The sequence below is a fragment of the Kitasatospora sp. NPDC001095 genome (assembly GCF_053598615.1).
In genome coordinates, this window is the sequence record NZ_JBSFKQ010000001.1 from 265,754 (window position 1) to 322,161 (window position 56,408).

The window sequence follows — 56,408 nt, forward strand, 5'->3', positions numbered from 1 at the left end:
TGGGGCCGCAAGCGCTGCCTGATGGCCGGTCTCACCGTCTACGGCGTCGGCGCCGTGCTCAGCGCGGCCGCCCCGGGGCTCGGCGTCCTCATCCTGGGCAACTCCGTGCTGGAGGGCGTGGGCACCGCCCTGCTGATCCCCCCGGTCTACATCCTGACAACCCTGCTGTTCACCGGTACGGCCGCCCGGGCCCGCGCCTTCGGCGCCATCATGGCTCTCGGCGGCATCGGCGCCGCGGCCGGACCGCTCCTCGGCGGCCTGCTCACCACGGCCATCGACTGGCGGGCCAACTTCGCCTTCCAGGCCGTGATCGTGGCCCTGGTCCTCTTCCTCACCCGCAAGCTGGAGGACCCGCTCCCCGCCGACCCGGACCGGCCGTTCGACACCGTCGGCGCCGTCCTGTCCGCCGCCGGGCTGGTCCTGCTGGTCACCGGCATCCTCGCCGCCGACAACAACACCTGGCTGATGATCGCGCTGCTGCTCGCCGGCGCCGCCGTGCTGGCCGGCTTCTTCCGCTGGATCCGCCGGCTGGAACGCGCCGGACGCGAACCGCTGCTGGCCACCAGCCTGTTCCACAACCGCACCTCCGACCTGGGCCTCATCACCCAGAACGCCCAGTGGCTCGTCCTGATGGGCGTCTCGTTCACCGTCGGCGCCTACCTCCAGGTCGTGCGCGGCTACAGCGCCATCGCCACCGGAGGCGTCTTCACCGCCGCCACCCTCGGCCTGCTCGCCACCTCGCTCGCCGCCGAGCGCCTGGCCGAGCGCCGCTCCCAGCGCACCCTGGTCCTCGCCGGCTTCGCGCTCACCACCGTCGGCATCGCCGTGCTGCTGCTCCTGGTCCGCGCCGTCGACGACGTCTGGGCGTTCACCCCCGGCCTGCTGCTGATCGGGCTGGGCATCGGCCTGATGCTCACGCCCTCGGTCAACATCGTGCAGTCCGCCTTCCCCGACAGCCGTCAGGGCGAGATCTCCGGCCTCTCCCGCAGCATCTCCAACCTCGGCTCCTCGCTGGGCACCGCGATCGCCGGAACCATCCTGGTCTCGGAGCTCACTCGCAACGGCTACGCGGCGGCCATGGCCGTCCTCGCCCTCTGCGGCCTGGCCGGACTCTGCGCGGCGCTGTTCCTGCCGCACGACCGGCCCGGCGCGGCGGGCACCCCCGCAACCGGCCCAGGCCGCTGAACCAGAAGGAGGCCCCCGAAGGTTCCACCGGCCCCGGCGGCCCCGAGTTCTACTGGCGCCAACTGCGCGACATGAAGGGCTCCGCCGTCGTCGACGGCATGCCGGTGGACCTGCTGGACCGGTACGCCGAGCTGTGCGGCAGCACCCTCGCGCACGGGCACGCGCGTACCGGGGACCGCGTCGCCATCACCGCGTACCTCGGCTCCGGCGACGTCTTCGACCGCGCCATCGCCGACTTCGCCGTCGCCTACGCCGACCGGACCGACGCCGACCACGCCGCGCTCACCGCCGCGATCGACAACGGCCGGATCAGCGCGCGGCCCGGCGTGTGAGCCGGCCCGGGCGGCGGGACGGCCCTACGCCCGGCCCGTCCCGCCGCCCTCGCGCGCCGGCTCGCCCGCACCGGACGCGCGCCGGGCCGGCAGGTGGCCGGTGAAGGCGAAGCAGGCGAGCGTGATCGCGGCGGCGGCCGGCAGCGACACCTTGAGGCCACCGAGCTGGGCCGCGCAGTACCCCCGTACGCGCCCGCGGCCGGGACGCCCGTCGAGGGCAGTCACCGCGTTGCGCCGAACGGCGGACCGCCCGAGGTGCCGCACGGCGTCCCGTCGCCCAGTCTTGGACGGAATCCGCAGCAGCGGACCGGGAACGGAGCGGGGGCATCGACCGGAGGGAGCGCGGCGTGGCGCAGCAGCGTGGTCAGCCCAGCCGCGCCGACTGGATCCGCGGCAGGACCGCCTGGCTGAAGGGGCGAACGGCCACCCTGCGCGACGCCCCGTTCCCGCGCCGGCTCGCGGCCCAGCTGCTCCACGTCCACGTCCTGGACACCGCCACCCGCCTCGCCGCGCAGACGTTCCTGACCGCCATCCCGGTGCTGTTCGTGCTGGCCGCCTTCATGCCCCAGGAGGTGCGCACCAGCGTCTCCGAGTCGCTGCGCACCGTCCTGGGCCTCCAGGGCGCCTCACTCAACGAGATCACGGCGGCGCTCAACCCCGCCGGTGAGGAGTCCACCACCGAGACGTTCGGCGGCATCGGCATCGTGGTGACCCTGCTCTCGGCCACGACGTGCAGCCGCGTCCTGCAGCGCCTGTGCGAGCGGAGCTGGCACCTGCCCCACCTGGCGGGCCGCCTGGCGGCGTGGCGGTGGCTCGCCTGGCTCCTGGTGTGGCTGACCGCCCTGATCCTCCAGGGCCAGATCCGGGCCGGGCTCGGGGCGGGCGCGGTCCTCGGGGCCGTGCTCTACCTGATCACGGCCACCCTGCTCTGGTGGTGGACCCAGCACCTGCTGCTCGGCGGCCGGATCCCGTGGCCCCCGCTGCTGCCGGGGGCGGTGCTGACCGCCGCCGCGCTGACGGTGCTCGCCTGGGCGTCACGGCTCTACGTCCCCCACTCGCTGAACCGCAGCATCACCCAGTTCGGCCCGCTCGGCCTGGTCTTCACCCTGCTCAGCTGGCTCATCGTGGTGTTCACGGCCATCACGCTCTGCATCGGCATCGGGTACGTGGTGGCGAGCCAGGGACGACTGGCCCGGCTGCTGGGAACTCCGCTGCCGGACCCGGAGGACGAGGACTGAGGCCGCCGCGGCAGCGGCCCGTGGGGCACCCGCCCGGGCGCCTCGGCCGCCTTTGCCAGCCCGGACGGTGTCGGACAGGATGGGGTTGTCAGCGATCCGCGCTCACCATGCGCCATCCCCTCTGAGGTGAGCACCATGCCCCTCAGCCCAGCCGCCAGCTCCCCCGTCCGCCCGGCGGACGCACCTCGACGCGGCTCCGCGCGGCCGGCCCGCATACCCGGGGGCGACCCGGTGCTCGCGGCCCGCTTCGCCGTCCCCCCGATCCCGGTGACCTTCGTGCACAGACCGCGACTGGTCGGGCGCCTCGGCGACGGCCCGGGGACGTCCCTGCTGCTGGTGAACGCCCCGGCGGGAGCAGGAAAGACCCTGCTCGTCGCCGACTGGCTGGCCACCACGCGGCTGCGCGGCTCGGCGGTCTGGCTCACCGTGGAGCGGGAGGACAACGCGCCGGGCGTCTTCTGGGCCTACCTGCTGGAAGCCGTCCGGCACCACGGCGTCGCACTGCCGGACGACATCGGCTGCCCCGCCCGGGCTTCCGAGGTCGACCACTCGCTGCTGGCCCGGCTGGCCGCCCACCTGAGCCGCCGCGAGGATCCCGTGGTCCTCGTCCTCGACGAGTTCGAACACGTGTCGTCCGCCGAGGTGGCCTCCGGACTCCACTTCCTGCTCGGCCACGCGGGCCCGGGTTTGCGGCTCGTCCTGATCAGCCGCACGGAGCCGAGCCTGCCGCTGCACCGCTACCGCGCCTCCGGCAGCACCACCGAGATCCGGGCCGCCGACCTGGCCTTCCGCCCCCGGGAGACCGCCGCGCTGCTGCGCCGGCACCGCCTGGACCTCTCCGCCGGGACGATCCGGTCGCTGACCGAGCGGACGGGCGGCTGGGCCGCCGGTCTCCGGCTGTCCGCCCTGGCCGCCCAGGGCGCCGCCGATCCCGAGGCGTACCTGAAGGAGTTCGAGGCCTGCCGCAGCACGGTCGCGGACTTCCTGCTCGCCGAGGTCCTCGACACCCAGCCCGCCGAGGCCCAGGACCTCCTGCTGCGCACGAGCGTCCTGGAACGGGTCCACCCCGATCTGGCCGACGCGCTGACCGGCCGTACTGACGGGGCGCGGATCCTCGCCGACCTCGCGCGCGCCGACACCTTCGTCGAGGCCCTCGGCCACGGCTGGTACCGCTGCCACCCTCTGTTCGCCGAGATCCTGCGCGTCCACCTGGCGGCACGCAGCCCGGGGCTGGAACGGGCGCTGCACCGCAGGGCCGCCCGCTGGCTGATCGCCGCCGGGCACCTGACGGACGGGCTGGTGCACGCCGCCGCGGCCGGCGACTGGGAGTTCGCCGCGACACAGGTCGTCGACCGGCTGACCATCGGACGGCTGTTCACCGGCCGCGGCGCGGACCGGCTCGACCGGCTGTTCGCCGACATGGCGCCCGACGCCCGGGGGCCCGCCCCGGAGCTGGTCCGGGCCGCGCGCGACCTCGCCCACCACGACGTGGACCGCGGGCTCGAACACCTCCGGCGCGCCGAGGCGCTGCTCGCCGAACGCGACGGCGAGGACGTCCCGGCGGCGGCCCTGCTCAGCCTCGCCCACCTGCGGGTGCTGGCGGGCCGGCTGCTCGGCTCGGCCGACATGGCCCAGGCCGCCGCCGCCCAGGCCGCCCGGTGGGAGGAGCACCTCCCGGCGGGGCTGCTGCGGCAGCACCCCGAGCTTCCCGCGCTCCGGCTCACCAACCTCGGCTCCGCGCTGCTCTGGGAGGGGAGCCTCGACGCCGCCGAAACGGCGCTGTCCGCCGCCGCGGCCGGCGACGACGCCACCACGGCCTGTCCGCGCCAGGAGTCGCTCGCCCGGCTGGCCCTGATCGACCTGCTCCGGGGCAGGCCGGGGCGAGCGGAGGTCCGCCTGCGGAAGGCGGGGGCGGAGGCCGAACGCGCCGGTCTGCCACCGGACTCCCGCACGGGGGCCGGCCAGCTCGTGCTGGCCGCGCTCGCCGTCGACCGCGACGACCTGCCCGCGGCGCGGGCGGCGATCGACCGGGCCGCCGGATCGGACGCGGCCGACCACGACCCGGCCGTCGCCGCGGGGATCGCGATCGTCCGGGCGAGGACGCTGCTGGCCGAGGGCCGTACCCGTGCGGCCCTCGACCTCCTCGCCGGGCTGGAGCACGACGGCCCCACCGCCGGACCGCCGCCGCCCTGGGTGCGGGAGGGCGTGGCCGTGACCGTCTCCGCCGGGCACCTCGCCGAGGGGGACCCGGCCGCCGCCCTCCGGGCACTGGAGCGCAGTGGTGCGGACGGACCGGATTGCGCCGTCGCCGCCGCCCTGGCGCGGCTCGCCGCCGGGGAGAGCCGACACGCCCTGCGGATCCTGGACGCGATCCCCGAGCACGACGGCCATGGGCCCGCGGTCACCGTACGGGTCCTACTCGCCCGGTCCCAGGCGGCCCTCGCCCTCGGCGACGAGGCCGCGGCCCAGCGCCTGCTCGCCCGCGCCCTCGCGGTCGCCCTGCCGGAGCGGCTGCGCCGGCCGTTCCGGGACGCCGGGCCGTGGCTGGCGCGGCTGCTGCGCTCCCGGCCCGAGCTGGTGGACTCCCACGGCTGGCTGCCCCCCGACCTCCTGCCCGGCCCCACGGGCGAGGCGGCCGGGGACACCGCCGCGGCGGACGATCCGGTCGAGCCGCTGAGCGACCGCGAACTGGACGTGCTGAGACTGGCCGCGCAGATGCTGTCCACGGACGAGATCGCCGCCGAGCTGTTCCTCTCCGTGAACACCGTCAAGACCCACCTCAAGAGCATCAACCGGAAGCTCTCCGTCACCGGGCGCAACCGGGCCGTGCGGCGGGCGCGGGCGCTGCACCTGCTCTGACCCCGGACCGCTCCACCGCTACCCGCGGGCTAGGCGCGCCGGGACCGGCGGGCGCGCAGCCAGCGCCATCCGACGGCCAGGGCACCCATCCCGAGCAGCACCAGGAACATCGCGAGCCAGGTGTTCCCGACGACCCGGGCCCCGGTGAACAGCACGATCAGCACCGCGCCCGCGGTGGCCAGGACCGCCAGCGCCGTCCGCAGCGCCACGAGGAGCATGCTCGGGCGCAGGATCGACGAGGCCCTCCCCGCCCGTGCGGCCGCGCGCCCCTCCAGCCCGTACCGGAGCAGGGCCCGGTCGGCGAGCTCGCCGGTGGCGCGGCGGTACATCACGCCGCACGCGGGCACCCACACGAAGGGGATCACGGTTCCGACGAGCAGCAGCCCGCCCAGCCCGGCCCAGCCGAGCCACTTGCGCACTGCCGAGCGCTCCGGGTCGTCGGGGGTCAGCAGGCCGATCAGGTACGCCTGGCGGCGGACGACGGCTGGCCAGGAGGCCTTCTCCCGGCCGTCGACCGAGGTCCGCGACGCCTTCCGGAGGGCCTCGTGCGCCTGCGCCGGTATCGGATGGACCCCCTGCACCACCAGCACCTCCGCCGCCGCGTCGGGACCGCAGGGGTCGCGGCCGGACAGGGCGGCGAGTTCCAGCACCATGCGCAGCTGGGCGAGCAGCGCGGCGACGAAGGCGACCGGGAGCAGGAGGATGAACGGGCCGCCGAGGAAGGAGCCCTCGACCACGGTGCGGCGCACCCCGCGGTCGATGATCCGACCGACGGGATCCGGCCCGGCGTCCTCCGCTCGCTCGGGCGCCCGCTCGGGGTCGCCCCACGCCCGCTCGGGGTCGCGCAGCGCCGCGGCCGTCTCGGCCGCCTGGGGGCCCAGGTAGTCGACCACGAAGGCCGCCAGTCGCTCGGGCATGTACGCGGGATCCGCCCGGAGCGTCCTCAGCAGTCGTCCCACCACGCCGGGTTGTCGCCGCGCACTCTCCGATCCGCCCATCAGCCGCAGAATAACCCCGCCGCCGCACGACCGCCCGGGGCCGTCCCACCTCCCCCTCCCCCTCGGCTTGCCCCTCGGCCCGGACCCGACCGACCGCCCGACCGACCGACCGACCGCTTGACCTTGACACGGTGACAAGGACTTCACTGCGGTCCTGGAGGTGGTCCTGATGATCAGGCCGGAAGAGGACACGGAGACGACGCCGCTGCTGCGGGGGCTGGAGCACGACGACGCGTCGGTGCGGCTGCGGGCGGCGCTGGCCGTCGGCAGCCGCCCGCACCCCGGGTTCGTCGGCGGGCTCGTCGAGCGGTGCGCGGTCGAGCCCGAGTTCACCGTGCGCGAGATGCTCACCTGGGCGCTCACCCGGCACGAGGCGGCGGCGACGCTCCCGCTGCTGCTCGACGAGGTCCGGGCGGAGCGCGCCCAGGCCCGCAGCCAGGCCCTGCACACGCTGTCCAAGATCGGGGACCGGCGGGCCTGGCCGGCGATCACGCCCGCGCTGCTGGCCGACGCCGACGACGAGGTGGCCCGCAGCGCCTGGCGGGCCGCGGTCGTGCTGGTACCCGACGGCGGGCAGCGCGACCTGGCCGTAGTCTTGGCGGCTCAACTCGGACGCGGCGGACGCGAGACGCAGCTGAGTCTCAGCCGGGCGCTGGTCGCGCTCGGGGAGGCGATGCTGCCCACACTGAAGGCCGCGACGACGGACCCCGACCCCCGGGTGCGCGCCCACGCGCTCGCCACCGAACGGCTGTGGCACGACCCGGACGCCGGATTCGAGTCCGCGATCGAGGAGGCGAAGCGCACGGCGGTCTACGGTCAGGGCCGCCAGGAGGGACGGTAGGCAGTGTTGATCGGCGACGTCGCGCGGCGGTCCGGGGTCAGCGCCCGCATGCTCAGGCACTACGAGTCGCTCGGGCTGGTACGGCCCACGGGGCGCACCGGCTCCGGCTACCGCCGGTACTCCGACGAGGACATCCGGCGGATCTTCCACATCGAGAGCCTGCGGTCGCTGGGTCTGTCGCTGCGCGACGTCGGCCGGGCGCTCGACGACCCCGGCTTCGCGCCGGCGGAACTCGTCGACGACCTCATCCGCCGTACCCGCGAGCGCATCGCGGCGGAGACGGAGCTGCTCACCCGGCTGCGGCGGATCGACGCCGCGGAGCCCGCCGGCTGGGAGGAGGTGCTGGGGGTCGTCGCGCTGCTCCAGGCGCTGGAGTCGAAGAGCCCGGGCGCCCGGCAGCGCGCCGCCCTGTCGGCGGGCGACGCGGCCCGGTCCGCGGGCGAGGACGTCGCGGTGCCGGTGGAGGCACTGGTCGAGGCCGTACTGGGCGAGTCCGACCCGAACGTCGCCGGGGCCCTGCGCTGGGCGCTGGCGCGGGCCGGCGGGGACGGGGCGGCCCTGCTCGCGGCGGGCCTGCGCTCGCCCGCGGCCGAGGTGCGCGAGCGGGCCGTCCGGTCCATCGCCGAGCTGCCGGACGGCGCGGCGACGGCGCTGCTGCGGGACGCCCTCGGGCACCCCGACGCCGTGGTCCGCAGGTACGCGGCCCTGGCGCTCGGGGCCCGCGGGGTCGCCGACGCCGTCCCGACGCTCGTCGACATGATCGTCGAGGCGGTGAACGACGCCGACGCGGCCGACGCGCTCGGCACACTGGCGGGCGACCCCGCGCTGGCGGAGCGGATCGCCGCCGGGCTGGTCGACCGCCTCGCCCACGACGCCGTCGGCCCGGACGCCCGCCGCCGCCTGGCCCAGGCGCTCGCGGAGGTCCCGGGCGGCACCACGGACCGAGCCCTCGACGAGCTCGCCCGGGACGAGGACCGTGCGGTCGCGCTCACCGCGACGTACATTCTCAAGCTGCGCAGCACGCGGTAGTCGCGGGGCGGGGACGGGGGCGGGGTGACAGGGGCCGGGCGGTTCCGTCGGCAGCGGCGGCTGTTCCTCTCGGTGGCGATCGACACCTTCGGCTCCGGCGTCTTCCTGCCGCTGTCGCTGCTGTTCTTCGTCACCGTCCAGCACTTCCCGGCGGCCGCCGCGGGCACCGCCGTCACGGTCGGGTCGCTCGCGTCCTTCGCCGTCGTACCGCTCTGCGGACGGCTGGTCCAGGCCGCGGGGCCCAAGGCCTGTCTGCTCGTCGGCAACGTCCTGACCGCACTCGGGTACGGCCTGTTCTTCGCCACCGGGAACCTGGCCACGGTGGCGGCCGCCACCTTCCTGGTGACGGCCGCCGACCGGCTCTACGGCGCCGCCTGGCCGACCCTGGTCGCGCGGTTCGCCGAACCGGAGGAACTCACCGAGTGGTTCTCCGCGGTCACCGTCCTCAAGACGACCTCCCTGGGCGTCGGCACCCTGGGGGCGACCGCCCTGATGGCACTCGACGGCGGCCACGGCCTGCTGGTCGCACTCGCGTTGAACAGCGCGAGTTCCCTCGTCGCCGCCGTCCTGCTGCTGGGGGTCACCGTGCCGGCCGCCGAGCGGCCCGGGCCCCGGGCGGCGGCGCGCTCGAACACCCGGGCGGCGCTCGGCGACCGGCGCTTCCTGTCCCTGGTCGCGTCCCAGACGCTGTTGTCGGCGGCCTGGCTGATCCCGACGGTCGCCTTCCCGGTGTACCTGGTGGAGAGCCTCCACCAGGCGCCCTACTGGCCGACCGTCGTGGTCGCCGTCCGCTACGCCACCGCCACCACCCTGCAGATGCGGATCAGCCGCCGGCTCTCCGGCTGGAGCCGGTCCCGGGTGCTGCGCCTGTCGATCGGCGCGGTGGCCGCCGCCATCGCCCTGACCGCCGCCATCCCGACCGCCCCGCACCGCCTCCAGGGCCCGCTCGCCGTCCTCGTCGCGACGATCCTGGCGCTCGCCGAGCTGGCCTCGAAGCCCACCGCGGCCGCTGCGGCGGTCACCATGGCCCCCAAGGGCGACGAGGGCCCGTACATGTCCCTGTTCCAGCTGACCTGGACGGTCTCCTACGCCGTCGGCCCGGCCGTCATCGGCCTGGGCCTGCAGAACCCCCCGCTGCTCTGGACCGCCCTGTTCCTCTGCGTCGCTGCCAGCGCCCTCGCCCACCGCCTCCGGGCCCCGCTGCGGCAGCCGGCCGCCTCGCCAAGTCCAGCGCTCCGCCCGCCGGTTGAGGGGCGATCGACCCGACTCCGCTGACCTGGACCGGGAGTCCCAAAACCCTCGACCGGCACCGGAGACCGCCGGACGTCAGCGCCGGACCGGCGGCCGCTCCACGAGCCCGAAGGCGCGCAACTGGTACGGGAGGGCGGCCGGGCGGCGCCACCGCAGGTCGAGGCCGCAGGCGCCGAGGACGGCGCCGAAGGCGTGCCGCATGGCGTCCTGGACGGCGGTACGGGCCCGGGCGGCCTGCTCGGCGGGGGCGGCGGCCAGGCGGCGGGAGGGGTTCCAGCGGAGGTCGGCGACGCCGGTGGTGTCGTCGCCGTCGTCGACGGGCCGGCACGGCGCGAGGGTGATGCCGGGTGCGCGCAGGTGGTCGGCGACCGGGAGACCGGCGAGTGCGGCGGTGCGGCGCACCGCGTCGACGGCGTCCGCGTCGATGCCGAGGTCCTGCGGGCGGGAGCCGGCCAGGGCGGAGCCGGCCGGGGCGGGGCCGGCCGGGGCGGGGCCGCCGGCGCCGCCGACCCTGGTCTCGCCGTCGAGCCGGCCGGCCACGACCTCGATGCCGAAGGCCGGCAGGAACTCCGCCAGCGCGTTCTGCATGCCGGCGGTGACGGTCCGTCGGGCGGCGGCCGCGGGCTGCCGGGGCTCCTCCATGGCGGCGGCGGCCGCCAGCCGGGGGCCGGGTTCCCAGTGCAGGGCCAGCAGTCCGGCGCAGTCGTCGTAGTCGTCGTACGGCCGGGCCGGGCGCAGTCGGACGCCGGACCCGTGCCCGCCGTACCCGACGGGCAGGCCGGCCAGCAGGAGCGCCTCGGTGACGCGGTCGGCGAGCAGCGGGTCGATCCGGGGCCCGCCCAGGGACGTGTCCTCCGCAGCCGTGTCCACGCCGTCCTCCTCCTCAGGGCCACGGGCGGCGGCCGACCGGCTGCGCCCCGAGGGTACGGCGTACCCGGGCGGCCGGCCGGTGAATCCCGGAACCGGCCGCCGCGACGCCCGCCCGTCCGGCGGTCAGGCCCGCATGGGCCCCTACAACCAACCGCGCCGCGCCGTCTTCAGCCCGGCCTCGAAGCGGCTCGCCGCGTCGAGGCGTTCCATCACGGAGGCCATCTGCCGCCGTACGGTCCGCACCGAGACGCCCAGCCGCTTGGCCGCCGCGTCGTCCGTGAGCCCGGTGGACAGCAGCCGCAGCAGCTCGCGCTCCCCGGCGCTCAGCGTCAACGACGCCACCTCGTCCCGGTCTCCGCAGATCGGGACCGCGGTCTCCCAGGTCTGCTCGAACAGGGCGACCAGGGAGGCGACGATGCCGGGCTCCCTGGTGCACAGCGCGCCGGCCCGGGTGTTCTCCGGGTCGATCGGCACCACGGCCGTGCTCCGGTCGAAGACCAGCATCCGCGGCGGCAGCGCCGACGCGGTGCGCACCTCGGCGCCGAGATCGGCCATCCAGCGGGCGTAGTCGAGGGTCTCCGGGGCGTCGTGGATGCTGTCCTGGTAGACGGTGCGCAGCCTGACTCCGCGTCGCAGGGCGTCCTCGTCGAGCGGGCGGGACGCGGCCAGGCTGGCCGCGGACTGGCCGCCGCCGGGCATCACCGCCAGGACCTCGGTGGTCAGCCGGGCGCTCAGCACCTCCAGCTTGTCCTGGATGGCGTCCAGGCCGAGCAGCCGCTCGCGGTCGGCCACCGGGGTGTCGGTCCGTACCTTCGCGTACTCCCCCAGGGCGTGTGCGACGGCGGCCTTGGAGGCCGCCAACTCCTGCTGGCGGCGTGCGAGTTCCTCTTCCTGGCGGCGCAGCAGGATCTCCAGTCCGCGCTCCGGGCTGACCGGCCGCAGGGTGCCGGGCCGTTCGCGGGAGTTCCGCAGCAGGGTGAGGTCGGCGAGCCGGTCGAGGGCTGTGCGCACGTCGGCCTCGGGGAGTTCGAGCCGCTCGCAGAGTTCCGCGACCCCTCCCTCTGGGTCGGCGAGCATTTCCCGGTAGACGGCTTCCGCAGTGGCGTCCAGCCCCAGCAGTTCCAGCACTTCACGACCCCTGATCCCCGTGGACGATTCCGTATGCCCGGTCGGCCCGCAGCCGATCTTTCCTCCGGCCGGAACGCGATCGCAAGGGCATGATCCGGTCAAAGCCCCACTCCAGGGGCGTCCGGGCCCCGGCAGGTCCCGCGGCGGGGTGGAATCCGTCCCGCCGCCCCGCGCGGTTTTGCAGCATGCTGCCTGTCCTGATCCTGCCCCCGGATTCCCTTCCCGTGGGGGGCCGCGAAACGGAAGGATTCGCCGTGCGCGCAATGCACGAATTTCCGGACACCCAGAACTGCGGTCTCCCTCAACGCAGTTCCCGCACAGAACAGGACTCCGTCGTGGCCGTCCGTCCATTCGCCGCCGTTCTCCTGACCCTCACCATCGCCGGCGCCACCGCCCCGGCCCTCGCCGCCGCTTCGACCGCCTCCGCCGCCGCGCCGTCCGCCGTCCAGGGCACGGGCGGGTCGATCGGCTGGGACGTCCCCGGCGCCGACTCGATCGGGTGGGACACCCCGTCCCCCCGGTCGATCGGCTGGGACGCCCCGGCGGTCGACGACTTCGCCGGGCGGGTCTGACCTGCGGTGTTCGCGGTCCATCTGACCGTGCCGGCCGATGCCGCCTCCCCGTCGGGAGAGGCGGCGGCCGTGGAGGTCCAGGCCGCGCTGTGGGCGTGTGCCGGTCCGGGTGACGGCCTGGAGCACGTGCGCGCCCGCACCGTGCCCGGCGGCGTGGGCCTGGTGCTCTACGTCCGGGCCCCGGACGGGACGGCGGCCCGGTCGAGGGCGCAGGGCCTGCTGGACCGGGTGCTGACGGCCACCGGCCGGCTCCCGTCCGGCCTCCGCTAGCCGCGCCGACCGCCGGTTCCCGGCGGCGGTGACCCGTCGTCACGCCCGAACGGTTTCCGCACTTCCGGGCGGTTTTCGACCGATCTCACCGGTCCGGAAAATTGGCCGATTCATTGCGCCCGCTTTACCTCGGCATATCTGACATGCACTCGGCAAGTCGGCTGTGCCCCCCTTCCCCGACGACCCTTCCTCTCCTTTCAACAGACCGAACAGACCGAACAACCGACCAGAACAGTCGAGGAGTTCCATGTCACGCCCCACGGGCGAATCACCACGGCACCGGACCGAAGCCGGCTCGCCTCCCCCCACCGCGCCACGCCGCCGCAACAGCGTGCTGCGCAACACCGCCGTCGCCCTCGCCGTGGTGCTCTCCGCCGAGGCCGCCGCCGTCATCATGACGACCGGTCAGGCCGTCGCGGTCACCCCGGAGCAGGCCCCGAAGCCCGCCAAGGCGCAGGGCCCCGCCGAGGCCAAGGACATCCCTACCGCGCACCTCAAGGCTCGGTTGGAGAACCGCCGGATCGAGGTGGTCGACGAGCGCACCGAGTCGACGACCACCTGGATCAACCCGGACGGCACCACGACCCTGGACCTCGCCACCGGCCCCGTCCGCTACAAGGACAAGGCCGGCAAGCTCCAGCCGATCGACGTCGACCTCGCCAAGCAGTCGGACGGCAGCGTCAAGGCCAAGGGCCACCCGCTCAACCTCTCCCTGGCCGGCGCCACCGCACCCGCCACCGCGTCGAAGTTCAAGGCCGCCGGCGCCCCGGCGGGCGACCCGAAGGCCCCGACCACGCCGCTGGTCTCGCTGGACAACGGCCAGGGCACCGCCATGTCGCTGTCCTGGCGCGGCACCCTGCCCGAGCCCACCGTGGACGGCGCCAAGGCCCGCTACGCGAACGCGCTCACCGCCACCGACCTGGTCATCGAGTCCACCCGGACCGGCTTCGAGCAGTTCCTGGAGCTCAAGGACCGCTCGGCGGTGGCCGCCAACGGCAGCGTGACGCTCACCCTGGACGCGGCCGGCCTCCAGGCCCGGCAGAACCCGGACAACTCGGTCTCCTTCCTCGACCCGAAGACCGGCGAGGAGAAGGGCCAGCTGCCCGCCCCGGTGATGTGGGACGCGCAGGTCGACGAGCGCAGCGGCGACCACACCCGCACCGCGCCGGTCGCGCTGAAGGTCACCCAGGACGGGAACGCGATCGACCTGACGCTCACCCCGGACGCCGCCTTCCTGAACGACCCGAAGACCAAGTACCCGGTGACGATCGACCCCGCGGTCAACATCGGCGTCGGCTTCGACACCTTCGTCCAGGAGGGCTACGCCACCGACGTCTCCTCGCAGACCGAACTGAAGCTGGGCAACAACGGCTCCGGCCAGGTGGCGCGTTCATTCCTGCAGTTCCCGATGGCGAAGATCAGCGGGAAGCAGATCACCAGCGGCAAGCTCAACCTGTGGAACTTCCACAGCTGGTCCTGCACGGCGAAGAGCTGGGAGGTGTGGGACACCGGCACGGCCACCACGGCGACCCGCTGGACGGCCCAGCCCGGCTGGAACAAGAAGTGGGCGACCTCCACCGCGACCAAGGGCTACTCCAGTTCCTGCAACGACGGTTGGGTGAACCAGGACATCACCAGCCTGGTCAAGGCCTGGGCCGCCAACGGCAACGCCAACAACACCCTGGGCATCCGGGCCACCGACGAGAGCGACCCGTACGGCTGGAAGAAGTTCAACTCCGGCAACGCGACGTCCAACACCCCGTACCTGTCGGTGACCTACAACACCCCGCCGGCCGTCTCCACCCTGGTCTCCCCGGCGAACGCCGCGCTGACCAACGACGCGACGCCGACCCTGTCCGCCAAGGCGACCGACCCCGACGGCGGCAACATCGCCCTGGACTTCGAGGTCTGGACGTCCAACGGCACCGCCGCCCTGCAGTCCGGCCGCACCGCCATGGCCGCCTCCGGCTCCACGTTCACCTGGACCCCGGGCACCGCGCTGCCGGCCGGCGCCTACAAGTGGCGCTCGCGCTCCTGGGACGGCACCGCCAACAGCGCCTGGTCCGCCTTCCGCACCTTCACCGTGGACACCACCGCGCCGGGCGCGACCACCGTCTCCTCCGGGGACTTCCCGGCCGGCCAGTGGTCGGGCACCCCGGACGCCAACGGCGACTACAGCGGCACCTTCACCTTCACCCCGCCGACCGGCGACGTGAAGGACCTCCAGTACAGGCTGGACGGCGGGGCCTGGGTCACCGCGGCCACCACCGGCACGCCGGTCAGCGCCAAGCTCACCTTCAAGGCGGGCTCCCACACCATCACGGCGCACACCCGCGACGCCGCGGGCAACGTCTCCGCCGACAAGACCTACGCCTTCTACGCCGGCAAGGGCGCCGCCCTGGTCGCGCCCGGCTCGGGCGAGCGCCCGGCCCGCCGCACCTCGCTGCTGGCCGAGGGCAACAGCAACTACACCGGCGTGCGCTACCAGTACCGCCGCGGCGAGACGGACGCCTGGAAGGACGTCCCGGTCGCCAACGTCGCCACCACCGACGGCAAGGCGGTGGCCGCCTGGCCGTTCGCCGCCCCCGGCGGCAAGCCGGCCGCGCTGACCTGGAACATCACCGACACCCTGGCCGAGAACGGCCCGGTCGACGTCCGCGCGGTGTTCACCGACGGCACCGCCACCGACGCCACCGAGTCGAACACCGTCACCGTGGACCGCAACGCGGGCACCGCGCCGGAGACCAAGGTCGGCCCGGGCGAGGTGAACACCCTCACCGGTGACCTCACCCTCTCCGCCACCGACGCCGAGGGCTTCGGCCTGCACGCCGAGCGCTCCTTCTCCTCCCGCCGGCCCGCCAACGGCTCGGCCCAGGAGGGCCAGGCCGCGATCTTCGGTCCGCAGTGGAGCTCCGGCACCACCGCCGAGCTCACCGACTCCGCCTACACCTACGTCCGCCAGACCTCGGCGACCTCCCTCTCGGTGGTCTCCTCGGACGGCTCCGAGGTCGGCTTCACCGCCACCGGCGCCGGCGGCTGGAAGCCCGAGCCCGGTGCCGAGAACCTCACTCTGACCGGCGCGTTCACCGGTGCCTTCATCCTGAAGGACACCGAGGGCACCACGGTCACCTTCGCCAAGGTCGACTCGGCCGCCACCACCTGGCAGATCTCCGGCTCCTCGCTGCCCAGCGACAACTCCACCACCTCGGTGGTCTCGGAGAAGGTCGTCGCCGGCGGCAAGACCCTGGCCCGCCCGAAGTACGTCGTCGCGCCGTCCTCGGCGACCGCCTCCGCCAACTGCGCGGCCGTGCCGTCCACGGCCGGCTGCCGGGTGCTGGAGTACGTCTACGCCGACACCACCACCGCCACCGCGTCCGCCCTGGGCGACAAGGCCGGCCAGGTGAAGCAGATCCGCCTGTGGTCCACCGACCCGGGCGCCGCCACCGCCACCGCCGTCGTCGTCTCGCAGTACGCGTACGACGAGCAGGGCCGGCTGCGCGAGGTCTGGGACCCGCGGATCAGCCCGGCGCTGAAGACCGCGTACGGCTACGACGCGACCGGCCGGGTCACCACCGTCACCGAGCCCGGCGAGCTGCCGTGGACCCTGGAGTACGGCAAGGCCGGCAACGCCGCCACCGCCGGCGACGGCATGCTGCTCGCCGCCTCCCGCCCGACCCTCAAGCAGGGCAGCAAGGACGTCACCGACGGCACCGCCACCACCTCGATGGTCTACGACGTCCCGCTGAGCGGCGCCAACGCGCCGTACCCGCTGGCGCCGTCCGACGTCGCGGCCTGGGGCCAGAGCGACGCCCCGACCGACGCCACCGCCGTGCTGCCGCCCGACGCCGTCCCGGCCACCCACGACGGCAAGGCGCTCGGCACCGCCGGCTACAACCGCGCCTCGGTGACGTACACCAACGCCTCCGGCCGCGAGGTCAACACCGCCACCCCCGGCGGCGGCATCACCACCACCGAGTACAACGCCTACGGCAGCCCGGTGCGGACCCTCTCCGCGGAGAACCGCATCCTCGCCCTGGCCACCACCGGCAACGACCTGAACAAGCTGCGCGCCCTCGGCATCGCCGGCCGCTCGACGGCCGACCGCGCCCAGGTGCTCTCCTCCACCTCGGTCTACTCGGCCGACGGCAAGCGCCTGGTGGAGCAGTTCTCGCCGCTGCAGCTGGTCACCCTGGAGCACCCGCTGGCCGCCTCCGGCACCAGCCCGGCCCTCGCGGCCGGCGACGAGGCCCCGGCCCGTTCCCACACCGTCAGCAGCTACGACGAAGGCCGCCCCGCGGGCGCCGTGGTCAGCGACCTGGCCACCTCGGTGACGGTCGGCGCCCGGATCGACGGCTACGCCGCCGACGCCGACCAGCGCACCACCGCCACCGGCTACGACTGGGCCCAGGGCCTGGCCACCAAGTCCGTCCAGGACCCGGCCGGCCTGAAGATCACCACCACCACCGGCTACGACGCGAGCGGCCGGGTGACCTCGCAGAGCCGCCCGAACTCCACCGGCTCCGACGCCGCCACCACGGTGACCACCTACTACACCGGCACCGGGACCGGCGCCTGCGCCGGCCACCCCGAGTGGGCCGACCTGGTCTGCTCGATCGCCCCGGCCGCGCAGATCGCCGGCGGCGGCAGCAACCCGCTGCAGCTGCCGACGAAGACCTTCCAGTACGACCGCTGGGGCAACGTCGCGGTGCAGACCGAGACCGCCAACGGCGTCACCCGTACCACCACCCGCAGCTACGACGCGGCCGGCCGCCCGGTGAAGATCTCGACCAGCGGCGGCACCGGCACCGCGGTCGCCGACACGGTGTTCGGCTACGACCCGGTCAACGGTGAGCTGACCACCACCACCAACGGCAAGGCCACCATCACCCAGGGCTACGACAAGCTCGGCCGCCCGGTCTCCTACGACGACGGCGCCGGCAACGTCACCACCACCGAGTACGACAAGCTCGACCGCCCGGTGAAGAAGTCCGACTCGGTGCCGTCCACCGTGACCTACGGCTACGACACCGCCAAGGACCCGCGCGGCCTGCCCACCTCGCTGACCGACTCGGTGGCCGGCACCTTCACCGCCACCTACGACGTCGAGGGCCGGCTGGTCACCCAGACCATGCCCGGCGGCAACACCCTGACCAGCACCTACGACAGCCAGGGCGTCCAGACCGGCAAGACCTACACCAACCAGGCGGGCACCGTCCTGCTGGCCGACACCGCCGACTTCACCGTCCACGGACAGCAGGCCGGCCGCACCCAGTCCGACGGCAACAGCACCACCAGCGGCTACACCTACGACGCCACCGGCCGCCTCACCAAGGCCGCCGACAGCACCGGCCTGGCCTGCGCCACCCGGACGTACGCGTTCGACAAGAGCAGCAACCGGACCAACCGCACCAGCGTCACCGACGACTGCGACCCGGCCACCGCCGACGCCGTCACCCAGGCCGAGAACCACGGCTACGACACCGCCGACCGCCTCACCGACACCGGCTACGTGTACGACGCCTTCGGCCGCACCACCGCCCTGCCGAAGGGCACCCAGGTCGGCTACTACAGCAACGACCTGGTCCGCACCGAGACCCTCGGCGACACCCGCAGGACCTGGGACCTGGACGCCTCCGGCCGCCTCGCCGTCTCCACCACGGAGACCAAGGGCACCGACGGCACCTGGGCCGTCACCGCGCAGGACACCAAGCACTTCGACGGCGGCAACGACAGCCCGACCTGGTCCAAGGACGCGGCCGGCCGACTGACCCGCAACGTCCTGGACCTGACCGGCCAGCTCACGGCCGCCACCGGCACCGACGGCGGCGCCGTCCTGCTGCTGACCAACCTGCACGGCGACGTGTCCGTCCAGATGTCCCCCGACGGCACCGAGGACCTCGCCGTCTACCACTACGACGAGTACGGCAACGTCGTCGACGCCACCGGCTCGACCGACTACGGCTGGCTCGGCGGGGCGCAGCGCGAGACCGACAGCGTCTCCGGCCTCTCCCTGATGGGCGTGCGCCTGTACGACGCGACCACCGGCCGGTTCCTCCAGACCGACCCGGTCCTGGAGGGCTCGCCGAACGCCTACGGCTACCCGGTCGACCCGATCACCATGGACGACCTGACCGGCATGTCCTGGAAGAAGAAGTGGGTCGCCAACTTCAGCCGCGCCGAGGGCAACACCATCGGCGGCCTGCTGATCGTCTCCAGCAAGGTCTCCAAGGGCATCTCCAGCATCCTGAAGAAGCTCCCGCACATCGCCGCCCGGGCCGCCGGCTGGGTCCTGTGGGCGCTGTCGTACCTCATGAAGAGCATCGGCAAGAAGTTCATCAAGTGCGCCAACAAGCGGGGCAGCCACGGGGTCCGGTTCACCTTCGGGATCTGGGACTCCAGCCACTGGTACGTGCCGGACTACCCGACCTACCGGGTGGACCCGCGCTACTGAGCCGGGTGCGAAACCCGCTGACGCCCTACTGACGTTCCACTGACGCAAGACAGGATGCAGGACAGGTGAGGCCGGGCCCGGGGGATGTTCCCCCGGGCCCGGCCGTCTGCGTGCGTCGGTGATCGTTTTCGGGCGTAGGCTCTCGGCTGATCACAGGGGCAGGAGAGGAAGTCATGGGCCAGAAGATCATCCGGTTCTCGGACCTGACCGGCGAGCACGTGGAGAGCGACGGGGACCTGGTGCGGGTGGTGGTGCTGCAGCATCCCGACCTGACGGACGGTCCGGTCGAGATCGACGCGCTCGCCGGGGAGTTGGGCGGGGTGCGGGAGCTGGCGCTCGACCTGGTCACGATCGAGCTGCACCACCCGGACCGGGCGGAGCCGCAGACCGTGGTGATGGAGGCGGCCACGTTCGACCGGCTGGCCTCGGCCGCGCCGATGGCCGAGGTGCTGCGCGCCGCCAGGCCCGCCTCCCGGGCCTCCCTGTCCCGGGCGGCGACCGCCGCCGGCCGGGACCGGGTCGACTACGCGAGCCTGGAGCACGCCGGACGGCCGCACAAGGGCCGCACCACCGAGGCGGAGAAGCAGCTCGTCCAGCAGAACCTGGACAAGATCAACGAGCGGCTCGCCGCCGAGGGCGTCCGCACCATCGACCCGGCCAACGTCGAACACGTGACCCGGTACGGCCTGGACATCCTGGCCCGCGAGACCGGCGTGATGTTCGGCTGACCGGCCCGGTCGGCCCTGCCCGCGGGCGGGGCCGACCCGCGGTGTCCGGAGCCGGCGCCCGTCCGGCCGGAGGGCCGGTCCAGTCGGGACGGCTAGTCCAGCTGGGACAGCGCGTCGGTGACCAGCTTGGTGGCGAAGTCCTCGCCTTTGTTGGAGATCCGGTTGATGTACTCCGCTAGCAGGACCGTCATGGCCTCCAGCGGGTTCATCTCCTCCTTCGTCCACGGTCCGTACTGGGCGCGCCACAGGTTGGGGCTCAGGCCGGTGCCGGCCGCGATGAGCAGGCCGGCCATGGTGGGGATCACCTCCGGGCTGAAGGTCCGCGGCATCATCCGCATCGTGGCCACCAGGCTGGGGACCGCGTGTTCGAGCACGTCGTCCTCGTGGTTCTCGAAGGCCGAGCGCAGCCAGTTCATGTACATGTAGACGAGCGTGCACACGCCTTCCACCAGCGCCTCGGCCTCCTCGGGGCCGAAGGACGCGGTGAGCTGGTCGACCATCCGCTGGTGCTCGGGGTCCGTCCCGGACTTGCCGTCGTAGACGGACTTCAGCCGGGAGTCGATCACCATGAGCGCTGCGCTCACATCGCCGACGGGAGCGTGTTGGGGGTCGCAGGACGGCACGGGACTCCTCCTAGAACGGCGACGGCCCGGTACGGCCGGTCCGTTCGTAGGGTAGGCGACCGATCGGACGGGGAGGGACGGATCCGGGCTCGGGCACCCCGCGGGGCGGGTGCGGGGCGGTGGGACGGGCGCGCGGCGACTGCGGGACGGGCCCTGTCTCCCGCTCCCCGTCACCCTGGGGCGGCTCACCACACGTCAGAAGGAGCCGCCTGCATCCGAGTTGACGACAGTGCGCGGAGGGCGACCGACCCGGGACCGTCGCGGGCCCCGGGCCGGCCGCCCTCCCTGCCGTCAGACGCCCGAGACGGCGTTCCGGGCGTTGCGGCGGCGGACGTAGACGGTGGCCAGGACGCCGGCGAGCACCGCCCCGCCGCTCATCCCCGCGACCGACGGGTTGATCATCGGAACGGCAGCCGCGGGCTCGGCCCCGCCGCACTGGGCGTGGCCGATGACCAGGTTGGCGCCGTTCAGCGACGGCAGCAGGGTGATGTGGACGGCGTTGACGGTCAGCACGCCGTTGGCGTCGGTGGTCTGCTCGTTGAGGACGATCGAGCCGACCAGCGGGATGCTGACCCTGGTGTTGGCGGGGGCGTTGGCCTGCAGGTTGGTCGGGATGCCGGCGACGCTGACCGACCCGCCCGCGATCAGGCCGCTGCCGGTGGCCCCGGTGGGGGTGGCGGTGCAGGTCGAGTTGACGCCGGTCAGGGAGACGGACGCGACGCCCAGGTTGAGCCCGAGCTTGTCGACCGTCGCGGAGGCGGACGCGGTGCCGTCGGCGGGGTTGCCGGCGGTGGTCGCGGTGAGCGTGGAGTTGGTGGCGACCGGCCCGATGTCGAGGCCGATCAGGGTCTGGGTGCCGCCGGACGGGTAGGTCGACTCGGGCGACGGCGCGACGGCGACCATCCCGCCCAGTGCCTCCGTGGAGACGACGTAGGCCTCGGCCACGGGAGCGGGCAGCGCGGCGAACGCCGGGGACGCCACGGACAGGGCCGCGACGGCGAGCGCGGTTCCGGCGAGGACACGGTTGCGGGTACGAGTTCTCACGGGTGGGCCTTTCGGACGGGGGCACGGCGGACGGAGGTGTCCGCCGCACGGGGCAGGAAAGGGGGTGGTGCGTCGACTCCGCCGACCGGCCGCGGGGCCCGGATCGGCCACGGCCTCACCGGTCGGGGAGAAGTCTCGGTGCTTCAGGCGGTGGTGATCTCCTGGCCGGTGATCTCCTTGGCGAGGATCTGCCCGGCGGTGGGTTCCCGAGCGGGGACCTCCCTCGCCGTGAGTTCCCGGCCGGTGAGTTCCCGGGCGGTGAGTTCCCGGGCGGTGGACGCCGGCAGCGGCACGGCCGTACGGGCCGTCTTGTGCCAGGCGCCCTTGCGTCGCACGATCCGCCAGAAGGCGCGGACCGCGACGAGGTAGGTGGTCGCGGCATAGACCGCGAGGGCCAGGCCGTAGCCGAGCGCGGCCCGGCGGCTGATCCCCGGCTCGCTGCGGCGCCGGTACAGCGGCCCCCAGATGGCGAACTCGGCGACCCCCAGGACGAGGTAGAGCGCGATCAGCACGGCGCCGCCCTCGCGGAGGAAGGCCAGCACGAACTCCGGGTAGAAGACGATGTTGTAGCCGAAGGCGGCGATCGGCACGGTGTAGACCACCAGGCCGACGACCTGCAGCCAGGGCTGGACCATGAAGTAGAGGACTTCCAGGAAGCCCAGCGTGGTGAACTCCCGGGAGCGCCAGACCCTGCGCAGGTACGACGCGCACTGCATCGAGCCCTGCGCCCAGCGGACCCTCTGGGTGATCAACTGCCGTACGTTCCACAGGGCTTCCTGGTCCACCCAGGCGGCCGTGGTGTAGCCGTTGCGCCAGCCGGCCAGCATCATCCGCAGCCCGAGCTCGAAGTCCTCCAGCAGCGCCCGGCCCCACGGCTCGCCGCCGGCCCGGTCGATCGAGCGCAGTGCGCTGAGCCGGTTGGCCTGGCCGTTGCCGCCGACGTTGACGGTGCGGGTGAGCCGGCGGGTGATCTGGATGGCGGAGATCGGCCCGCGGAACTCGATGTCCTGGAGCCGGGCCAGCAGCCGGGCGAACCGGTTGGCGAGGCGCCCCCGGTGGGGCAGCGGGACGGCCACGTCGCGGTTGGACATCCGGACCTCGACCTGGACGGCGCCGACGGCCGGATCGCCGAAGGAGGACGGTCCGGCGAAGGTGTCCAGCATCCCCGGGGAGGGCCGCCCGTCGGCGTCCAGGACGATCAGGACCACCCGGTCGGCGTCGGTGTCCTGCGGCAGCCAGGCCTCGATCGCCCGGTAGGCGGCATTCAGGGCGTCCCCCTTGCCGGTGCGCGCCCGCGGCAGCCGCCGGCCGACCAGGTGGACCGGCCGCCCCTCGGCCGCCCTGGCCCGTACCACCTCGGCGGTGCGGTCCTCGGAGTGGTCGTCGACCACCCAGACCCGTGCGCGGGGGAAGTGCCGGGCGAGGTAGTCCAGGGTGGTGCCGATCACGGCCTCCTCGTCCCGGCAGGGTATGAGGAAGTGCCAGTCGAACCGGCTCGGGTCGCCCGGGGCGTCCGGGCCGGCCCGCAGGAAGTTGCGCACGATCACCGTGACGTAGACGAGGAAGCCGATCCCCAGCACGAAGGAGAGGGAGACGGACAGGTCGAGCAGGGTCACGGCGCACCGGCCTCCGCGTCGCGGGTGGACGTTCGGGTGATCAGGAAGAGGAAGAGCAGCAGCGCGGTCAGGCCGGCGGCCATCATCAGCACCGAGCCGAACAGGACGTGCGTCCAGCCGAACCCCTCGTCGCCGTACCGGTGTTGCATGGCGACGATCAGCGTCAACCGGCCCAGGTTGGCGGCGAGGACCAGGGCGGCCGCCAGGGCGAAGCCCAGCAGGACCCGGGCCGGGCCGCGGGTGCCGAACAGCAGCAGGACTCCGGCCAGCAGGGCCAGCGGGGCGATCAGCAGGGCGCTGCTGCAGCCTGTGGTCAGGGCGATCCCGCGCCCGAACCCGCCGTCGTCGCCGGCGTACAGCACCGGCGCGTCGGGGGCCGGGAGCAGCAGGGTGCGCAGGCCGAGCGCGTGGGAGACCAACCACCGCGCCCCGGCCATCTCGTGGAACCGGTAGGCGCGTTCACCGGCGACCAGGGCCCCGCCCAGGCCGAGCAGCAGCGGTCCGGCCACCCCGGCGAGCACGCGGCCGGCCAGCGGGGCCCGGCCGGGCCCCGACGCCGTCGGGCAAGCCGGGCCCGGTGGCCGGGCGGGTTGCGGGAACACGTCTGCGGTCACGAGGAAACCCCCTGGGAGAAAGTCGAGTCGGCGGAGATCGGCCTGGCCGGGCGGCCTTCGTCGGCCGGGCGGCTGCCGGATGGGCGGTGCGGCTACCGCCCGTCGCGCGTCCGATCGGTCCGACCGGTCCGCTCGTCCCGGTCCGCGGCGAGCCGGCTGCGCCGCAGCAGGGCGACGCCCACCAGCACCAGGGCGGTACCGACCGCCGCCACGAGGCCGAGGCCGGGCGAGCCGGTCGAGGCCAGCACGCCGCCGCCGGCCGCCGTCGGGGGAAGGCCGCCGCCTATGGGTCCGTACATGGTGGTTCCTCTCGTTGCGACCGGGTTGTCCCGATCTTTGCGATCTGGAGCCGTATGTTGCTGGGCTGATCGGATGATCGGATAGATGCGCCGCGCCCATTCGGGTGGAAATCACCCGTTTGCCGCAGTCGGCCGCGCGGAGGTGGCGGCGATCCGGTATCCGGGGGCGAGGGCGCCGCCGCCAAGTCGGCGCACTGCGACCGGCCTTGATGCACCGGCATGGGAACCATCGACGACGCCGACGGCTCGGACGGACCCGAGTGGGCCAAGTGGGTGACATTAACCCCGCGTATGGATATTTCCTGTGAATCCACTCATATCGTCTGCTGATACTTCCCCACCCCATCCCCTCGCCCCTTCGGAGCGCCATGTCCTCGACCGATGTCGCCCTGGTCCTCGGAACCCGGCCGGAGATCGTCAAACTCGCCGGAGTGGCCCGCCTCCTCGGCCCGCGGGCCCGCATCGTCTGGAGCGGCCAGCACTGGGACCCGGCCCTCACCAGCACCTTCTTCGCCCAGTACGGCCTCCCCCGCCCGCACCACCTGCTGCAGGGCGTCGGCGGCGAGCCGCGCGGACGGCAGATCGGCCGGATGGTCAGCGCGCTGAGCGACCACCTAGCGGCCCGGCCGCCGGCCGCCGTCGTCGTCCAGGGCGACACCAACACCGCCGCCGCCGGCGCCCTGGCCGCGCACTGCGCGGGCATACCCGTCGTCCACGTCGAGGCCGGTCTGCGCTCCTTCGACCCCGACATGCCCGAGGAGGCCAACCGCCGCCTGATCGCCCCACTCGCCGACCTGCACTGCGCGCCCACCGCGACCGCCGCGGGGCACCTGCTGCGCGAGGGCGTCGAACCGGACCGGGTGGTGATCACCGGCAACACCGTCGTCGAGGCGACCCTGGAGACCCTGCCCGACGAGGCCGAGGCCCACCGCATCGTGGCCGAACACGGCGTCACCCCCGGCGGCTACGTACTCGCCACCATCCACCGCCCCGAGAACACCGACGACGCCGCCCGGCTCGCCCAGATCCTCGACCAACTCGCCGCCCTGGAGCTGCCGGTGCTGCTGCCCCTGCACCCCCGGACCGGGGCCGCCGTCGAGGCCTTCGGCCTGCGCGGCCCGGCCGCGCGGCTGCGCCGGACCGAGCCGCTGGACCACGCCGGCTTCCTCGCCCTGGCCCGGCACTGCCGCCTGCTGGTGTCGGACTCCGGCGGGGTGCAGGAGGAGTGCACGGTGCTCAAGCGCCCGCTCGTGGTGGTGCGCAACTCCACCGAGCGCCCCGAGGCCGTCCGGGCCGGCTTCGCCCGCCTCGCCCGCCCCGGCCACCAACTCGCCCGAGCACTACGGGAGATGCTCGCCGACGAGGCCGCCGCCGACCGGCTGGCACGGCTCCCCTCGCCGTACGGCGACGGACAGGCGAGCGCCGAGATCGTCGCCGCGCTCCACCATCGCTACCTGTCCTCCGAACTCCCCGCCGACACCGTGAAGTTGCCCGACCTCGACGCCGAACCTCCCACCATCGGGGACCGGTTGGCCGCTCCCCTCCCAGCGCCCGTAGCCGCCGCGGCCGCCCACCCCCGGCACTGACCGGACCGGCGACCTCCCCCCGGCAGCCGGCCCGGATCCCCTGGCAGGAAGGTGGCGGATCCGAACCGTCGACCCCGCGCACACCGGCTGGCAAGGTCGGAAGCAGCCCGCAACCGGCGGGATCCACTGCACCCGGGGGACTCCCTTGACGACGACATCCGACGGCCGGGCGACCACCGGGACCGGCGCGGACACGGACGCGTACCGGCCGCGGGCCACGGGCTGAGGCGGGCCCCGTGGACGACCGCTACGAGCGCCACTGCCTCGCCGACCCGCTGTTCTACGACGACCCCGCCCGCGCCGAGCGCCCCGACGACCGGTTCGCCGCCACCTCCGTCCCGCTGCCGCCGGGCTGGCAGCGGGTCGAGCACGGCCCCTGGGTGCACATCAGGGCGCCCCGCGCGCAACTGCCCGAACAGGGCTGGAAGGTGCACGTCTCGGCCACCCCGGACGAGGCCGAGCGGGTGATCGACCAGGTCCTGGCGTACTGCCTGGAACACGAGCTGACCTGGAAGTTCCTGCGCGGCCGGGCCACCGTGCTGACGGCGAACGGCAAGTACGCCGACCGCCGCTCCAGCGGCAAGCTGATCACGCTCTACCCGGAGGACGACACCCGGCTGGCGCAGGTGCTCGACGAGCTGTCGACCCTGCTCAAGGGCGTGCCCGGCCCGTACGTGCTGAGCGACCTGCGCTACCGGGAGGGGCCGCTCTACCTGCGCTACGGCTCGTTCGTCCAGCGATACTGCACCGACGAGCAGGGCCGGCGGGTGCCGGCCATGATCGGGCCGGACGGCGAGCCGGTGCCGGACGTCCGGGGCACGGTCTTCACCGTGCCGGACTGGGCGCCGGTGCCGGAGGTCGTCACGGCCCACCTGGCCGCCGACACCGCACGGGAGGCCGAGACCGCGACCGACTTCCCGTTCGAGGTCACCAAGGCACTGCACTTCTCCAACGGCGGCGGCGTCTACCGGGCCACCGACCAGCGCGACGGCCGCGAGGTGGTGCTGCGCGAGGCCCGCCCGCACGCCGGCCTCGACCCCGCCGGCCGGGACGCGGTGCAGCGGCTGCTGAGCGAGCGCCGGGTGCTGGAGGCGCTGGCCGGGCTGGACTTCGTGCCCGCGCTGTACGAGCACCTGCAGGTCTGGGAGCACCACTACCTGGTCGAGGAGTACATCGAGGGCGAGCGGCTGGAGGACGTCTTCACCCGCACCTGCCCGCTCACCCACCCCGAACCGGACGAGGCCGGGCTGGCCGAGTACACCGACTGGGCGCTCGACGTGATCGACCAGGTCACCGGCATGCTGGCGGCGCTCCACGAGCGCGGACTGGTCTTCGGCGACCTCCACCCCAACAACGTGCTGATCCGGCCGGACGGGCGCTGCGCACTGGTCGACTTCGAGATCACCTTCCCGGCCGACGACGCCACCGCGCCCCCGCTGGGCGCGCCCGGCTTCGTCTCCCCCAGGGCCCGGCGCGGCACGGCCGTGGACACGTACGCCCTGGCCGCGCTGCGGCTCTACCTCTTCCTCCCGGTGAACAACCTGCTCGCGCTGGACTCCGGCAAGGCCGAACTGGCCGGCCGGGAGATCTCCGCGCGCTACCCCGTGGCCCCCGGTTTCGGGGCCGAGGTCGCCGAGGAACTGCACCGGGCGGCCGGCGGGCGGCTGCCGCTCGGCGCCACCGAGCGCCGGCCTGACCCCGCCGACGGCGGCCCGCGGCCCTCGCGGCCGGCCTGGCCGCAGGCCCCGTCGGCGGACACCGAGGCCTGGCGCCCGGTGCTGGACTCGCTGGCCGCGGGCATCCTGGCGACGGCCACCCCGGAGCGGACCGACCGGCTCTTCCCCGGCGACGTCGAGCAGTTCGGCCCGGTCCACAACGGCCTGGATCTCGCCCACGGTACGGCCGGCGTGCTGTACGCGCTGCGGGCCTGCGACCGGCCCGCCCCGGCCGAGCACACCGACTGGCTGGTGGCCCGGGCGAACGCGGAACCGGACCTGCCGCCCGGGCTGTACGACGGACTGACCGGCATCGCCTGGGCACTGGCCCGCCTCGGCGCGCCGGAGGCGGCCGGCGCACTGGTCGACCGGGTGCTCGCCGCCGAGCCGCCGCTCGATCCGGGGCTCGGTTCCGGACGGGCCGGCATCGCGCTGGGCCTGCTCGACCTGGCCGGCGCGCTGGGCCGGGAGCACCTCGCCGACCGGGCCCTGGCCCTCGGCCACGAGCTGGCCCGGGAGGAGCGCGCCCCGCTGCTGCGCGGCCTGCTGGACGGCTGGAGCGGGCAGGCCGCGCTGTTCCTGCGGCTGCACGGACACACCGGCGAACCGGGCTGGCTGACGGCGGCCGAGGCGGCACTCGGCCGCGAGCTGGACGAGGCGGACATCACCGACGGAATGCTCTTCCTGGTCGAGGACCGCTACCGCCGCAAGCTCCCGTACCTGGCCGCGGGCGGCGTCGGCACCGCGCGCGTGATCGCCGAACTGGCCAGGCGCACCGGCGCCGACCGGCTGCCCGCCCGGTTCACCGAGGCGCTCACGGCCGCCGAGCGCGCCTGCCGCCCGGACCTGATCGCCGCGTCCGGCCTGTTCGAGGGCCGCGCCGGGCTGTTGCTGCACCAGCTGGGGACCGGGCACCGGGCGGAGGCCGACCGCCACCTGCGGCTGCTGGAGTGGCACGTGATGGACCATCGCGGCCACCTGGCCTTCCCGGGCCGCCGCTCGATGCGGCTCTCGGCGGACCTCGCCACCGGCGCGGCCGGCGTCCTGGCCGCACTGCACGAGGCAGTGCTCGGCCCGGTGCCGCTGCCCGGCATCACGGACTTCCCCCGGCCCTGAGCCGGGGGAACACGACGGCCACCACCGGTGGCCTGGAGCACCTAGCGGAAAGGAACGGACCATGTCGAAGATCCTGGCCCTCCAGGGGCTCGAGAGCGAGACCGCGCAGGCGGAGCTGAGGATGAGCTCCATCAGCAGCCTGTCGCACACCCTGCCGTTCGGCCCGGTCGAGACCGAGAAGTAACCGCCCGGCGTCGAACCGCCGCCCGGCCACCGGAGCGGCACAACCACCACCTGCGCTTCGAGGCGCCGGTGACCAACGAGGAGAGGACACACTGATGTCGAAGATCCTGGCCCTTCAGGCTCTTGAGAGCGACACCACGACGTCGGCCGTGGTGAGCAGCTTCCTGAGCACCGATTCCCACCTGTGGGTGGACAGCCCGGTCGAGTCCGAGAAGTAACCGCCGATCGGCGACGCGGCTGCCCGTCGGGCCCACCCGACGGGCAGCCGCCCTTGCGCCCCCTGCGGCCGGCGCGGCGACCCGCCTCAGCGCGGCACCGCGCCGGCCGCAGGGGCGCCCACCGGAACGCCTGCCGGGAGGTCCGCCGGGATGGTCAGCCCTTCGCGCTCGGCCAGCACCCCGGCCTGGAACCGGCTCTGCGCCCCGAGCCGCGCCAGCAGCTCGGCGACGTGGCGCCGGCAGGTACGGGTCGACATGCCCAGCCGTCGGGCGATCGTGTCGTCCTTCTCCCCCGCGGCGAGCAGCCGGGCGATCGCGTCCGAGACGTCGCGGGACACCGTACGGGCCGCGGCCGGCGCGGCGTCGTACGGCACGGCCTGGCCCCACTCGTGTTCGAAGAGCCGGACGAAGTGCGCCACCAGGGCAGGTTCCCGGACCATCAGCGCCCCGCCGCTGGCCCGCCGGGCCGGCACGAAGGCCGTGGTCCGGTCCACCACGACCAGTTTGGCCGGCACCTCCGCGCGGGTGCGGATCTCCGCCCCTTCGGCGATGACCCGCTCCGCATAGGAGCGGGTCGGCGGGTCGAACCGGGTCGGGTGCTGGTACACGCTCCGCAGCCGCACGCCCCGCTCCAGCATCTCCAGGTCCCGGGGCAGCAGCTCGGCCAGGGCCGCCTGCGGGTGCCCGCCGCCCGGCCGGATCGCCAGCACCTCCTCCTTCGCGGCGCCCACCACCGAGTCGAGGGCCGAGCGCAGGACGTACGCGTCCTCCAGCAGCCGGACCGAGCCGTCCGAGCCGCCGCCCTGCGACCGGTACACCGGCGCCAGCGAGGTCACCTCCGCGCGCAGCCTGGCCAGCTCCGCCTGTCGGCGTCCCAACTCGGCCTCCTCCAGGCGCAGCCGTGCCTCCTCCTGCCCGGTGAGCCGCGCCACGGCCGCCTCCGGACCGACCGTCACGTAGCAGACGCGCTCGGCGCCCGGACGCCGGACCAGCAGGCAGAGCGCCGCCAGCAGGTCGACGGCCCGGCGGCACCGCGCCTCGGTGAGCCCGAGCGCGCCGGCCATCCGCGCCGGGTCGGCCGGCCCGACCCGCCCGTGCCGCACCGCCCACTCGTAGACCAGCCGCGTCTCGTGGTCGAGCAGGGCCCCCCGCCCCGACGACCGGATCGTGTCCGTGTTCACCGGATTCATCCGCCCCTCCTCAGTCGGCCATTCATCTTCCTGACCCCCCCTCGGCCCTTGGCCGCCGCCGTGACCTGTGACGACTATCGGACAACCGCTCCGGAGACCTGCCGTTCACCGGACGCGTCGTCCACCGCCACCTGCTGTCAAGAGGGCCGCCATGAAAGAACGTGGAACCGCCCGGGTCGCGTTCACCGCACCCGCCCCGGCGGACCGGGGAGCCGTCCGCGACACGGCGGAGCGGGCCGCCGTCCGCGACACGGTCGGCGACCGGCTGCGGCGGGCCCGCCGGGAGGTCTTCCTCTGCTGCCCCGGCGGCGACCCGACCGCGGCGGTGCTGGCCGACCTGGTGCTCGCCGAGCTGGCGCCGACCGAGCAGCCGCGCGGCGGCCCCGCGCCGCGCACCCGGATCGTCCAGCAGCACCCCGCCCGCTTCCACCTGCCCGCCCAGCGCCAGGCCCGGGCCGCCACGCGGGCCGGCGCCGAGGTGCGGACCACCGACGAGAGCTACGGTCCGCTGCTGGTCATCGACCGGGAGAGCGCCTTCCTTGCGGAACGGGGGCGGCCCGAGGGGCTGGTGCTGGTGACCCAGCCGTCCGTAGTGGGCCACCTGGCCGACTCCTTCGAGACGCTCTGGCACCGGGGCGCGGCCTTCCACAGCGGGCCGGCCGCCGCCCGCGCCGTCTCCGACGACCTCCGCACCGCGATCCTGCGGCTGCTCGCCGACGGGCTGAAGGACGAGACCATCGCCCGCCGGCTCGGGCTGTCGCTGCGCAACTGCCGGCGGCACATCGCCGGCCTGTACAGCGCGCTGGGCGCCGACAGCCGCTTCCAGGCGGGCGTGCTGGCGGAGCGCCACGGCCTCACCGGGAAGGCGCCGGAGGCCGCCGGCGAGCCCCGGTGAACGCCCCCCGGCGGTGGTCGACCTCAGCCGTTGCCGAAGAAGCCGAGCGCCCCCACCGCGCAGACCCCGCCGGCCCCCATGAACACCGGGGTCAGCACCTTGATCTCCACCCAGCTGCCGGCCCGGAACCGCATGCCCTTCGGCGGCCCGACCGGGTACCACCGCCGGCGCCCGATCGGGATCGGCCACAGCACCGGACAGCCCGAGACGGTCAACGCGTCGCCCAGGCAGTGCACCAGCGCGCCGAGCGCGATCGGCAGCCCGATCCACAGGTACTGCTGCCCGGGCTCCTCGAACAGCCACTGCGAGCCGTTGCCGGGCTTGTCGAGGACCTCCGCGAGCATCCACGCACTGGCCGCGCCCAGCAGCCACACCAGGACGTCGCTGGAGACCCGGGCCTGCCGCCACAGCAGGCCCTCGATCGCCAGCACCATGTGCACGAACAGCACCACCAGCACGCCCCAGCGGCCGCCGAACACGGCCACCGCCGCGGCGCCCGCCCCGCACAGCACCGCCCAGAGCCAGGTGTGCGTCAGCGTCCGGTGGCCGCCCGAGCGCCGCGGGTCACCCTTGCCGCGGGTGGCCTTGTACACCGCGTACGAGAGGTTGTCGATCACCTCGCAGAGCGCCCGGGACACCGGCCCGAACGCCCTGGATATCGTCGCCGCCTTGTGGTCCAGGTCCGGCGCCAGCGCCGCCCCGGCACAGATCAGCGCCCCCGCGAGCAGGACCGGCCAGGGCATCGGCTCCCCCATGCCGGCCGCCACCGCGCCCACCCCCAGCCATGCGGTCGCACCCGACAGCGAATGCGCCGGTCCCATCATGTCCGTACACCACCGATCCTCATCAGCTCCGTCCTCACCGCGAGGACCTGACATCACGGCAGCCTATCCGTCCAAGATCACCGACCGGCCGCGGTCGGCCGCCCCCCCGCCCGCAGCTCAGGCCAGGGCCTTCTCCAGGGCCGCGGGGTAACTCCGCATCAGGTGGTCGCGGATGCCCTCGCCGTCCGGGGCGAACGCCGCGGCGCCCAGCCCCTTGGCCCGGCCGGCCAGCCCGGCGACCAGCCCGGCCTTCTCCTGGAACCGGCCCGCGGAGTCGACACCTTCCGGGAGACGGCCGCGGTGGTCCTCGGTGAGATCCCGACCGATCACGGCGACATCGCCGTTCGAGAGCAGCCAGATGTCCGGGCACTCGTCCCTGCCGTCGGACACTCCGAGCTCCTTCGCGGACTCCCCCAGGCGCTTCTCGAACGAAGCGGACCGATCGGCTTCCATCCACGATCCACAACTGCCCCCGTCGATCGGTCCCGTGGCGTCGCACACAGGCTCCGCTTCCTACGCCTGACGCCGAGTCAGTAGTCTTTCCGGCACATTCGCCGTCAAGTGAGAGGAGCCGCCGCCGTGGACGACGGAACACCCCTGGGCGAGCAGCGCCGCGCTGCCGCCGACGGCAGCGCGGCGCGAACGCAAGAGCTGGTGACGGGAGTTGCGCCGGCCTCGCCCGGCGCTGCGAGGAGGACGCCGTGAGCGGCAGGATTCCGCGTGAGCGGCAGGGCCGGTGGCACGACCGGCGGGGTCGTGGGTCGCGTGGGCCGGCCAAGGGGCCGGCGCAGCCGCTGATGCCGTTGCCGGACGGGGTCCCGCTGCCCGAGGAGTTCACGCGGGAGCCGTCGCAGGACGGGAGCGGCGGACCCGGCGACGTCGCGCGATAGCCTCCGGGTCAGGCCCACGGGGGCCTGCCCCTGCCGTCCGCCCACAGGGCGAGCGCCCGCTGGTCGACGGCGCGGATGCCGACCTGGGTGCAGAAGGCGGCGGCGGCCTTGGTGAAGGAGCTGGTCGTCACCACGGCGGCCAGATCGCAGTGGTGCACGTCGCGGTAGGTGCCGTTGACCACCTGGACGTCGTTCGAGCCGACGAAGGTCCGCGGTCCGTAGCGCTTGGCCTGGATGAGGATGCGCTGCCCGGTGGGGGTGGTGGCCAGGACGTCCGCCGCGAGGTCGCCGGCCCCGCCGACGACCCTGACCTTCGTGCAGCCGTCCCGGCGGCACAGGTCCGCCAGGGCGTGTTCGAAGGCCTTCGGTGTCATCGCCAGGAACGGCCCGATGTGCCGCAGTCGGGCGGTCCGCGCCTCCAGCTCCCGTTGTCGGGCGCGCACCCGCGAGCGCAGTACGGCGACGCCCACCGCGGCTGCGGCGATCAGCAGGGCGGTGACCAGGAGGAGGTGCTGGGCCGACCAGCGGACCACCGCCGTGGCCAGAACGAGCACGACCACCGCGGTCGCACCCAGCAGCGGAGCGTTGCGCTTCATCCGCCGCGCCCGGCGGGCAGCGGTCGACCGGCGTCGCCGGACAGGCCTGCGGGCCATGACACCCCCTCACCCCACGGTGTTCGGGCGAGCCTAGGAGCAACCGCGCCCCACGCGCCCGCGATCCCGGTGAACTCCACCCTCCGCGCCGCCGAGTTGACCGGATCCCGCCCCCCGACGGCCGGTAGCCAGGTCGCGGCGTCGCGGGAGGAGGGTCGAACCGGCCGGCGGCGGGCTCAGTCCGGGTCGGGCCGCCCCCGCCGGTCGCCCTCCTCCCGGGCGCGTTCCTCGATGAACTCCTTGAACCGTCTCAGGTCCGCCTTCACCCGGTGGCCGACCGTGCCCGTGGCGCCGGCGGCCGCCCGCGCCGCGCCCTGGGGCCGGAGGTCGACGGCCATGGCGACCCGGGTGTGGCCCGGGTCGAGCCGCTGGAAGGTCACCACGTCCTCCTGGTCCACCTCGCCGTCGGTGGTCCGCCAGGCGATCCGTTCGTCGGGCTCCTGGTCGACGGTCTCGGTGTCGAACTCGCGGGTGACGCCGCCGAGGCTGGTGCGCCAGTGGTTGTGGCGGCCGTCCAGCCGGGTCACCGAGTCGACGCCCTCCATGAAACGCGGGAACTCCTCGAACAGCGTCCACTGGTGGTAGGCGGCGTGCAGGGGCACGGCCACGTCCACGGACTCCTTCACTCTGTTCATCAGGTCCTCCTCGGACGGTGGGGTCGGCGCCCTCCCGGCCCCGCTACGAGCCGCTCCACCCGCCGGGCGGCACCGACGACGGCGCCGGCAGAAGCACCGGCGACGGCACCGACGAAAGCACCGACGACGGCCCGGCCGACGCGGAGGACACGGACGACGGCCGCTCGCCCTCGGCGAGGTGCCGGGCCACCGACTCGAGGTCCGTGCCGAGCCGTTGGGCGGCCCGGACCAGCAGGTTCAGCGCGGTGTGCGGGGTCACGTCGAACCGCTCGGCGGTGATGCCGATGGCCAGGCCGGTGGCGTGCCGGCGGTCCAGCAGGTCGGCCACCGCCCTGGACAGCGCGAAGCGGTCGAGCGCGGCCGACGCCTGGAGGGCGAGCACCTCCACCAGCCCGAGGGCGGGCGTGCCGGGCTCGACGGGTGTGCGCAGGTAGGCGCTGAACACGGTGCAGCCGTGCGGGTGGGTGCGCAGGTGGGCGCCGGCCACGGCCCGTACGCCGCAGCGCCGGGCCCGGTCGGCGAACCGGTCCGGCCGGCCCGGGTCCAGCCGGACCACGACCTGTCCCTCGCCCTGGCGGCGGAGCCGGGGCAGCGGGCCCGCCTCCGCCCCGCCCTGGGCGCGTTCGAGGGCCAGCAGGTACGACGGTGTCGCCGCGAAGGTCTCGACCGAGCCGTCGTCGTGCCAGGTGCTCACGGCGGCGCCCACGCAGTCCGGGACGGTGACGCCGGTCAGCTGCACCACGTCGTGCAGGCTCGGGACGGGCCCGGACCGCGCCCGTTCGCGGGCCGCGAGTTCGCCGAGTTCGGTCAGCAGCGCCGCGCGGGCCCGCTCGGTCGCCGGGGCCCCGGCGGCCGCTCCGCCGGGGCCCGCCGGGCCTTGACGGTCCAGCAGGATGCGGGCCCTGGTGACGGCCCGGTCCGCGTCGGCCTCCCCCGTGTAGATGCCGATCGTGTAGCAGACGTCGCGCAGTCGTTGACCGGCCTCCGGCGAGCCCGACGAGGACAGGGCCTCGTACTCCGCGACCAGTCGGCCGAGGGCAGCGACATCCACCATGGGCATGAGCACCTCCGTTTGTTTACGGAAAGTATGCGCCGATCACGCTGCGAAACCACGTCGCCGGGCGAGGCGCCAGCGCGGGCCGGCCCCGAGCGGCCTGCCCACCCGCCGGAGTCACGGCCGCCGGGGTCACGGCCGTCAGCCCGTCAGCAGCCCGGCCGGGTCCAACCGGCCCTCGACCAGCGCGCGGGCCGTGTCGGCCACCCCGCCGCCACTGCGGCGGGCGTGGGAGCGGAGCGCCTCGAAGGCGGCGTCCATGTCGAATCCGCCGGCTTCCGCGAGCACGCCCTTCGCCCGCTCGATGGCGGTGCGGTCCGCGAGCGCCCCGCTGATCTCCTCCGCGGCCGTCCGTTCCCGTCCGTACCGGCGCTGGAGCAGGGCGATGACCGCCAGGTCCGCGAGCGGCTGGACGACGTCCGGCCCCTCGTGGTCGGGCCCGGCACCGGTCCGGACGTCGAACACGTTGAGGGTGCCCATGACCCGGCCGTCCAGGCGCAGCGGCACCGCGCGCACGGAGCGGAAGCCGAGTGCGACGGCCTTCGGGGCGAACCTGGGCCACCGGGCCCGGGCAAGGTCGAGGTCGCGCTCCACGACCTGCTCGCCGGTCCGCTGGCAGTCCAGGCAGGGGCCTTCGCCGGTGGCGATCTGGAGGCTCTCCAGGCGCCGGACCAGGTCGCTGGAGTACGCGACGTCCCGCAGTTCCCCGTGCCGGTCGGCGACGACCAGCCCGGCCCCGGCCGTCCCGCTGAGCGCCGTGCAGACCTCGGTGAGCCGGTGCAGGAACTCGACGGTGTCGTAACCCGGGCCGACGAGCGTGCCGGTGAGCCCGGCGAACGCCTCGGTCACCCGGGCCTCGCGCGTCATGGCAGCCTCCATCTCCCCTCCTGGCAAGGCTACGCCGGAGGTCCGGCGTCGGTCATCCGTCATCGGTCCTCCTCCGTGAACCGCAGTCGCCGCTCCACCACGTCGTGCGCGACCTCGTCGATCTCCCGGCCGCGCGCGAAGGCGTAGGCCCGCAGCCGGTCGAGTGCCTCCGCGGCGGGCACGCCCAGCTGCACCATGATCATGCCGACCGCCTGGTCCACCTCGACGCCGTTGAGCGGCGACTCGTCCAGCCACGGCTGTTCCGGCAGCGCTCCGGACGGGGCCAGGAAGGAGCCGACGATCGCGAGGGTCACGCTGGTCGCGGCGACCTGGATGTCGGCTGCCCGCGTCCGTTCCGGGACGCCCGGCCGCGCGCCGTAGAGGCTGAGGACGCCGATCCCGGACGTGCCGAGGTGGAGCGGTGAGGCGTAGGCGCTGCGCAGCGCCGGGCCGGCGGGGCCGGCCGGTGTCCCCAGGCCGGCGGCCAGGTCGACGGTGAGGACCGGCCAGCGCACCTCCTCGGGCGACAGCAGGTCGGCGACGGCGACCGGGCTCCGGGTGCGGAAGGCGTCCACGCTCGGGCCCTCCCCGAGGCCGAACTGCCGCTCCTCGATCCGCCGCGCCCGGTCGTCGCTGGCCCAGACCCCGGCCCGGTGCCCGGGGTCGGCCATCAGGGTGATCGCCGCGGCGTCGGCGGCCAGCGCCTCGACGCAGGCGACGCAGAGCCGCTCGGGCAGGGAGGGGAGGCCCGGGCCGTTGACGGCCTCGGCCACGATCTGCGCGATGCGCGTCAGATCGGCCATCTCCGCGCCTCGTTCTTCCGTTCGTTCTTCCGTCGTCCTGCCGCCGTCGTACGGCGGTCGGCTGTCCGGGGAGCCACGCCGTCCGTACCGCGACGTGATCATCGCAGTATAGGTGTTCACGGCCGGACGGCAGCCGGACGGCACCCCGACGACAGCTCGACGGCGCACCGTCCCGGCAGCACGCTCCCCCCCCGGACGCGCGGTCGCTGACGCCCCGGGCGCCGCCGCAGCCGGACGGCCAGCAGGCAGCTCTCGTCGTCCGGGTTGGGGCCGCCGAGGCGGGCGGCGATGTGGTCCAGGCAGTCCGCCAGGTCGCGGGCGCCGCACTCCTCGGCCGCGCGCAGCAGCCGGTCCGGGCGGATGGTGCCGTCGTCCCGGCGGTTCAGCAGGCCGTCGGTCCAGAACAGCACGGTGTCCTCGGCCGCCCGCAGCGGCAGTACGGTGTCGCGGCAGCGGGTCTCCGGCAGGGCCCCGAGGACGGTCCCGGTGGGGCCCTCGGCGAGGACGGCGGTCGTCCCCCGCAGCACGGCCGGCGGCGAGTGCCCGGCTGCGGTCCAGGTGAGCGTCCCCGCCTCCGGGTCGAGCAGGCCGCACAGCACGCTGGCGATCCGGCTGCCGCCCTGGTGGCAGAGCATCGTGTTGAGCCGCCCGAGCATCTCCGCGGGCCCCTGGCCGGTGTAGCAGAGGCCGTGCAGCGCGTGCCGGAGTTCCGCCATGCCGACGGCGGCGGCCAGGCCGTGGCCGCTGACGTCGCCGACGGCGAGCAGGACCCGGCCGTCGGCGAGGGCGGCCAGGTCGTACCAGTCGCCGCCGACCCTGGGGCGGTCCCCGGCGGGCAGGTAGCGGGCGGCGTGGTCGAGGACGGCGGCGTCGGGCTCGGGCTCGTTGGGCCCGGCCACCAGGGCGTTCTGCAGGGCCCGGACGGTCCGGTGCTCGGCCCCGGCCCGGCGGCGCTGCTCGGCGAGCCGGGCCCGGGCGCCCGCCAGGGCCCGCTCGGTGCGGTGCCATCGGCTGACGTCCTGCAGCACGCCCCGGATCACCCGCGGGCGGCCGGTGTCCGGGTCCCCGGCCGCCTCAGCGGTGACCCGCAGGGTGCGCGGCGCCTCGCCGGGCCGCCCGGTGTCGAACTCCAGGGCCGCCGTCCGCCGCCCGGCCAGCAGCCGGCGCAGGAACAGCCACTCGAAGCTGCCCAGTCCGGCCAGGCGCTGCGCCCGGTGCAGCCGGGCCGCGCGCTCGGCGCCGTTCCCGGGGCGCCAGGTGAGCAGCACGCCGTCGAGGAACGGCTCCGCCCGCAGGACCAGCGTCCGGTCCGGTCCGGCACCGGTGAAGTCCTCCGCCCGCCCCTCGTACCCGGCGCCGGTCGTCGCGGCCTCCAGGATCCGCGCGAAGTGCCCGGTCGTGACCAGTCCGGGGTGGAGTTCGCTCAGGCGCCGACCGGCCGCCGCGCCGAGGCCGGCGGCGGCGTTGGCGTACCGGACCCGCAGGTCGGTGATCGCACCGCCGGGGGTGGTCCCGCGGACGGCCGAGAGCACCAGGACGGGGTCGAACACGGCGTCCAGCACGGCGCGGAACCAGTGCTCGCCGCCGGGCACCGCCGCCGGCGGCTCGTCCTCGCCGGTGGCCTCGAACCGCAGCAGGTGCCCCGCGACGAGCGCGGACAGCGCGTCGACGTACCTGGTCGCCGCGCGGGCCCGCACGGCCGGCACGTCCCAGCCGAGGCTCATCGCCCCGACGATCCGCTCGCCGCGGCGCAGCGGTACGGCGCACGCGCTGCGGCCGGGGACGATTCGTCCGCTGCCCGGCGACCGGCTGCCGTGGCTGCGCTCGAACTCCCAGACCAGGCTGCCGCCGTGGGCGGCGGCCACCAGCGGCACCCCGGTCTCCGGCGGGATGCGCTGCCACTGGCTGACCCGGCGGGGCGCCACGCCGTGGCTGCCGACCAGGAGCAGCGCGCCGTCCGGCTCCAGTCGGCCCAGCACCACGGCGACGACGCCGACCGGGGCCAGGGCCACCTGGTGCAGCAGTCGGGCCAGTTCCTCGGGCGTCTCCGCGCTGGCCAGGGCCGAGGCCGCCAGGTGGTAGCGCGCGGCCAGGCCGGGCGCCGCGGCGGCCGGGGCGGCCTTCGGCGGCCCGGGCACAGGGGCGAGTACGGGGACGGACGCGGGAACCAGGAGCCCGGACGCGGAGCCGGGCTCCGCCGCCGTGTCCGCGCCGGTGAGCGCCGCCGTCCCCGTGAGCGGGGCGGCGAGGCCGACCAGGCCGGCAGCGATGTCCGCGAGCCGGCGGTTGGTGTCCTGCGAGAGCTGGACGAGGTGCCCGAAGGCCTCCTCCGGCGTGCACTCCAGCCGCTCCGCGAGCATGCCCTTGGCCTGCTCGATGACGCCCCTGGTGCGCATCGCGCGCCGCAGGCCCTCGGCCTCGGCGCGCAGCCGGTCGACGGCCTCCCGCAGCACCGCCGCCTCGTCGGTCAGGGCGGGTTCCGCGGGGGTCCGGTCCTCACGCACAGGCCGCCGCCACGTCCGGGTAGAGCGGCAGCACCGTGGCGACGCCGCTCAGCTCCACGAGGTCCCGCACCCTCGGTACCGCCCCGGCCAGCCGCAGCGTGCCCTGCTCGCCGCGCACCCGTCGGGCGGCGCCGATCAGGACGTTGAGGCCGGTGGAGTCGAGGAAGCCGACGGCCGTGAGGTCGACGACCACCCGGGTGGCGCCCGTGTCCGCGAGCGCGTCGAACAGGTGCCGCACCTCGCGGGCGGAGAAGTCGTCGAGGTCCCCGCTGAGCGGCACCACCGTCCAGCCGTTGGCGACCGGAAAGTCCTTCATCACGGACCGTCCTCGTTCTCGGCCCGGCCTCCGCCCCCGCCCGGGCTCCCCTCCCAGGCTAACCACCCTGTCCCGGCCCTCCCACTCCCTCACCCGCACGCGGGCTCGTCGGCCCACCCGGGGGCGTCGCGGTCCTCCAGCTCCTCCCGCAGCCAGGCCAGCGTGGCGCTGAGCAGCCGCGAGACGTGCATCTGGGAGACCCCGATCCGCTCCGCGATCCGGGACTGTGTCCAACCGTCCCAGAACCGCAGCTTGAGGACGGTCTGCTCGCGTTCGGGCAGCCGGGCCAGCAGCGGCCGCACCGCGATACGGAAGTCGACGAGTTCGATGCCGGGGTCGCAGCCGCCGAGGCGGTCCAGGAGGGCGCTGCCGGTCTCGTCGGTGTCCTGGTCGCGCAGCGCGTCGAGGGAGTCGGGGCGGTAGACCCGGCCCGCCATGAGGCCCTCGGTGGCCTGTTCGACGGTGAGGTGGAGGTCCTCGGCGATCTCCCCGGGCTGCGGGAGGCGGCCGAGTTCCTGCTCGAGCCGGTCGGAGCCGCGGGTGACGGAGAGATAGAGCTCCTGCATGCCGCGTGGGACCCGCACCGGCCAGGAGGTGTCGCGGAAGAACCGCTTGATCTCGCCGGCGATGGTGGGGATGGCGTAGGTGACGAACTCGACGCCGCGCCGCCGGTCGTAGCCGTCGACGGCCTTGATCAGGCCGATCGTGCCGACCTGGAGGATGTCCTCCATGTCCTCGGCGCGGTGCCGGAACCGGGCCGCGATGAAACGCACCAGCGGCATGTTCAGCTCGATGATCGTGCCGCGGACGTAGCTGTAGGCGTGGCTCTCCCGGGCCAGCCCGGCCAGCCGCCCGAACAGCGCGTCGCTCAGCTCCCTGGCCTCGGACTTCCCCATGCGGCGCAGTGCGGCCGCCGTCGGCCGTCCCGGCAGGTCCGGCGGCAGCCCCGCGGGCACGGCTTCCCTGTCAGCGGCTTCCCTGTCAGCGGCTTCCCTGTCGGTGGTTTCCCTGTCGGTGGTTTCCAGGTGGATGGACACGTGATCGCTCCTGGGCATCGGGGTGAACGCCCGGCGACGTGTGCTGGAGCCGCACCTCGTGCGCCCGGGCCTCTTCCCCCAGGACCTGTGCCCGGCTTCTTCAAGCGCGGTCCCGGTGGCACCGCCAACGGTGCCGGAGCAGCCGGAACGGTCACGGCCGCTGCATGACGGGTTCTACCCCGGGATGCGGGTCCGAACTCCTGTTCCGGCCGTTTTCCTTTTCCGCCCGCCCTGCCACCGCGGCCCGCGGGGCCGCTGCGGCTGGACGTAGTCGATCAGCTGCATCATGCCGAGGTCCTCGTGCTGGAGCTGGTGGCAGTGCAGGACGGTGCGGCCGGTGAAGTCCTCGTACCTGACCAGGAGGGTGACGGTGTCGCCCGGCTTGCCGCCGGCCAGGTCGACGGTGTCCTGCCAGACCGGCGGGTCGAGCCGGACGCCGTTGCGGTGGGTGACGAGGACGTGGTTGGTGTGCAGGTGGAAGGGGTGGTGAATGACCGGCAAGCTGTCGTCGGTGCGCAGGGTCCACCGCTCGACGGTGCCGAGTTCCAGGGTGTGGTTGACGTACTCGGGGTCGAACAGGCCGTAGTCGGGGTCGCGGGTGAGGTCGCCCGCGGGGTCGGCGGCCGGGGTGGGGTGGCTGCCGAGGATGCGGTAGGCGTTGGGGAAGGGCTTGGCGAAGACCCCGGGGTCGACGTGGAAGACCACGGTGCGGTCGCCGGCGGGGTTGGCGATGTCCTTCTCGTCGAGGAACGGTCTGCCCTGCGGCAGCGAGGAGGGCAGCGCCATCGGCGGCCGGACGGCCGCTCCCGCCACCTCGATCGTCATCAGCGGGACGGGTACGCCCTTGGCGCGCAGTTCGTACGTCCCCGGTTCCCCGCCCCGGACCAGCACGTCGGCGCGGTTGCCCACGGCCAGGGTCACCGCCTCGGTGGCGACCGGCGCGGGGAAGGTGATCCCGTCCATGGCGATCTGATGCATCGTCAGTTTCCGCTCGTTGCCGATGACCTGGAGCGAGAGGGTGGTGAACGCGGTGGCCGCGACCAGGCGCCAGCGCTGCACCTCGCCGGGGCGCAGCGCGAGGGTGGGGTTGACCGCGCCGTTGACGGTGAAGGTGGGTGGGACGGCGGCCAGGGCGTCGCCGGAGGTGAACGCGGGCACCTTTCCGTCCTTGACCCGGAGTTCGTTGACGCAGACGACGAGGTCGGCGGCGGCCTTGATCTGCGGCACCTCGTCGACGTCGCCCTCGACGATGATGACCCCGGCCATCCCTCCGGCGATCTGCTCGGCGGTGGCCCCGTGCACGTGCGGGTGGTACCAGTAGGTCCCGGCCGGGTGGTCGCGCGGGATCTCGACGGTGGTCAGGTAGCGCGGCTCCGCGGCGCCGGCCGCGGCCTCCTCGGCGGTGCGCGGCGGGAACTCGCGCAGGATGTTGTCGGCGTTGCCAGACGGCGAGACGTGCAGGCCGTGGGTGTGCAGGTTGAAGCTGTTCGGCCGGTGCGGCCGGTTGTGACCGCCGTGGCGTGACGGGCTCGACGGCTCGGGCGGGTTCGGCGGCAGGCCGTTGATCTGGGCCAGCCAGAGCGTGTCCCCGCCGCGCACCCGCAGGGTCGGCCCCGGAATGGTCCCGTTGTAGGTGCGCGTGGTGACCGTCCCGTAGCCCGGGACGGGGGTGGCGGTGAACCGTACGTCGAGGGTCTGGTCGAGGATCACCCTCTGCGGGCCGGAGGCCGGGCACCGTACGACCGGCTGCGGGAAGGAACTCGCCGCCGCGGCGGGCCGGGCGAGGATCCCGTCGGAGGCCACCGCGAGGACGGCGGCCGCGGGAACGGCCTTGAGCGCCGATCGGCGGCTGATTCGGACATTTTCTCTCATAGCCGGGCAATCTAGGTCGGCTTCCGCGGGACCCCGGTCAGGCACACCGCTCACCCCCGAGGGGTTGGGCCTTCCGCAGTACCCGGCTACGCATGCTCCGGATGGGTCAGGTTGGCCCCGCTGCGGGGGTCGAAGACGTGGATGCGCGCGGTGTCCACCCACAGCTCCAGCGGACTGCCCTCGGCGGCCCGGGTGGCGGTGTTCAGCCGGGCGACCACCCGGTGCTCCAGCATGCCGGTGTCCGCCCGGCCCGAGTCGGCGGCGAGCTCGGCGAGTTCCTCGGTCACCGCCGGTCCGCCCTCCTCCGCGAAGTGGACGTAGACGTCCGAGCCGACCGACTCCCGGACCTCCACCGTCACCGTGACGGTGACCCCGCCGGGGTGCCCCTCGGCCAGGGCGGCGTCCTCGAAGTCCTCGGGGCGGATGCCGACGATCAGGTCGCGCGGCGCGTCCGCGCGCTCCAGGGCGCGCCGGGTGCGGTCGTCCAGCGGAAGGTCGCCCAACGACGTCCGCAGCGAGGCGCGCCCGGCGTCCTGCCGCAACGCGGCGCCGAGGAAGTTCATGCCGGGCGAGCCGATGAACCCGGCGACGAAGAGGTTCACCGGCTCGTCGTACAACTGCTGCGGGGAGCCGACCTGCTGGACGACGCCGGCGCGCATCACCACCACCCGGTCGCCGAGCGTCATCGCCTCGACCTGGTCGTGGGTGACGTAGACGGTGGTGGTGCCCAGACGGCGCTGGAGCGCGGCGATCTGGGTGCGCATCTGCACCCGGAGCTTGGCGTCCAGGTTGGACAGCGGCTCGTCCATCAGGAAGACCTTGGGGTCGCGGACGATCGCCCGGCCCATCGCGACGCGCTGGCGCTGCCCGCCGGAGAGGTTGGCGGGTTTGCGGTCCAGGTGCCGGGTGAGGTCCAGGATGCGGGCGGCCTCCTCGACCTTGGCGGCGACGGTCGCCCTGTCGACCTTGGCCAGCCGCAGCGCGAAGCCCATGTTGTCGCGCACGCTCATGTGCGGGTAGAGGGCGTAGCTCTGGAAGACCATCGCGATGTCGCGGTCCTTGGGCGCGCGGTCGTTGACCACCTCCCCGGCGATCCGCAGGGTGCCCTCGGTGATGTCCTCCAGCCCGGCGATCATGTTGAGGGTGGTGGACTTGCCGCAGCCGGACGGCCCGACCAGGATCACGAACTCGCCGTCGGCGATGGTGAGGTCGATGTCGCGGACGGCGAGGGCGCCGTCGGGGTATCGCTTGGTGATGCCGTCGAGGACGATCTCGGCCACGATCCGCCTTCCTGGTCCGCCGGGTGGGGCGGCCCGTCCACTCGGGTCCGACTCGGGGTTCGACTCGGGTTCAGCCTTTGACTGCGCCGGCGGTGAGCCCGGCGACGATGCGGCGCTGGAACAGCAGCACGAAGACCACGATCGGGATCGTGATGATCACGGCGGCGGCCGCGATCGAGCCGGTCGGCTGCTCGAACTGGGAGCTCCCGGTGAAGAAGGCGATGGCCGCCGGGACCGTCCGGGCCGAGGTGGTGGAGGTCAGCGAGATCGCGAACAGGAAGTCGTTCCAGCAGAAGATGAAGACCAGGATCCCGGTGGTGAACACCCCCGGCGCCGCCAGCGGCGCGATGACCAGCCGGAACGCCTGCCAGGGCGTGGCGCCGTCCACCTTGGCCGCCTTCTCCAGGTCCCAGGGGATCTCCCGGAAGAACGCCGAGAGCGTGTAGATCGCCAGCGGCAGCGAGAAGGTCATGTAGGGGATGATCAGCCCGGCCCAGGTGTCGAACAGGCCGAGTGCCCGCTCGATGTCGAACAGCGGCGAGACCAGTGAGATCGGCGGGAACATCGCGATCAGCAGGGACACCCCGATCAGCAGCCGCTTGCCGGGGAAGCGCAGCCGGGCCACCGCGTACGCGGCCATGGTGCCCAGCACGACGGCGATGGTGGTGGCGGTCACCGCGATGCCGATCGAGTTGACCAGGGCCCGGGTGAACTCCGAAGTCTCGAAGATGCCGCGGTAATTGGCGAGGGTCCACTTCCGGGGCACGAACGCGCCGTCGGAGAGGGTGCTCGGGTCCTTGAAGGAGAGCGCCACGATCCACCACACCGGGAAGAGCGCGTAGAGCACGACCACCAGGTTGGCGACGCCCCAGCCGGTCAGCGTCCGGTTGTGCCGGCCGCTCATCGGTGCTCCGGTTCCGCGCCCGGCGTCGCCGTGCCGAACAGCTTGACGAAGACCACGGCGATCAGCGCCACGCAGACGAAGATCAGCACCGAGATCGCCGAGCCGATGCCCAGGTTGAGCGCGGTGAACAGGTTGTCGTAGCCGAGGATGGACACCGAGCCGGTGCCGTTGGAGCCGCCGGTCAGCACGTAGATGTTGTCGAAGATCCGGAAGGCGTCCAGGGTGCGGAAGAGCAGCGCGACCAGGATCGCCGGCTTCATCAGCGGCAGGATCACCAGCCGCAGCCGCTGCCCGAAGCCCGCGCCGTCCACCATCGCCGCCCGGACCGTCTCGTCCGGCACGAGGGCCAGGCCGGCGAGCAGCAGCAGCGCCATGAACGGGGTGGTCTTCCACACCTCCGCGAGGATGATCAGACCGACGGCCGGCCACTGCTCCGTCAGCGGCGCACTGCCCTCCGGCAGCAGGGCAGCCAGGTAGCCGGTGCCCGGGGTCCAGGCGTACTGCCAGGAGTAGGCCGCCACCACGGTGACGATCCCGTACGGCACCAGCACCGCGGTGCGCACCGTACCGCGCCCGAAGAGCGTCCGGTGCATCACCAGCGCGAGCGCCAGGCCGAGCACCAGCTCCAGGGCCACCGACACCACGGTGATCAGCACCGTGACGCCGAGCGCGTGCCACCAGTACGGCGAGGCCAGCACCGCGCCGTAGTTGGCGAGCCCGACCCAGTGCGCCTGCTCGGGGAAGCGCAGGTCGTAGCGCTGCAAGGACAGGTAGACGGCGTAGCCGATCGGGTAGGCGGTGACGGCGAGCATCACGATCACCGCGGGTGCGCACAGCAGCCAGCCCAGCCGGCGCTCCTGGCGGGCGCCGAGCGAGGGCCCGGCCGGTCGCGGTACGGCGGCGGCCTCGGTGGACGGTGTCACGGGATCAGCCCCTTCGAGCCGAGGGCGTCCTGGATCTGCCCGCGGAGGTCGGCCACGTCCTTCTCCGGGTGGATGCCGGCGGGCGGGGAGAGGATGTGCGAGACGGCGATGGAGACGTTCTGGTAGGCCGGGGTCTGCGGCCGCACGCTGGCGGAGTCGAGGGCGGCCAGCACGTCGGCGGCGAACGGGTAGCTGGCGGTGAGTTCGGCCGTCTCGTACAGGTTGCGCAGCGAGGGCGGCAGGCCGCCCTTCAGCGCGTTGGTGAGCTGGTTGTCCCGGTCGCGCAGGCAGAGGGTGGCCTCGGCGGCGAGGTCCGGGTGCCGGCTGTAGGCGCCCACCGCGAGGTCGATCCCGCCGATGGTCACGGTGGCGGGGCGGTCGGCGCTCACCGCGGGGTACGGGGCCCAGCGGAAGTGCGGGAACAGCTCCGGCCGGTTGGCCTTCATCGAGGGGTAGACGAAGGGGTAGTTGAGTTCGAAGGCGGCCGTGCCGGACTCCATCGCGAGCCGGTTCTGGTCCTCCATCTGGTTCGGCAGCGAGGGGTCGGCGGCCACCGATGTCGCCAGGTCGCGCATCACCCCGGCGGCCGTGACGGCCGGCTCCCCGAGCGAGGGCGCCTGTGCGTCGGGGGTGAGGATGGTGCCGCCCGCGCTGGTGACCAGCGTGTTGAACCAGACCGTCAGCCCCTCGTACTGGGCGCCCTGGATCTCCACGAAGTGCGGCTTGCCCTCGTCGGCCAGCTCCCGCGCCCGGGAGAGCATCTGCGCCCAGGTGTCGGGCGGGGTCGGCACCAGGTCGTCGCGGTACCAGAGCAGCTGGGTGTTGGAGTTGTACGGCACCGCGTACAGCCGGTCCCGCCAGGTCGCGGTGCGCACCGCCGCGGCGAGGGTGTCGGCGGTGGCCTGTTCGCGCATCGCCCCGGTCCACTCGCGGATCCAGCCGGCCTCGGCGAACTCGGCGGGCCAGGTGACGTCCAGGCCGAGGATGTCGACCTCGGTGTCGTGCGCCGCCATCCGGCGCACCAGCTGCTGGCGCTGGCCGTCGGCGCCGCGCGGCAGCTTGTTGTAGCGGATCGTGTAGCGACCGCCGGACCGCTGCCCGCAGCGGTCGGCGGCCTGCTGGAGGGCGCCCGAGTCGTCCGGGAAGTTGTACCAGTTCAGGGTTACCGGGCCGCCGCCCCCGCCACCCCCGCAGCCGACCAGGGCGGAGGCGAGCACGGCCAGTCCGGCGGCGGCGCTCGCCCACCGCGAGCGGAGACGGGGGACCCTCGGCATCGTTCTCCCGGAGTGGGACGGACCGGTCCGGGAGACCCTAGCCGGGCTCCCCCGCCCGGCCCGGGCTGTGCCGCGCCGCCCGCCCGTCGACCAGCCGGACGGCCGAACCGGGGCCGGGCCTCCGGGAGGCGCCGGTCGGGGCCCGCGCGGATACTGGGCGCACACGCAGAGACCTCCGGCCGCACCGGAACCGAGGAGCACGCCGTGACCGGACCCGTCGTCGTCGGATTCGACGGCTCACCCGAGAGCCAGGCCGCCGCCGCGTGGGCCGCCCGCGAGGCGCAGCGCCGCGGCCTGCGCCTGGACGTCCTCCAGGCCTGGCCCCGCCCGAAGCACCTCGCTCCCGGCAGCGAACGCGGCGACCATCAGGCACTGGCGCAACTCGCCGAACACGAGGGCGAGTTGCGCTCCATCGTGCCCGAGGTGGAGGTCGCCGCCTCCTCCGTGGCCGGCGATCCCGTGGAGGCGCTGGAGGCCGCCGGGCGGAGCGCCGCCGTGCTGGTGCTCGGCTCGCGCGGCCTGAGCACCCTGCGCGGGTTCCTGGTCGGCTCGGTGAGCCAGGAGGTGCTGCGGCGGGCGGCCTGCCCGGTGGTGCTGGTCCGCTCCGACGGGGACGAGCCGGAGGGCGAGGTGACGCTCGGCCTGGACCTCGGGCGCCCGGCGGAGCCGGTGCTGGCCTTCGCCTTCGAGGCCGCCGCGCTCCGCTCGGCACCGCTGCGCGTGGTGCACGTCTGGTCCCCGCCGGCCGGCAGCGAGTACATGTCCTACGGGGCGATCGGCGGGCTGGAGCGCGAGACGTCCGCGGCCGAGGACAGCGGGCTGGCGCGGGCCCTGGCGCCCTGGCGGGCCCACCACCCGGAGGTCGAGGTGACCACCGAGCTGATCCGGGGCAAGCCCGCCGTGGACCTGGTGGACGCCGCCGCGTCGTCCCGGCTGCTGGTGGTCGGCCGCAGGGTCCGGCACCTGCCGCTGCGCCACCACCACATCGGCCCGGTCGCGCACGCCGCGATCCACCACGTGCACTGCCCGGTCGCGGTCGTCCCGTACGGCTGAGGGCGTCGCGGGTGCGCCGCCCGGGAGGTCAGCGGGTCCGGGGGGCGAGGCCGACGGGGCAGACGACCGGGGTGCCGTGGACCGGGTCGGTGAGGATCGCGCTCTCCACCCCGTACAGGTCGCGCACCAGCTCCGGGGTGACGATGTCGCGCGGCGCGCCCTGGGCGGCGACCTTCCCGTCCCGCATGGCCACCATGTGGTCGGCGTAGCGGCAGGCGGTACTGAGGTCGTGCAGGACGAGGACGACCGTGCGGCCGCGCGCGGTCAGGCCGCGCACCATCTCCAGCACCTCCAGGGCGTGGCCCATGTCCAGCGCCGAGGTGGGTTCGTCCAGCATCAGGATGTCGGTGTCCTGGGCGACGGCCATGGCGATCCAGGCGCGCTGGCGCTGGCCGCCGGAGAGGGTGTCCAGCGGGCGGTCGGCCAGCTCGTGCAGGTCGGCGGCGGTGAGCGCGTGCTCGACCGCCTCGGCGTCGGCGGCGGACCACTGCCGCAGCAGGCCCTGGTGCGGCTGGCGGCCGTAGCGGACCAGGTCACGGACGGTCAGCCCGTCCGGGGCGGTGGCGGACTGCGGCAGCAGGCCGACGATCCGCGCGATCGCGCGGGTGGAGAGCGAGGTCAGCGGCTTGCCGTCGAGCAGCACGGCGCCGGAGCGCGGGGCGATGGTCCGGGCGAGGCCGCCGAGCAGGGTGGACTTGCCGCAGCCGTTCGGGCCGACGATGACGGTGACCTGCTGCCGCGGCAGTTCGAGGTCGAGCTCGCGGACCACGATGGTGCGGTCGTGGCCGAGGCTGAGCGCACTGGTCGCCAGGCGGTGGGCCGGGGCGGCGGTGGTCGCGGCGGTCGCGGTGCGGGCGGTCATGCGGTCCTCCGGGGACGGGTGGTGAGCAGCAGCCAGAGCAGGTAGGGGCCGCCCACGACGGCGGTGACCAGGCCTGCCGGCACCTCCAGCGGCGACAGGACGGTGCGGCCGATCAGGTCGGCGAGCAGGGTGAAGGCGGCGCCGGCGGCGGCCGAGGTGAGCACCGGCACGCAGCGCGGCCCGGCGATCCGGCGGGCGGCCTCGGGCGCGGCGAGCGCGATCATGCCGAGCGGTCCTGCGACGGCCACCGCCAGGCCCGCGCAGACCACGGCGACCGCCAGGACGCCGATCCGCAGGCCGCGCACCCGGACGCCCAGTCCGGTGGCGACGGCGTCGGAGAAGCGCAGCAATGACAGCCGCCGGCCGAGCAGCACGGCGGCGGGCAGGCAGGCCAGCAGGCCGAGTTCGAGGAGGCCGACGGTGTCGGCGTCCCGGCTGTTGAGGGTGCCGACCGTCCAGCCGTAGGCGGAGTTGGCGGCGTCGATGGCGGCGCGGGAGAGCATCAGGTTGGTCACCGCGCCGAAGACCGCGCCGATGCCGAGGCCGACGACCAGGAAGCGGTAGCCGTTGCGGCCGGCCCCGCCGCCGAGGGCGAAGGCGAGCGAGGCGGCGGTGGCGGCGCCCACCAGGGCGGCGGCGGAGGGCAGCAGCTGGGTGGCGACGCCGGTGACGGAGGCGACGGCGAAGGCGGTGGCGCCCTCGTTGAAACCGACGGTGTCCGGGGTGGCCAGCCGGTTCTGGGCGAGGGTCTGCATCAGGCAGCCCGCGACCCCGAGGGCGGCGCCGACGGCCAGGGCCGCCTCGGCGCGGGGCAGCCGCAGCTTCTCCACCAGAAGCACGTCGCGCGCGGTGCCGTCGCCGAAGGCGGCGCGCAGGGCGGTCACCGGGTTCAGGTTCGTCTCGCCGACGGCCAGGCAGACGGCGGTCACCGCGACCACGACGAGCAGCAGGGCGGTGCAGCCGAGCAGCGGCCGGACCGGGACGAGCACCGAGCGGCCGCCGAGGGCGAGCAGCCGGGTGCCGGGCGGGGTCGACGGCCGGGGCGCGGCCGAGTGGGTGTCGGGGTTCGGGGCTTTCAGGGTGGGGGTCACAGCGCGGGCATTCTGTGCGAGCGGACGACGGCGACCAGGACGGGGGCGCCGCACAGGGCGGTCATCACGCCGAGCGGCATCTCGTACGGGCGGGCGACCAGTCGGGAGGCCACGTCGGCGAGCAGCACGACGGCCGGCCCGAGCAGGGCGGAGACCACGAGCAGTCGGCGCAGGTCGGGGCCGACCAGGGCCCGGGCGGCGAAGGGCACCACCAGGCCGACGAAGGAGACCGGTCCGGCGATCGCGGTGGCGGCGCCGACCAGCAGGGCGACGGCGGCCACCGCGAGGGCGCGGGCCCGGCGGGGCTTGTGGCCGAGGCCGGTGGCGACGTCGTCGCCGAGGCTGAGCGCGGTCAGCGCCGGCCCGGAGAGCAGCGCCAGGACCAGGCCGAGCAGCAGCACCGGCAGCACGGCCAGCAGTTGGTCGGTGCCGCGGCCGGCGACCGAGCCGATGGTCCAGAACCGGATCTCGTCGGCGGCCCGGGCGTCGGACAGCAGCAGTACGGAGGAGCCGGCGTTCATCAGTCCGCTCAGCGCCGCTCCGGCCAGCACCAGCCGGACGGGGTCGTCGCCGGTGCCGCGCAGCCGGGCGGCACCGAGCGCCAGCAGGCAGCCGGCGGCGGCGCCCAGCACGGCGACGTACGGGCCGACGCTCGCCGCGCCGGCGCCGAGCACGATCGCGATCACCACGGCGAAGGAGGCGCCGGTGCTCACTCCGAGCAGGCCGGGCTCGGCCAGCGGGTTGCGGGCGGCGGCCTGGAGCACGGTGCCGGCCACGCCGAGCGCGAGGCCGACCGCGAGGGCCACGGCGGTGCGCTGGGCGCGCAGGTGGAACACGGTGAACCAGGAGTCGGAGTCGCCGTCACCGAGCAGGGTGGAGAACGCCCGTGACGGCCCCACATCGCCCGCGCCGAGCAGCAGGCTCGCCAGCACGGCGAGCAGCAGGATACCGCCGGCGGGCAGCAGTCCGCGCAGCAGGAGTGATCGGGTTGTCACACCGGGCCTCCCCCATCAGGGCTTTACGTATGGTTAGGCTAACCTCAGAAAAACGGTTCGCCCGTAAACTACCATTGCTCGGAGAACACCCATGCTTGGCACCCGCTTTACCAAGACCGTGCTCGGCGCGGCCGTCGTCGGCGCCCTCTCCCTGGGCCTGACCGCGTGCGGCTCCTCCGGGTCCGACGGCTCCGCGGGTGACTCCGGCTCCTCGTCCACCGCCGCCGCGAAGGACGGCAAGCGCAGCATCGACACCGCCTTCGGCGCCGTGGAGGTCCCGGCCGGGGCCAAGCGGGTCGTCGCCCTCAACGACACCTCGCTGGACACCGCGCTCTCACTCGGCGTCACCCCGGTCGGCACCAGCTCCAGCCGCGGCGGCACCACCGCCCCCGCCTACCTGAAGGCCGACGCCATCCCACTGGTGGCCACGGTCAAGGAGCCCAACATCGAGGCGATCCTCAAGGCCTCGCCCGACCTCATCCTGGCCTCCTCGGGCATCGAGAAGTCCCAGTACGAGAAGCTCTCCGCGGTCGCCCCGACCATCGTCCCCAAGGCCGGCGACTGGCGCTCGGTGCTCGCCGTGTACGGCGACGCGCTCGGCCACAAGGACGACCTGACGGCCAAGCTGGACGCCCTGGACAAGCGCGCCGCCAAGGCCGGCGAGGGCAGGACCGGCAGCGCCGTGGTGATGCGCTGGATGCCCAACGGGCCGATCGTGATGAACACCACCAACATGCCCGGCGACCTGCTGAAGAAGACCGGCGCCGGCACCATGCCGATCGCCGACGACCTGGGCGCCCAGCCCCACTCGGACCCGCTGTCCCTGGAGAACCTCAACAAGGCCGACGCCGACCGGGTGTTCGTCGCCACCCTCAACGCCGACGGCGAGAAGGCGCTGGAGACCGCCCGCAAGCAGGAGGCCTTCACCCGCCTCAAGGCGGTGGGCACCAACCAGCTCATGGGCGTCGACGGCCAGGTGTGGAGCAGCAGCTCCGGCCCGATCGCGGCGGAGAAGGTCGTCGAGGACATCGAGAAGGCCTTCGGCGCGAAGTAGCCCCACCCGGCAGGGAATTATCCCCCCCCCGAGAACTTCCGAAGGGATTCCGAAGGAGTTCCGAGGGAAGGGCCGCAGCCCCCCGGACAACCGTCCGGGGGGCTGCCGTCATGCCTCCAGGACCAGCCGCAGGAGCTCGCGCAGGGACTCGCGCTGCTCGGCGCCGAGCCGGGCCAGCGGGTCTCCGGCGAAGGGCATCCGGGCCCGCAGGTCGGCGGCGACCTCGCGCCCGGCGGCGGTGGCGGCGACCCGCTTCACGCGGCGGTCGGCGGGGTCGACGCTGCGCTCGACCAGGCCGCGGGACTCCAGCCGGTCGATGATCACCGTCACGTTGGACGGCTCCGCGTGCAGCTTCTCGGCGATCCGGCGGGTCGGGACCGGTGCTTCGGCCGCGAGCAGCGCCTTGGCCTGCAGCGCGGTCAGCCCGTGGACCGCCGCGGCCGCCTCGGACTCCCGGCCGTAGCGGCGGTTGACGGCCGCGAAGAGTCCGACGATCTCGGGGGTGAGGTCATCCGATGGGTGGGACATGACCACCAGGGTATCGAGGTGCTTGACAAAGTGAAATATCGGGCCACATAGTTATGGATCATATTGGTTATGAATCATAAACATATGGAGTCCAGCGCGATGAGCAACAAGACCGTCCTGATCACCGGCACCTCCTCCGGCATCGGCCTGGCCACCGCCGTCGCCGCAGCCCGCGGCGGCTGGCACGTGATCGCCACCATGCGGAACACCACGAAGGCCGGCGCACTACTGGCCGCCGCCGGGCAGGCCGGGGTCACCGTCGACGTCCGGGCGCTGGACGTCACCGACCCGGCCTCGGTCGAGGCCTGCCTGTCCGGCGTCGACCAGCTGGACGCCCTGGTCAACAACGCCGGCGCCGGCCACGTCGGCACCCTGGAGCAGGAGAGCGTCGACGACGTCCGCGCCGTCATGGAGGTCAACTTCTTCGGCGTACTGCACGTCACCAAGGCCGCGCTGCCCCTGCTGCGGGCGAGCAAGGGCCGGGTGCTGACCGTGACCAGTGTCGGCGGCGTGGTCGGCCAGCCCTTCAACGAGGCGTACTGCGCCGCCAAGTTCGCGGTGGAGGGCTTCATGGAGTCCCTCGCCCCGGTCGCGGCCACCGCCGGGGTGTCCGTCAGCGTGGTCGAACCGGGCGCGGTGGCCAGCGAGTTCGTCAGCAACGTGGGCCTCACGGACGACGCCGCCGAGCAGGCCGGGCCGTACGCGCCGGCCCTGGCCGGCTACCTGGACCGCACCCGCAACGCCTTCGCCAACGCACAGGCGGCCGAGGACGTGGCCACCCGCATCCTCGGCCTGCTCGAGGCCGAGCGCCCCGCCTTCCGGCTGCTCACCTCCGACGCCGCCCGGGCCTTCGCCGGGGTGAAGCTCAAGGACCTCGACGGCTCGGCCGTGCAGACGCTGACCGCCGACTGGGTCACCCCGTGATCACCCGAGCCGCAGGGCCGGCAAGGTAGCCGGCCGGGCCCCGCGGGCGTCCGGGACGCGGCAGCCGGGCACCGTCCGCGAGTGCGGCACCGGCTGTCCCTGGGGGCGCCGCTCGCGGTCGAGCTCGGCACCGGCCCGCGCCGCCCGGTACACCGCCCGGGCCGACCGTGCCCCCACAGCGAGCGCGGGCCCCGGAAGGGTCGGCGGGGCCCTGGTCGGCAGCGGACCGGACGGCCACGCGGACGGCGTCGGACGGCATGCCCGAACAGTCGTGGCCGGCGTCCGACAGGGCCTGGACCTCGGCCTCGGTCGCGGTGGCCGGCAGGTTGACCGGGCCCGCGTCGGTGACCGCGCCGGCACCACGGCCAGGATGTCGATCGTGCCGGGCCGGTACTCGACCGGCTCCGCCGCCGGCGCGGGCGCGGCGGCCTCACCGCGCCCGCCCGGCTCCCGTCAGCCGACCTCCGTCAACCGGCCAGTTCCGCGCGCAGCGTCCGGGCGGCGCCGACCAGGCTCTTCAGCGACGCCCGGGTCTCCGGCCAGCCGCGGGTCTTCAACCCGCAGTCCGGGTTGACCCAGAGCCGCTCCGCCGGGATCGCTGCCAGGCCCGCGCGCAGCAGGGAGACCGCCTCCGCGGTGCCGGGGACGCGCGGCGAGTGGATGTCCCAGACGCCGGGGCCCACCTCGCGCGGGTAGCCCGCCTCGGCGAGTTCACCGGCCACCTCCATGTGGGAGCGGGTGGCCTCCAGCGAGATGACGTCCGCGTCGAGGTCGTCGATCGCGGTCATGATCGCGCCGAACTCGGCGTAGCACATGTGGGTGTGGATCTGGGTGTCGGCCCCCCGGGCGCGCACCGCCGGGTCGTGGGTGATCAGGGAGTTGGCGCGAGAGGCGAGGTCCTTCGCGAGCCTGAATCCTCAAGTGCACCGGTGGCACGAGGACGCGAAGGGATGACGAACCGGACGGACACCCGCACCGTGCACGGCTCCGCCTGGTATGGTCGCCGACCCGCCCACGAGGTCACCGGATGGCCGCACGCCAACGGTCGCGTACGGGCAGTGGCAGGTCTTCGGACTCGTGGGCACGCCCACCCGGCCGAAACCGGGGCGGACACCTACACCCCGCCTGGCGGACGGGGCGAACCAGCTGCGTCGCCAGCTTAGGGGCAGAACGTCGCCGTCGAGGCGGAAATCTCGAAAGGCGTCCGTATCGTGGGACCTCGCCGCCGCCGTACGGCTACTCGGCCGAAGGTCCGCGCAGCTCGTCGGGGCCACCGTCCTCCGGGACCAGCTCGGGGACGGGGTGGGGCCGCCCCTGCGAGTCGATCGCCACGAAGACCAGCTCCGCCGTCGCCACCCGGGTCACCGGCCCGGCGAGGTTCCACCGCTCCGAGGTCACCTCCACCGACACGTCCATCGAGGTCCGCCCGACGCTGCCGACCCGGGCTCGGACGGTGAGGAGGTCTCCCGCCCGGACGGGCGCGAGGAACGACATCCCCCGGACGGAGACGGTGACCGCGGGAACACCGGCGTGCCGGCCCGCGGCGGCGGCGGCCGCGTCGTCGATCAGCTTCATCATCACGCCACCGTGCACCGAACCGTAGAGGTTGGTGTCGTGGTCGCTCATGATGTGGGCAAGGGTGACCGCCGAGTCGGCCGGGGTGCGGGAGAGGACAGCGGGACTGGTCACAGCGACGGCCCGCCCGTCATGGCGCCGTGGGAATCGTGGTCGGCGTTCCGCTGCACGGAACTCTCCTTCGTGAGGTCGCGGACCTCGGGCACGCCGAGGAGCGGGCAGCCGTCCGCACACGGCCCACCCGCACCATCGGCCCGCCCTCGGGGTCGTGGTGGGCCGCGGGCCAACACGGCACGCGGGCAGCGGCAGGTCTTCGGACTCGTGGGCGCGCCCTCCCGGCCGAACCGGGACGGACACCCACCGGTCGTCGCTCCCCGGACCCGTTGCCGGGCCCCGGCGCGCAGGACGGCGGTCGTTGCCGCTCGCCGCCGCGGGCGGTCCCGGACTCCCGCCGGGTTCCCTCGTGACGACACCCCGCCCGGCGGGCGGGGCGAACCAGCTGCCCCGCCAGCTTACGTCCATCCGCGCAGCTCACAGCCACCGCCCACCGCTTCGGTCGGCCACGTACGGCCCCGGGCCCGTACGCCGGGGCGGACGGCAGAATGTCCCCCATGCGGCACATCTTCGTCATCGGCATCGGTGCGGGCGACCCGGACCACCTCACCCTGCAAGCGGTCAAGGCGATCGGTCGTACCGACGTCTTCTTCATCCTCGACAAGAGCGACGAACGGCAGGACCTGATCGCGCTGCGCCGCCGGATGCTGGCCGAACACGGACGGCCCGGGCACCGCGTGGTCGAGGTGCCGGACGCCGAGCGGGACCGCACGACCCCGGCGTACGCGGCCGCCGTGGACGACTGGCGCGTCCGCCGCGCCGACCTGGTCGAACAGCTGCTCGCCGAGCACCTCGGCCCGGGCGAGAGCGGTGCGTTCCTGGTCTGGGGCGACCCGGCCCTCTACGACAGCGTCATCGCCGTGGTGGACGACGTGTCCGCCCGGGGCGGCGCGCCGTTCGAGTACCAGGTCATCCCGGGCATCAGCAGCGTCTCCGCGCTCGCCGCCCGGCACCGCACCACGCTGACCAGGGTCGGCCGCCCGGTGCAGATCACCACCGGCCGCCGCGTGGCCGAGGGCTTCCCCGAGGGGGTGGACGACGTGGTGGTGATGCTCGACGGCCGGGCCGCCTTCACCGAGATCGACCCCGAGGGGCTGGAGATCCACTACGGCGCCTACCTCGGCACCCCCGACGAGGTGCTCGACTCCGGGCCGCTCGCCGAGGCGGCCCCGCGGATCCGTGAACTGCGGGAGCGGGCCCGGGAGCGCAAGGGCTGGATCATGGACACCTACCTGCTCCGGCGCTCGGACGGCTGACGGCTCACTGCTGACGGCCCGCGGCTCACGGCTCACGGCTCACGGCCCACGGCTGACCGCTTCTCGCTTCCGCCGGCCGGGTCAGACGGTGAGCCGACCGCGGCCTCAGTCCAGCAGCTTCGCCAGTACCCGGTCGAGCGCGCGCAGGTCCTCCGGCGGCAGCCCGAGCAGCGCGTCCGGCGGCGTGGTGAGGATCGCGGTGGCGAGCGCCGCCTTCGCCTCGCCCTCCTCGGTGAGGTGGACCAGCTTGGAGCGCCGGTCGGCCGGGT

The 56,408-nt window shown here is 74.3% G+C and carries 51 protein-coding genes and 1 pseudogene (2 of these 52 running past the window's edge); 20 read left to right on the top strand and 32 right to left on the bottom strand.

Going from position 1 to position 56,408, the window contains the following annotated elements; all coding sequences use genetic code 11:
• Both ACWDBB_RS01075 and ACWDBB_RS01080 read left to right on the top strand, forming a co-directional pair.
• On the top strand, positions 1 to 1,185 hold the 3' portion of the coding sequence (locus tag ACWDBB_RS01075) for an MFS transporter (protein WP_449787608.1). Its footprint begins 228 nt before the window's first position; 1,185 of the gene's 1,413 nt are visible here — the last part of the coding sequence; its start codon lies beyond the left edge, outside the window; it ends in the stop codon at positions 1,183 to 1,185.
• Complete coding sequence (locus ACWDBB_RS01080) at positions 1,182 to 1,517, top strand: DUF2252 family protein (protein ID WP_449787767.1); 336 nt, start codon at positions 1,182 to 1,184, stop codon at positions 1,515 to 1,517. Before ACWDBB_RS01075 ends, ACWDBB_RS01080 begins: the two co-directional genes overlap by 4 nt.
• Positions 1,518 to 1,541: 24 nt before the next feature.
• Here ACWDBB_RS01080 and ACWDBB_RS01085 read toward each other — a convergent pair whose 3' ends face one another.
• Complete coding sequence (locus ACWDBB_RS01085) at positions 1,542 to 1,742, bottom strand: hypothetical protein (protein WP_449787609.1); 201 nt, start codon at positions 1,740 to 1,742, stop codon at positions 1,542 to 1,544.
• Positions 1,743 to 1,864: 122 nt separating this feature from the next.
• Between ACWDBB_RS01085 and ACWDBB_RS01090 the strand changes: the two genes are divergently transcribed.
• Positions 1,865 to 2,755: a YhjD/YihY/BrkB family envelope integrity protein gene (locus ACWDBB_RS01090; RefSeq protein ID WP_449787610.1), complete on the top strand. Its 891-nt coding sequence runs from the start codon at positions 1,865 to 1,867 to the stop codon at positions 2,753 to 2,755.
• Between the two features lie 135 nt (positions 2,756 to 2,890).
• Positions 2,891 to 5,614, top strand: coding sequence for a LuxR C-terminal-related transcriptional regulator (locus ACWDBB_RS01095; RefSeq protein ID WP_449787611.1), 2,724 nt, complete (start codon positions 2,891 to 2,893; stop codon positions 5,612 to 5,614).
• Between the two features lie 29 nt (positions 5,615 to 5,643).
• Here ACWDBB_RS01095 and ACWDBB_RS01100 read toward each other — a convergent pair whose 3' ends face one another.
• Positions 5,644 to 6,531, bottom strand: a complete 888-nt coding sequence (locus ACWDBB_RS01100; RefSeq protein ID WP_449787612.1) for a hypothetical protein — start codon at positions 6,529 to 6,531, stop codon at positions 5,644 to 5,646.
• A gap of 250 nt (positions 6,532 to 6,781) precedes the next feature.
• Here ACWDBB_RS01100 and ACWDBB_RS01105 point away from each other — a divergent pair, with 250 nt between their 5' ends.
• The 3 genes from ACWDBB_RS01105 to ACWDBB_RS01115 are packed head-to-tail and all read left to right on the top strand — an operon-like array spanning position 6,782 to position 9,757.
• Entirely contained in the window at positions 6,782 to 7,453 is a 672-nt protein-coding gene (locus ACWDBB_RS01105; protein ID WP_449787613.1) for a HEAT repeat domain-containing protein, read from the top strand.
• A gap of 3 nt (positions 7,454 to 7,456) precedes the next feature.
• The gene (locus ACWDBB_RS01110; protein ID WP_449787614.1) at positions 7,457 to 8,482 is read left to right on the top strand and encodes a MerR family transcriptional regulator; all 1,026 of its coding nucleotides are present in this window, start codon (positions 7,457 to 7,459) and stop codon (positions 8,480 to 8,482) included.
• Between the two features lie 24 nt (positions 8,483 to 8,506).
• The gene (locus tag ACWDBB_RS01115) at positions 8,507 to 9,757 is read left to right on the top strand and encodes an MFS transporter (protein ID WP_449787615.1); all 1,251 of its coding nucleotides are present in this window, start codon (positions 8,507 to 8,509) and stop codon (positions 9,755 to 9,757) included.
• Positions 9,758 to 9,808: 51 nt separating this feature from the next.
• Here the strand turns inward: ACWDBB_RS01115 and ACWDBB_RS01120 are convergent, their stop codons facing one another.
• The gene (locus ACWDBB_RS01120; RefSeq protein WP_449787616.1) at positions 9,809 to 10,603 is read right to left on the bottom strand and encodes a hypothetical protein; all 795 of its coding nucleotides are present in this window, start codon (positions 10,601 to 10,603) and stop codon (positions 9,809 to 9,811) included.
• A 141-nt stretch (positions 10,604 to 10,744) separates the two neighbouring features.
• On the bottom strand, positions 10,745 to 11,731 hold the full coding sequence (locus tag ACWDBB_RS01125; protein WP_449787617.1) for a helix-turn-helix transcriptional regulator: 987 nt from the start codon (positions 11,729 to 11,731) through the stop codon (positions 10,745 to 10,747).
• A gap of 335 nt (positions 11,732 to 12,066) precedes the next feature.
• Here ACWDBB_RS01125 and ACWDBB_RS01130 point away from each other — a divergent pair, with 335 nt between their 5' ends.
• The 4 genes from ACWDBB_RS01130 (at position 12,067) to ACWDBB_RS01145 (ending at position 19,752) form a co-directional block, all read left to right on the top strand.
• Positions 12,067 to 12,303, top strand: coding sequence for a hypothetical protein (locus ACWDBB_RS01130; RefSeq protein WP_449787618.1), 237 nt, complete (start codon positions 12,067 to 12,069; stop codon positions 12,301 to 12,303).
• A gap of 69 nt (positions 12,304 to 12,372) precedes the next feature.
• A complete protein-coding gene (locus tag ACWDBB_RS01135; RefSeq protein ID WP_449787619.1) occupies positions 12,373 to 12,573 on the top strand; it encodes a hypothetical protein in 201 nt (66 codons plus the stop codon).
• Between the two features lie 247 nt (positions 12,574 to 12,820).
• Positions 12,821 to 19,024, top strand: a complete 6,204-nt coding sequence (locus ACWDBB_RS01140; protein ID WP_449787620.1) for a DNRLRE domain-containing protein — start codon at positions 12,821 to 12,823, stop codon at positions 19,022 to 19,024.
• 173 nt (positions 19,025 to 19,197) lie between these two features.
• Positions 19,198 to 19,752: a hypothetical protein gene (locus ACWDBB_RS01145; RefSeq protein WP_449787621.1), complete on the top strand. Its 555-nt coding sequence runs from the start codon at positions 19,198 to 19,200 to the stop codon at positions 19,750 to 19,752.
• 92 nt (positions 19,753 to 19,844) lie between these two features.
• Here the strand turns inward: ACWDBB_RS01145 and ACWDBB_RS01150 are convergent, their stop codons facing one another.
• The 5 genes from ACWDBB_RS01150 to ACWDBB_RS01170 form a co-directional block, all read right to left on the bottom strand.
• The gene (locus ACWDBB_RS01150; protein WP_449787768.1) at positions 19,845 to 20,321 is read right to left on the bottom strand and encodes a hypothetical protein; all 477 of its coding nucleotides are present in this window, start codon (positions 20,319 to 20,321) and stop codon (positions 19,845 to 19,847) included.
• A 345-nt stretch (positions 20,322 to 20,666) separates the two neighbouring features.
• The gene (locus ACWDBB_RS01155) at positions 20,667 to 21,419 is read right to left on the bottom strand and encodes a choice-of-anchor P family protein (RefSeq protein ID WP_449787622.1); all 753 of its coding nucleotides are present in this window, start codon (positions 21,417 to 21,419) and stop codon (positions 20,667 to 20,669) included.
• A 143-nt stretch (positions 21,420 to 21,562) separates the two neighbouring features.
• Positions 21,563 to 23,035: a glycosyltransferase family 2 protein gene (locus ACWDBB_RS01160; RefSeq protein WP_449787623.1), complete on the bottom strand. Its 1,473-nt coding sequence runs from the start codon at positions 23,033 to 23,035 to the stop codon at positions 21,563 to 21,565.
• Entirely contained in the window at positions 23,032 to 23,649 is a 618-nt protein-coding gene (locus ACWDBB_RS01165) for an archaeosortase/exosortase family protein (protein ID WP_449787624.1), read from the bottom strand. The genes ACWDBB_RS01160 and ACWDBB_RS01165 overlap by 4 nt, the downstream gene beginning before the upstream one ends.
• 92 nt (positions 23,650 to 23,741) lie before the next feature.
• Positions 23,742 to 23,948, bottom strand: a complete 207-nt coding sequence (locus ACWDBB_RS01170; protein WP_449787625.1) for a hypothetical protein — start codon at positions 23,946 to 23,948, stop codon at positions 23,742 to 23,744.
• 368 nt (positions 23,949 to 24,316) lie between these two features.
• Between ACWDBB_RS01170 and wecB the strand changes: the two genes are divergently transcribed.
• The 4 genes from wecB (at position 24,317) to ACWDBB_RS01190 (ending at position 28,766) form a co-directional block, all read left to right on the top strand.
• Positions 24,317 to 25,534: a non-hydrolyzing UDP-N-acetylglucosamine 2-epimerase gene (wecB, locus tag ACWDBB_RS01175; RefSeq protein WP_449787626.1), complete on the top strand. Its 1,218-nt coding sequence runs from the start codon at positions 24,317 to 24,319 to the stop codon at positions 25,532 to 25,534.
• 236 nt (positions 25,535 to 25,770) lie between these two features.
• Complete coding sequence (gene lanKC / locus ACWDBB_RS01180; RefSeq protein WP_449787627.1) at positions 25,771 to 28,365, top strand: class III lanthionine synthetase LanKC; 2,595 nt, start codon at positions 25,771 to 25,773, stop codon at positions 28,363 to 28,365.
• 61 nt (positions 28,366 to 28,426) lie between these two features.
• Positions 28,427 to 28,549, top strand: a complete 123-nt coding sequence (locus tag ACWDBB_RS01185) for a hypothetical protein (RefSeq protein ID WP_449787628.1) — start codon at positions 28,427 to 28,429, stop codon at positions 28,547 to 28,549.
• A gap of 94 nt (positions 28,550 to 28,643) precedes the next feature.
• Positions 28,644 to 28,766 carry a hypothetical protein gene (locus tag ACWDBB_RS01190; RefSeq protein ID WP_449787629.1) on the top strand — a complete coding sequence of 41 codons (123 nt, stop codon included), beginning with the start codon at positions 28,644 to 28,646 and terminating at the stop codon, positions 28,764 to 28,766.
• An 86-nt stretch (positions 28,767 to 28,852) separates the two neighbouring features.
• Here the strand turns inward: ACWDBB_RS01190 and ACWDBB_RS01195 are convergent, their stop codons facing one another.
• Positions 28,853 to 29,956: a helix-turn-helix transcriptional regulator gene (locus ACWDBB_RS01195; RefSeq protein ID WP_449787630.1), complete on the bottom strand. Its 1,104-nt coding sequence runs from the start codon at positions 29,954 to 29,956 to the stop codon at positions 28,853 to 28,855.
• Positions 29,957 to 30,107: 151 nt separating this feature from the next.
• On the opposite strand from ACWDBB_RS01195, the gene ACWDBB_RS01200 reads away from it, so the two are divergent.
• Positions 30,108 to 30,851 (top strand): LuxR C-terminal-related transcriptional regulator, encoded by a 744-nt coding sequence (locus tag ACWDBB_RS01200; protein ID WP_449787631.1) that lies wholly within the window; start codon positions 30,108 to 30,110, stop codon positions 30,849 to 30,851.
• A 23-nt stretch (positions 30,852 to 30,874) separates the two neighbouring features.
• On the opposite strand, the gene ACWDBB_RS01205 is transcribed toward ACWDBB_RS01200, so the two are convergent.
• The 15 genes from ACWDBB_RS01205 to ACWDBB_RS01275 form a co-directional block, all read right to left on the bottom strand.
• Complete coding sequence (locus tag ACWDBB_RS01205) at positions 30,875 to 31,675, bottom strand: metal-dependent hydrolase (RefSeq protein ID WP_449787632.1); 801 nt, start codon at positions 31,673 to 31,675, stop codon at positions 30,875 to 30,877.
• Between the two features lie 117 nt (positions 31,676 to 31,792).
• Positions 31,793 to 32,065 (bottom strand): hypothetical protein, encoded by a 273-nt coding sequence (locus ACWDBB_RS01210; protein ID WP_449787633.1) that lies wholly within the window; start codon positions 32,063 to 32,065, stop codon positions 31,793 to 31,795.
• 508 nt (positions 32,066 to 32,573) lie between these two features.
• Entirely contained in the window at positions 32,574 to 33,161 is a 588-nt protein-coding gene (locus tag ACWDBB_RS01215; protein ID WP_449787634.1) for a restriction endonuclease, read from the bottom strand.
• Between the two features lie 233 nt (positions 33,162 to 33,394).
• A complete protein-coding gene (locus ACWDBB_RS01220; protein WP_449787635.1) occupies positions 33,395 to 33,853 on the bottom strand; it encodes an SRPBCC family protein in 459 nt (152 codons plus the stop codon).
• A 43-nt stretch (positions 33,854 to 33,896) separates the two neighbouring features.
• On the bottom strand, positions 33,897 to 34,907 hold the full coding sequence (locus ACWDBB_RS01225; RefSeq protein WP_449787636.1) for an ANTAR domain-containing protein: 1,011 nt from the start codon (positions 34,905 to 34,907) through the stop codon (positions 33,897 to 33,899).
• Between the two features lie 141 nt (positions 34,908 to 35,048).
• Positions 35,049 to 35,774, bottom strand: coding sequence for an ANTAR domain-containing protein (locus ACWDBB_RS01230; RefSeq protein ID WP_449787637.1), 726 nt, complete (start codon positions 35,772 to 35,774; stop codon positions 35,049 to 35,051).
• A gap of 59 nt (positions 35,775 to 35,833) precedes the next feature.
• Positions 35,834 to 36,577 (bottom strand): GAF and ANTAR domain-containing protein, encoded by a 744-nt coding sequence (locus ACWDBB_RS01235; protein ID WP_449787638.1) that lies wholly within the window; start codon positions 36,575 to 36,577, stop codon positions 35,834 to 35,836.
• Between the two features lie 116 nt (positions 36,578 to 36,693).
• Positions 36,694 to 39,081: a SpoIIE family protein phosphatase gene (locus ACWDBB_RS01240; protein ID WP_449787639.1), complete on the bottom strand. Its 2,388-nt coding sequence runs from the start codon at positions 39,079 to 39,081 to the stop codon at positions 36,694 to 36,696.
• Positions 39,074 to 39,397 carry an STAS domain-containing protein gene (locus ACWDBB_RS01245; protein ID WP_449787640.1) on the bottom strand — a complete coding sequence of 108 codons (324 nt, stop codon included), beginning with the start codon at positions 39,395 to 39,397 and terminating at the stop codon, positions 39,074 to 39,076. Before ACWDBB_RS01245 ends, ACWDBB_RS01240 begins: the two co-directional genes overlap by 8 nt.
• A gap of 89 nt (positions 39,398 to 39,486) precedes the next feature.
• A complete protein-coding gene (locus ACWDBB_RS01250) occupies positions 39,487 to 40,293 on the bottom strand; it encodes a SigB/SigF/SigG family RNA polymerase sigma factor (protein ID WP_449787641.1) in 807 nt (268 codons plus the stop codon).
• 315 nt (positions 40,294 to 40,608) lie between these two features.
• A complete protein-coding gene (locus tag ACWDBB_RS01255; RefSeq protein ID WP_449787642.1) occupies positions 40,609 to 42,306 on the bottom strand; it encodes a multicopper oxidase family protein in 1,698 nt (565 codons plus the stop codon).
• Positions 42,307 to 42,392: 86 nt separating this feature from the next.
• Positions 42,393 to 43,586: an ABC transporter ATP-binding protein gene (locus ACWDBB_RS01260; protein ID WP_449787643.1), complete on the bottom strand. Its 1,194-nt coding sequence runs from the start codon at positions 43,584 to 43,586 to the stop codon at positions 42,393 to 42,395.
• Positions 43,587 to 43,656: 70 nt separating this feature from the next.
• On the bottom strand, positions 43,657 to 44,490 hold the full coding sequence (locus ACWDBB_RS01265) for a carbohydrate ABC transporter permease (RefSeq protein WP_449787644.1): 834 nt from the start codon (positions 44,488 to 44,490) through the stop codon (positions 43,657 to 43,659).
• Positions 44,487 to 45,413: a carbohydrate ABC transporter permease gene (locus ACWDBB_RS01270; RefSeq protein ID WP_449787645.1), complete on the bottom strand. Its 927-nt coding sequence runs from the start codon at positions 45,411 to 45,413 to the stop codon at positions 44,487 to 44,489. The genes ACWDBB_RS01265 and ACWDBB_RS01270 overlap by 4 nt, the downstream gene beginning before the upstream one ends.
• Positions 45,410 to 46,687: an ABC transporter substrate-binding protein gene (locus tag ACWDBB_RS01275; protein ID WP_449787646.1), complete on the bottom strand. Its 1,278-nt coding sequence runs from the start codon at positions 46,685 to 46,687 to the stop codon at positions 45,410 to 45,412. Before ACWDBB_RS01275 ends, ACWDBB_RS01270 begins: the two co-directional genes overlap by 4 nt.
• Before the next feature lie 204 nt (positions 46,688 to 46,891).
• Here ACWDBB_RS01275 and ACWDBB_RS01280 point away from each other — a divergent pair, with 204 nt between their 5' ends.
• Complete coding sequence (locus ACWDBB_RS01280) at positions 46,892 to 47,740, top strand: universal stress protein (RefSeq protein ID WP_449787647.1); 849 nt, start codon at positions 46,892 to 46,894, stop codon at positions 47,738 to 47,740.
• 28 nt (positions 47,741 to 47,768) lie between these two features.
• On the opposite strand, the gene ACWDBB_RS01285 is transcribed toward ACWDBB_RS01280, so the two are convergent.
• The 3 genes from ACWDBB_RS01285 to ACWDBB_RS01295 are packed head-to-tail and all read right to left on the bottom strand — an operon-like array spanning position 47,769 to position 50,688.
• Entirely contained in the window at positions 47,769 to 48,602 is an 834-nt protein-coding gene (locus tag ACWDBB_RS01285) for an ABC transporter ATP-binding protein (protein ID WP_449787648.1), read from the bottom strand.
• On the bottom strand, positions 48,599 to 49,693 hold the full coding sequence (locus ACWDBB_RS01290) for a FecCD family ABC transporter permease (protein ID WP_449787649.1): 1,095 nt from the start codon (positions 49,691 to 49,693) through the stop codon (positions 48,599 to 48,601). The genes ACWDBB_RS01285 and ACWDBB_RS01290 overlap by 4 nt, the downstream gene beginning before the upstream one ends.
• Positions 49,690 to 50,688 carry a FecCD family ABC transporter permease gene (locus ACWDBB_RS01295; protein ID WP_449787650.1) on the bottom strand — a complete coding sequence of 333 codons (999 nt, stop codon included), beginning with the start codon at positions 50,686 to 50,688 and terminating at the stop codon, positions 49,690 to 49,692. The genes ACWDBB_RS01290 and ACWDBB_RS01295 overlap by 4 nt, the downstream gene beginning before the upstream one ends.
• A 91-nt stretch (positions 50,689 to 50,779) precedes the next feature.
• Here ACWDBB_RS01295 and ACWDBB_RS01300 point away from each other — a divergent pair, with 91 nt between their 5' ends.
• Positions 50,780 to 51,742, top strand: coding sequence for an ABC transporter substrate-binding protein (locus ACWDBB_RS01300; protein WP_449787651.1), 963 nt, complete (start codon positions 50,780 to 50,782; stop codon positions 51,740 to 51,742).
• 108 nt (positions 51,743 to 51,850) lie between these two features.
• On the opposite strand, the gene ACWDBB_RS01305 is transcribed toward ACWDBB_RS01300, so the two are convergent.
• Positions 51,851 to 52,270 carry a MarR family winged helix-turn-helix transcriptional regulator gene (locus ACWDBB_RS01305; RefSeq protein WP_449787652.1) on the bottom strand — a complete coding sequence of 140 codons (420 nt, stop codon included), beginning with the start codon at positions 52,268 to 52,270 and terminating at the stop codon, positions 51,851 to 51,853.
• Between the two features lie 99 nt (positions 52,271 to 52,369).
• Here ACWDBB_RS01305 and ACWDBB_RS01310 point away from each other — a divergent pair, with 99 nt between their 5' ends.
• Positions 52,370 to 53,194: an SDR family oxidoreductase gene (locus ACWDBB_RS01310; RefSeq protein WP_449787653.1), complete on the top strand. Its 825-nt coding sequence runs from the start codon at positions 52,370 to 52,372 to the stop codon at positions 53,192 to 53,194.
• A gap of 467 nt (positions 53,195 to 53,661) precedes the next feature.
• Here the strand turns inward: ACWDBB_RS01310 and ACWDBB_RS01315 are convergent.
• Both ACWDBB_RS01315 and ACWDBB_RS01320 read right to left on the bottom strand, forming a co-directional pair.
• Positions 53,662 to 54,030 (bottom strand): annotated as a pseudogene (locus ACWDBB_RS01315) (5-methyltetrahydropteroyltriglutamate--homocysteine S-methyltransferase); the annotation flags it as partial.
• Between the two features lie 400 nt (positions 54,031 to 54,430).
• Positions 54,431 to 54,883: an acyl-CoA thioesterase gene (locus ACWDBB_RS01320; RefSeq protein ID WP_449787654.1), complete on the bottom strand. Its 453-nt coding sequence runs from the start codon at positions 54,881 to 54,883 to the stop codon at positions 54,431 to 54,433.
• A gap of 497 nt (positions 54,884 to 55,380) precedes the next feature.
• On the opposite strand from ACWDBB_RS01320, the gene cobF reads away from it, so the two are divergent.
• Positions 55,381 to 56,139, top strand: a complete 759-nt coding sequence (gene cobF / locus ACWDBB_RS01325) for a precorrin-6A synthase (deacetylating) (protein ID WP_449787655.1) — start codon at positions 55,381 to 55,383, stop codon at positions 56,137 to 56,139.
• Positions 56,140 to 56,244: 105 nt separating this feature from the next.
• On the opposite strand, the gene ACWDBB_RS01330 is transcribed toward cobF, so the two are convergent.
• A protein-coding gene (locus ACWDBB_RS01330) for a MarR family winged helix-turn-helix transcriptional regulator (RefSeq protein ID WP_449787656.1) crosses the window boundary here: on the bottom strand, positions 56,245 to 56,408 show its 3' end. It continues 289 nt past the right edge of the window; 164 of the gene's 453 nt are visible here — the last part of the coding sequence; the start codon falls outside the window, past its right edge; the stop codon is at positions 56,245 to 56,247.

Bases quoted from the DNA above. Each gene is read 5' to 3' on its own strand.
- ACWDBB_RS01150 (WP_449787768.1), bottom strand. From the start codon at position 20,321: ATGGTGATCGACTCCCGGCTGAAGTCCGTCTACGACGGCAAGTCCGGG.
- ACWDBB_RS01230 (WP_449787637.1), bottom strand. From the start codon at position 35,774: ATGACGCGCGAGGCCCGGGTGACCGAGGCGTTCGCCGGGCTCACCGGC.
- ACWDBB_RS01265 (WP_449787644.1), bottom strand. From the start codon at position 44,490: ATGAGCGGCCGGCACAACCGGACGCTGACCGGCTGGGGCGTCGCCAAC.
- ACWDBB_RS01145 (WP_449787621.1), top strand. From the start codon at position 19,198: ATGGGCCAGAAGATCATCCGGTTCTCGGACCTGACCGGCGAGCACGTG.
- ACWDBB_RS01235 (WP_449787638.1), bottom strand. From the start codon at position 36,577: ATGGCCGATCTGACGCGCATCGCGCAGATCGTGGCCGAGGCCGTCAAC.
- ACWDBB_RS01105 (WP_449787613.1), top strand. From the start codon at position 6,782: ATGATCAGGCCGGAAGAGGACACGGAGACGACGCCGCTGCTGCGGGGG.
- ACWDBB_RS01095 (WP_449787611.1), top strand. From the start codon at position 2,891: ATGCCCCTCAGCCCAGCCGCCAGCTCCCCCGTCCGCCCGGCGGACGCA.
- ACWDBB_RS01255 (WP_449787642.1), bottom strand. From the start codon at position 42,306: ATGAGAGAAAATGTCCGAATCAGCCGCCGATCGGCGCTCAAGGCCGTT.
- ACWDBB_RS01245 (WP_449787640.1), bottom strand. From the start codon at position 39,397: ATGAAGGACTTTCCGGTCGCCAACGGCTGGACGGTGGTGCCGCTCAGC.
- wecB (WP_449787626.1), top strand. From the start codon at position 24,317: ATGTCCTCGACCGATGTCGCCCTGGTCCTCGGAACCCGGCCGGAGATC.
- ACWDBB_RS01275 (WP_449787646.1), bottom strand. From the start codon at position 46,687: ATGCCGAGGGTCCCCCGTCTCCGCTCGCGGTGGGCGAGCGCCGCCGCC.
- ACWDBB_RS01170 (WP_449787625.1), bottom strand. From the start codon at position 23,948: ATGTACGGACCCATAGGCGGCGGCCTTCCCCCGACGGCGGCCGGCGGC.
- ACWDBB_RS01220 (WP_449787635.1), bottom strand. From the start codon at position 33,853: ATGAACAGAGTGAAGGAGTCCGTGGACGTGGCCGTGCCCCTGCACGCC.
- ACWDBB_RS01250 (WP_449787641.1), bottom strand. From the start codon at position 40,293: ATGGGGAAGTCCGAGGCCAGGGAGCTGAGCGACGCGCTGTTCGGGCGG.
- ACWDBB_RS01205 (WP_449787632.1), bottom strand. From the start codon at position 31,675: ATGATGGGACCGGCGCATTCGCTGTCGGGTGCGACCGCATGGCTGGGG.
- ACWDBB_RS01305 (WP_449787652.1), bottom strand. From the start codon at position 52,270: ATGTCCCACCCATCGGATGACCTCACCCCCGAGATCGTCGGACTCTTC.
- ACWDBB_RS01285 (WP_449787648.1), bottom strand. From the start codon at position 48,602: ATGACCGCCCGCACCGCGACCGCCGCGACCACCGCCGCCCCGGCCCAC.
- ACWDBB_RS01195 (WP_449787630.1), bottom strand. From the start codon at position 29,956: ATGAATCCGGTGAACACGGACACGATCCGGTCGTCGGGGCGGGGGGCC.
- ACWDBB_RS01215 (WP_449787634.1), bottom strand. From the start codon at position 33,161: ATGAAGCGCAACGCTCCGCTGCTGGGTGCGACCGCGGTGGTCGTGCTC.
- ACWDBB_RS01140 (WP_449787620.1), top strand. From the start codon at position 12,821: ATGTCACGCCCCACGGGCGAATCACCACGGCACCGGACCGAAGCCGGC.
- ACWDBB_RS01190 (WP_449787629.1), top strand. From the start codon at position 28,644: ATGTCGAAGATCCTGGCCCTTCAGGCTCTTGAGAGCGACACCACGACG.
- ACWDBB_RS01310 (WP_449787653.1), top strand. From the start codon at position 52,370: ATGAGCAACAAGACCGTCCTGATCACCGGCACCTCCTCCGGCATCGGC.
- ACWDBB_RS01185 (WP_449787628.1), top strand. From the start codon at position 28,427: ATGTCGAAGATCCTGGCCCTCCAGGGGCTCGAGAGCGAGACCGCGCAG.
- cobF (WP_449787655.1), top strand. From the start codon at position 55,381: ATGCGGCACATCTTCGTCATCGGCATCGGTGCGGGCGACCCGGACCAC.
- ACWDBB_RS01100 (WP_449787612.1), bottom strand. From the start codon at position 6,531: ATGCCCGAGCGACTGGCGGCCTTCGTGGTCGACTACCTGGGCCCCCAG.
- ACWDBB_RS01200 (WP_449787631.1), top strand. From the start codon at position 30,108: ATGAAAGAACGTGGAACCGCCCGGGTCGCGTTCACCGCACCCGCCCCG.
- ACWDBB_RS01225 (WP_449787636.1), bottom strand. From the start codon at position 34,907: ATGGTGGATGTCGCTGCCCTCGGCCGACTGGTCGCGGAGTACGAGGCC.
- ACWDBB_RS01300 (WP_449787651.1), top strand. From the start codon at position 50,780: ATGCTTGGCACCCGCTTTACCAAGACCGTGCTCGGCGCGGCCGTCGTC.